Annotated in this window: 48 protein-coding genes and 3 tRNA genes (2 of these 51 cut by a window edge); 32 read left to right on the top strand and 19 right to left on the bottom strand. The window is 57.2% G+C overall.

Annotation, left to right across the window (positions count from 1 at the left end; translation table 11 throughout):
• Nucleotides 1-359 carry the start of a LysR family transcriptional regulator gene (locus M2406_RS23410; protein ID WP_259191580.1) on the bottom strand. It extends 562 nt beyond the left edge of the window, so only the first 359 of its 921 coding nucleotides appear in the window; its start codon is at nt 357-359; the stop codon falls past the left edge of the window.
• Between the two features lie 153 nt (nt 360-512).
• On the opposite strand from M2406_RS23410, the gene M2406_RS23405 reads away from it, so the two are divergent.
• The 3 genes from M2406_RS23405 (at nt 513) to M2406_RS23395 (ending at nt 2,866) form a co-directional block, all read left to right on the top strand.
• Nucleotides 513-2,165, top strand: coding sequence for a multidrug ABC transporter permease/ATP-binding protein (locus M2406_RS23405; protein WP_259191578.1), 1,653 nt, complete (start codon nt 513-515; stop codon nt 2,163-2,165).
• Between the two features lie 402 nt (nt 2,166-2,567).
• Nucleotides 2,568-2,681 carry a YmiA family putative membrane protein gene (locus M2406_RS23400; RefSeq protein WP_017893837.1) on the top strand — a complete coding sequence of 38 codons (114 nt, stop codon included), beginning with the start codon at nt 2,568-2,570 and terminating at the stop codon, nt 2,679-2,681.
• 11 nt (nt 2,682-2,692) lie between these two features.
• Nucleotides 2,693-2,866, top strand: coding sequence for a hypothetical protein (locus M2406_RS23395; RefSeq protein WP_017893836.1), 174 nt, complete (start codon nt 2,693-2,695; stop codon nt 2,864-2,866).
• Here M2406_RS23395 and M2406_RS23390 read toward each other — a convergent pair.
• On the bottom strand, nt 2,856-4,076 hold the full coding sequence (locus tag M2406_RS23390) for an MFS transporter (protein ID WP_012146553.1): 1,221 nt from the start codon (nt 4,074-4,076) through the stop codon (nt 2,856-2,858). The two genes, M2406_RS23395 and M2406_RS23390, sit on opposite strands and share 11 nt — an antisense overlap.
• A 513-nt stretch (nt 4,077-4,589) precedes the next feature.
• Here M2406_RS23390 and agaR point away from each other — a divergent pair.
• Genes agaR through agaF form a run of 6 tightly spaced genes read left to right on the top strand, consistent with a single transcriptional unit; the run spans nt 4,590 to nt 9,270 of the window.
• Nucleotides 4,590-5,363 (top strand): transcriptional repressor AgaR, encoded by a 774-nt coding sequence (agaR, locus tag M2406_RS23385; protein ID WP_259191577.1) that lies wholly within the window; start codon nt 4,590-4,592, stop codon nt 5,361-5,363.
• 23 nt (nt 5,364-5,386) lie between these two features.
• Nucleotides 5,387-6,670, top strand: a complete 1,284-nt coding sequence (locus M2406_RS23380) for a D-tagatose-bisphosphate aldolase, class II, non-catalytic subunit (protein ID WP_135344982.1) — start codon at nt 5,387-5,389, stop codon at nt 6,668-6,670.
• Nucleotide 6,671: 1 nt separating this feature from the next.
• Complete coding sequence (gene agaV, locus M2406_RS23375) at nt 6,672-7,148, top strand: PTS N-acetylgalactosamine transporter subunit IIB (protein WP_012146550.1); 477 nt, start codon at nt 6,672-6,674, stop codon at nt 7,146-7,148.
• Nucleotides 7,149-7,162: 14 nt separating this feature from the next.
• Entirely contained in the window at nt 7,163-7,942 is a 780-nt protein-coding gene (gene agaW, locus M2406_RS23370; protein WP_012146549.1) for a PTS N-acetylgalactosamine transporter subunit IIC, read from the top strand.
• Entirely contained in the window at nt 7,932-8,825 is an 894-nt protein-coding gene (locus M2406_RS23365) for a PTS system mannose/fructose/sorbose family transporter subunit IID (protein ID WP_012146548.1), read from the top strand. Before agaW ends, M2406_RS23365 begins: the two co-directional genes overlap by 11 nt.
• Nucleotides 8,826-8,835: 10 nt before the next feature.
• A complete protein-coding gene (gene agaF, locus M2406_RS23360; RefSeq protein WP_012146547.1) occupies nt 8,836-9,270 on the top strand; it encodes a PTS galactosamine/N-acetylgalactosamine transporter subunit IIA in 435 nt (144 codons plus the stop codon).
• 40 nt (nt 9,271-9,310) lie between these two features.
• Here agaF and M2406_RS23355 read toward each other — a convergent pair whose 3' ends face one another.
• Nucleotides 9,311-11,047, bottom strand: coding sequence for an ABC transporter ATP-binding protein/permease (locus M2406_RS23355; RefSeq protein WP_259191574.1), 1,737 nt, complete (start codon nt 11,045-11,047; stop codon nt 9,311-9,313).
• 191 nt (nt 11,048-11,238) lie between these two features.
• Between M2406_RS23355 and M2406_RS23350 the strand changes: the two genes are divergently transcribed.
• Nucleotides 11,239-11,946, top strand: coding sequence for a tetratricopeptide repeat protein (locus M2406_RS23350; RefSeq protein ID WP_012146545.1), 708 nt, complete (start codon nt 11,239-11,241; stop codon nt 11,944-11,946).
• 49 nt (nt 11,947-11,995) lie between these two features.
• Here the strand turns inward: M2406_RS23350 and M2406_RS23345 are convergent, their stop codons facing one another.
• Together M2406_RS23345 and M2406_RS23340 are read right to left on the bottom strand one after the other, a co-directional pair.
• Nucleotides 11,996-12,646 carry a DsbA family protein gene (locus M2406_RS23345; protein ID WP_218217307.1) on the bottom strand — a complete coding sequence of 217 codons (651 nt, stop codon included), beginning with the start codon at nt 12,644-12,646 and terminating at the stop codon, nt 11,996-11,998.
• A gap of 75 nt (nt 12,647-12,721) precedes the next feature.
• Complete coding sequence (locus tag M2406_RS23340) at nt 12,722-13,606, bottom strand: MBL fold metallo-hydrolase (protein ID WP_259191571.1); 885 nt, start codon at nt 13,604-13,606, stop codon at nt 12,722-12,724.
• 109 nt (nt 13,607-13,715) lie between these two features.
• Between M2406_RS23340 and M2406_RS23335 the strand changes: the two genes are divergently transcribed.
• Nucleotides 13,716-14,624, top strand: coding sequence for a LysR family transcriptional regulator (locus tag M2406_RS23335; protein ID WP_012146542.1), 909 nt, complete (start codon nt 13,716-13,718; stop codon nt 14,622-14,624).
• Nucleotides 14,625-14,939: 315 nt separating this feature from the next.
• The gene (locus tag M2406_RS23330) at nt 14,940-16,094 is read left to right on the top strand and encodes an MFS transporter (protein ID WP_259191569.1); all 1,155 of its coding nucleotides are present in this window, start codon (nt 14,940-14,942) and stop codon (nt 16,092-16,094) included.
• On the opposite strand, the gene M2406_RS23325 is transcribed toward M2406_RS23330, so the two are convergent.
• A complete protein-coding gene (locus tag M2406_RS23325) occupies nt 16,084-17,007 on the bottom strand; it encodes a LysR family transcriptional regulator (RefSeq protein ID WP_259191567.1) in 924 nt (307 codons plus the stop codon). The genes M2406_RS23330 and M2406_RS23325 overlap by 11 nt on opposite strands.
• A gap of 132 nt (nt 17,008-17,139) precedes the next feature.
• On the opposite strand from M2406_RS23325, the gene lysA reads away from it, so the two are divergent.
• The gene (lysA, locus tag M2406_RS23320; RefSeq protein WP_259191565.1) at nt 17,140-18,402 is read left to right on the top strand and encodes a diaminopimelate decarboxylase; all 1,263 of its coding nucleotides are present in this window, start codon (nt 17,140-17,142) and stop codon (nt 18,400-18,402) included.
• Between the two features lie 33 nt (nt 18,403-18,435).
• On the opposite strand, the gene M2406_RS23315 is transcribed toward lysA, so the two are convergent.
• Entirely contained in the window at nt 18,436-18,738 is a 303-nt protein-coding gene (locus M2406_RS23315; RefSeq protein ID WP_012146538.1) for a helix-turn-helix domain-containing protein, read from the bottom strand.
• 190 nt (nt 18,739-18,928) lie between these two features.
• Complete coding sequence (locus M2406_RS23310) at nt 18,929-19,939, bottom strand: LacI family DNA-binding transcriptional regulator (RefSeq protein WP_259191562.1); 1,011 nt, start codon at nt 19,937-19,939, stop codon at nt 18,929-18,931.
• A 154-nt stretch (nt 19,940-20,093) separates the two neighbouring features.
• Between M2406_RS23310 and M2406_RS23305 the strand changes: the two genes are divergently transcribed.
• Nucleotides 20,094-20,549, top strand: a complete 456-nt coding sequence (locus M2406_RS23305; protein ID WP_115183927.1) for a GNAT family N-acetyltransferase — start codon at nt 20,094-20,096, stop codon at nt 20,547-20,549.
• Here the strand turns inward: M2406_RS23305 and galR are convergent.
• Complete coding sequence (gene galR, locus M2406_RS23300) at nt 20,546-21,565, bottom strand: HTH-type transcriptional regulator GalR (RefSeq protein ID WP_012146535.1); 1,020 nt, start codon at nt 21,563-21,565, stop codon at nt 20,546-20,548. The genes M2406_RS23305 and galR overlap by 4 nt on opposite strands.
• Nucleotides 21,566-21,784: 219 nt before the next feature.
• Between galR and M2406_RS23295 the strand changes: the two genes are divergently transcribed.
• The 3 genes from M2406_RS23295 (at nt 21,785) to lplT (ending at nt 28,035) form a co-directional block, all read left to right on the top strand.
• Entirely contained in the window at nt 21,785-24,043 is a 2,259-nt protein-coding gene (locus M2406_RS23295; RefSeq protein ID WP_259191559.1) for a molybdopterin guanine dinucleotide-containing S/N-oxide reductase, read from the top strand.
• Between the two features lie 642 nt (nt 24,044-24,685).
• Entirely contained in the window at nt 24,686-26,839 is a 2,154-nt protein-coding gene (aas, locus tag M2406_RS23290; RefSeq protein ID WP_259191557.1) for a bifunctional acyl-ACP--phospholipid O-acyltransferase/long-chain-fatty-acid--ACP ligase, read from the top strand.
• Entirely contained in the window at nt 26,839-28,035 is a 1,197-nt protein-coding gene (gene lplT / locus M2406_RS23285) for a lysophospholipid transporter LplT (protein ID WP_218217301.1), read from the top strand. Before aas ends, lplT begins: the two co-directional genes overlap by 1 nt.
• 52 nt (nt 28,036-28,087) lie before the next feature.
• Here lplT and M2406_RS23280 read toward each other — a convergent pair whose 3' ends face one another.
• The 4 genes from M2406_RS23280 to mutH all read right to left on the bottom strand — a co-directional run bounded on the left by M2406_RS23280 (nt 28,088) and on the right by mutH (nt 31,210).
• Nucleotides 28,088-29,128, bottom strand: a complete 1,041-nt coding sequence (locus tag M2406_RS23280; protein ID WP_259191556.1) for an NADP(H)-dependent aldo-keto reductase — start codon at nt 29,126-29,128, stop codon at nt 28,088-28,090.
• 197 nt (nt 29,129-29,325) lie between these two features.
• Entirely contained in the window at nt 29,326-29,544 is a 219-nt protein-coding gene (locus M2406_RS23275) for a YgdI/YgdR family lipoprotein (RefSeq protein WP_012146530.1), read from the bottom strand.
• Between the two features lie 167 nt (nt 29,545-29,711).
• Entirely contained in the window at nt 29,712-30,428 is a 717-nt protein-coding gene (locus M2406_RS23270) for a TerC family protein (protein ID WP_012146529.1), read from the bottom strand.
• 95 nt (nt 30,429-30,523) lie between these two features.
• On the bottom strand, nt 30,524-31,210 hold the full coding sequence (gene mutH, locus M2406_RS23265) for a DNA mismatch repair endonuclease MutH (protein ID WP_112363227.1): 687 nt from the start codon (nt 31,208-31,210) through the stop codon (nt 30,524-30,526).
• A 696-nt stretch (nt 31,211-31,906) separates the two neighbouring features.
• Between mutH and rppH the strand changes: the two genes are divergently transcribed.
• The 12 genes from rppH to recD all read left to right on the top strand — a co-directional run bounded on the left by rppH (nt 31,907) and on the right by recD (nt 50,543).
• Nucleotides 31,907-32,434, top strand: a complete 528-nt coding sequence (rppH, locus tag M2406_RS23260) for an RNA pyrophosphohydrolase (RefSeq protein ID WP_012146527.1) — start codon at nt 31,907-31,909, stop codon at nt 32,432-32,434.
• Nucleotides 32,435-32,446: 12 nt separating this feature from the next.
• Entirely contained in the window at nt 32,447-34,693 is a 2,247-nt protein-coding gene (gene ptsP, locus M2406_RS23255) for a phosphoenolpyruvate--protein phosphotransferase (protein WP_259191553.1), read from the top strand.
• Between the two features lie 193 nt (nt 34,694-34,886).
• Nucleotides 34,887-35,759, top strand: a complete 873-nt coding sequence (lgt, locus tag M2406_RS23250) for a prolipoprotein diacylglyceryl transferase (protein WP_012146525.1) — start codon at nt 34,887-34,889, stop codon at nt 35,757-35,759.
• 7 nt (nt 35,760-35,766) lie between these two features.
• The gene (thyA, locus tag M2406_RS23245; RefSeq protein WP_017893814.1) at nt 35,767-36,561 is read left to right on the top strand and encodes a thymidylate synthase; all 795 of its coding nucleotides are present in this window, start codon (nt 35,767-35,769) and stop codon (nt 36,559-36,561) included.
• 198 nt (nt 36,562-36,759) lie between these two features.
• Nucleotides 36,760-37,269: a prepilin peptidase-dependent protein gene (locus M2406_RS23240; protein ID WP_259191551.1), complete on the top strand. Its 510-nt coding sequence runs from the start codon at nt 36,760-36,762 to the stop codon at nt 37,267-37,269.
• Complete coding sequence (locus tag M2406_RS23235) at nt 37,257-37,835, top strand: prepilin peptidase-dependent protein (RefSeq protein WP_259191550.1); 579 nt, start codon at nt 37,257-37,259, stop codon at nt 37,833-37,835. The genes M2406_RS23240 and M2406_RS23235 overlap by 13 nt, the downstream gene beginning before the upstream one ends.
• The gene (locus M2406_RS23230; RefSeq protein WP_012146521.1) at nt 37,832-38,278 is read left to right on the top strand and encodes a YgdB family protein; all 447 of its coding nucleotides are present in this window, start codon (nt 37,832-37,834) and stop codon (nt 38,276-38,278) included. Before M2406_RS23235 ends, M2406_RS23230 begins: the two co-directional genes overlap by 4 nt.
• Nucleotides 38,268-38,609: a prepilin-type N-terminal cleavage/methylation domain-containing protein gene (locus M2406_RS23225; RefSeq protein ID WP_259191549.1), complete on the top strand. Its 342-nt coding sequence runs from the start codon at nt 38,268-38,270 to the stop codon at nt 38,607-38,609. Before M2406_RS23230 ends, M2406_RS23225 begins: the two co-directional genes overlap by 11 nt.
• Nucleotides 38,610-38,643: 34 nt before the next feature.
• Nucleotides 38,644-42,015 carry an exodeoxyribonuclease V subunit gamma gene (gene recC, locus M2406_RS23220; protein ID WP_259191548.1) on the top strand — a complete coding sequence of 1,124 codons (3,372 nt, stop codon included), beginning with the start codon at nt 38,644-38,646 and terminating at the stop codon, nt 42,013-42,015.
• A gap of 229 nt (nt 42,016-42,244) precedes the next feature.
• Entirely contained in the window at nt 42,245-45,133 is a 2,889-nt protein-coding gene (gene ptrA, locus M2406_RS23215; protein ID WP_115183931.1) for a pitrilysin, read from the top strand.
• Entirely contained in the window at nt 45,130-48,681 is a 3,552-nt protein-coding gene (gene recB / locus M2406_RS23210) for an exodeoxyribonuclease V subunit beta (protein ID WP_259191546.1), read from the top strand. Before ptrA ends, recB begins: the two co-directional genes overlap by 4 nt.
• A complete protein-coding gene (gene recD, locus M2406_RS23205; protein WP_259191545.1) occupies nt 48,678-50,543 on the top strand; it encodes an exodeoxyribonuclease V subunit alpha in 1,866 nt (621 codons plus the stop codon). Before recB ends, recD begins: the two co-directional genes overlap by 4 nt.
• Nucleotides 50,544-50,579: 36 nt before the next feature.
• Here the strand turns inward: recD and argA are convergent, their stop codons facing one another.
• A complete protein-coding gene (gene argA, locus M2406_RS23200; RefSeq protein ID WP_012146515.1) occupies nt 50,580-51,905 on the bottom strand; it encodes an amino-acid N-acetyltransferase in 1,326 nt (441 codons plus the stop codon).
• Nucleotides 51,906-52,144: 239 nt separating this feature from the next.
• On the opposite strand from argA, the gene amiC reads away from it, so the two are divergent.
• A complete protein-coding gene (gene amiC / locus M2406_RS23195; RefSeq protein ID WP_012146514.1) occupies nt 52,145-53,398 on the top strand; it encodes an N-acetylmuramoyl-L-alanine amidase AmiC in 1,254 nt (417 codons plus the stop codon).
• Nucleotides 53,399-53,498: 100 nt separating this feature from the next.
• Here the strand turns inward: amiC and M2406_RS23190 are convergent.
• The 3 genes from M2406_RS23190 to M2406_RS23180 all read right to left on the bottom strand — a co-directional run bounded on the left by M2406_RS23190 (nt 53,499) and on the right by M2406_RS23180 (nt 53,860).
• Nucleotides 53,499-53,575, bottom strand: a tRNA-Met gene (locus M2406_RS23190).
• A 64-nt stretch (nt 53,576-53,639) separates the two neighbouring features.
• Nucleotides 53,640-53,716, bottom strand: a tRNA-Met gene (locus tag M2406_RS23185).
• A 67-nt stretch (nt 53,717-53,783) separates the two neighbouring features.
• Nucleotides 53,784-53,860 (bottom strand) — tRNA-Met (locus tag M2406_RS23180).
• A gap of 213 nt (nt 53,861-54,073) precedes the next feature.
• Here M2406_RS23180 and mltA point away from each other — a divergent pair.
• Both mltA and tcdA read left to right on the top strand, forming a co-directional pair.
• The gene (mltA, locus tag M2406_RS23175; protein WP_017893804.1) at nt 54,074-55,216 is read left to right on the top strand and encodes a murein transglycosylase A; all 1,143 of its coding nucleotides are present in this window, start codon (nt 54,074-54,076) and stop codon (nt 55,214-55,216) included.
• Between the two features lie 72 nt (nt 55,217-55,288).
• Complete coding sequence (gene tcdA / locus M2406_RS23170; RefSeq protein ID WP_012146512.1) at nt 55,289-56,095, top strand: tRNA cyclic N6-threonylcarbamoyladenosine(37) synthase TcdA; 807 nt, start codon at nt 55,289-55,291, stop codon at nt 56,093-56,095.
• Here the strand turns inward: tcdA and csdE are convergent.
• Together csdE and csdA are read right to left on the bottom strand one after the other, a co-directional pair.
• Nucleotides 56,086-56,520, bottom strand: a complete 435-nt coding sequence (gene csdE / locus M2406_RS23165) for a cysteine desulfurase sulfur acceptor subunit CsdE (protein ID WP_112363396.1) — start codon at nt 56,518-56,520, stop codon at nt 56,086-56,088. The two genes, tcdA and csdE, sit on opposite strands and share 10 nt — an antisense overlap.
• An 18-nt stretch (nt 56,521-56,538) precedes the next feature.
• Nucleotides 56,539-57,671: the 3' portion of a cysteine desulfurase CsdA gene (gene csdA, locus M2406_RS23160; protein WP_012146510.1), read on the bottom strand. 73 nt of this gene lie beyond the right edge of the window; the window shows 1,133 of its 1,206 coding nt (coding positions 74-1,206); its start codon lies beyond the right edge, outside the window — the gene reads right to left on this strand; it ends in the stop codon at nt 56,539-56,541.

The following is a 57,671-nucleotide window of genomic DNA, read 5'->3' as shown; positions in this document are numbered from 1 at the left end:
GCACAAAATTCCGCCACGCTTTCACTTAACAACAATTCCCCTGAAATGGTTGGCACCGACATGCGGATGATGCCGGTCAGTTCATCGCTGTGTTCACTGATGACGTTCAGGGCTTCCTGAGTTTTTGCGCTGATTTCTTTGGCCTGACGGTACAGGCTTTGGCCGTTTTCGGTTAGCGTCAGGCTGCGGGTGGTGCGGTACAGCAGGCGTGCGCCGAGAGATTTCTCCAGGCGACCAATGCGCTTGCTGACCACCGAGCTGGTGATGCCGGCGGTTTCAGCGGCTTTGCTGAAAGAACCGCAGTCAACAATCAGGGCGAACAGGATCAGGTCGTTGGCGTATTCATGTGTGGGCAGCATCGGTGGGTGTTTTCCTCGTCCCGGAGTAACGGCCAGTGTAAATCCTCAGGTTCAGGAATCAATCGTTGGCGACAATATGAGAATTGTTATTGATATCACTTTTTGGCCGCTTACAATGCCTGCCATCTCAAGATTTCAGGCTAAGGGTTCTTCATGGAGTTGCTACGGGTGGTTTACCGCCAGTATCGCTGGCCGTTTCTGGCGGTAATGGCGTTGACCATGGCCAGTGCGGCGCTGGGTATAGGCATCATCGCCTTTATAAATTTGCGGCTGATGACGGTGGCGGGCAACCCGCTGGCCGTATTGCCTGAGTTCCTCGGGCTGCTGGCGTTGCTGATGGCGGTCACGCTGGGCTCGCAGCTGGCGCTGACCACGCTCGGCCACCATTTTGTGTTCCGACTGCGCGGCCAACTGGTGAAACAGATCCTGGATACCGATATCGAGCGGATAGAGCAACTGGGCAGCGCCTCACTGTTGGCGAGTCTGGCCAGTGATATACGAAATATCACCATTGCCTTTGTTCGCCTGCCGGAACTGGTGCAAGGGGTGATACTGACGCTGGGGTCGGCGGCCTATCTGGGCTGGCTATCTCCGCAGATGCTGGCGGTCACCGCCGTTTGGGTCGCGGTGACGGTATTTGGCAGCGGCTGTCTGGTCTCGCGGGTGTATCGTCATTTGACCAGCGTGCGAGAGGCCGAAGAGCGCCTCTACGAACACTATCAGTCTGCGATTGACGGCCGCAAAGAGCTGGCATTGAACCGCGATCGTGCAAAAGCGCTGTACCAGCAGGCCTACCAGCCGGATGCCGAAGATTATCGACAGCACATTATCCGCGCCGATACCTACCATCTCAGTGCGGTGAACTGGTCGAATATCATGATGTTGGGGGCGATTGGTTTGGTGTTTTACATGGCCAACAGCCTGGGCTGGGCCGATACCACCGTCGCGGCAACCTACTCGCTGACGTTGCTGTTCCTGCGTACCCCGTTGCTGCAGGCGGTGGGGGCATTCCCGACGCTGATCGGTGCCGAAGTTGCCTTCGGCAAGGTCAAAGCGCTGCGACTTGCCGATTATCAACCCGAGTTTCCTGCGGTAGCGGCCAAAGCCTGGCAAACCCTGGAGCTGCGCGATGTGATGTTCCACTATGGCGCGACGGAGCAAAAAACGGGGTTCGCCGTTGGGCCGATCGACCTGAGGTTGCAACGTGGTGAACTGGTCTTCCTGATTGGCGGTAACGGCAGTGGGAAGTCGACGCTGGCGATGTTGCTGACCGGGTTATATCAGCCGGTCAGTGGACAAATCTTGCTGGATGGCGTGCCACAGACTCTGAACGATATGTCTGACTATCGTCGTTTGTTCTCCGCCATTTTCACCGACTTTCATCCGTTCCACCATTTGCAGGGGCCTGAAGGCGAACAGCCGGATGCCGAACTGGTGGAAAGCTGGCTTAACCGTTTGAACATGAAAAGCAAATTGCAATTCGACGGCCTGCGGGTAACTAATCCACAGTTGTCGCAGGGGCAGCGCAAGCGACTGGCGCTGCTGCTGGCAGTGGCGGAGAAGCGGGATATTTTGCTATTGGACGAATGGGCGGCGGATCAGGATCCACAATTTCGCCGAATATTCTATCGTGAACTGCTACCGCAGTTACGCGCTTTGGGTAAAACGGTGTTTGCCATCAGCCATGACGATCATTACTTCGAACATGCCGACCGGCTGCTGCAAATGCGTGACGGGCGCCTCAGCGAGTTGACCGGCAGTGAACGTGAACGTGCCAGCAAGGACTCGGTTTCGCAAATTAACTGATATTAATATCACCCGGCCTGCACTATTGGGCTGGGTTATCCATTCTTCTCGCATGGCGCTATCCGCTAAAATCAGCATATCCCCGCGTTTCAGAGTCACTCTCCGGCCTAAATTGTCGCCAATTTAACTTAAGTTGTGCTGATTAATTGTGTTTTGATTTATTGAATAGTGGTTTAATTTTGATCTACCTGCTTGTGCCACACTGCGGTTTGTCGATTAATTCACCCCAAATCTGGCGCCAATGACCTGACTAATCCTGTTGTCTTTCTGCCGCATACCTGACTTTAGGTACATGAGTAGCAGATATTTTTTAAATTTCTATAGGAACAAACTTCTTTATTGATCGTTTAAATAGATCAATAATTGCATTTTGATTAGTTTAATCTATTAGATGAGGCGGCTGTGATAAGCAAGGATGACGCGGATATCAAACGTAAAGCTTGGCTGTGCGTATTTATCGGCTGCGGGGTGTTTTGGCTGGCCGTTGCCGCCGTGATTTACTGGCTGCTTATTTAGGAAACAAATCGATGGACAAAAAGCGCGTAAAGAAGAAAGGGGGCGCCCGGGATGACAGCCCGGTCAAGATCCCCCCTTTATGGCAGTTGACCCAACAACAACGGGATTTTATCAACGATCTCTGGCAGGACGATGCCACGGAACCCGTACCGAAACCGGCCACCCGGCCCGGCGTTAACGAATAACCCTATTGCGCCCGGCCAATATGCCGAACAGCATCTGCAGCAGCGTCAGGCCCAGCAGAATGCTCAGCGGCAACTGCCAGCCCTGAGTCAGGTCATGTAACAGACCGAACAGCGTCGGCCCCAGCGCGGCCAGTAAATAGCCTACCGATTGCGCCATGCCTGACAGTTGCGTGGCCTGGTGATGATGGCTGCTGCGCAGGCCAAAGAACGACAGCGCCAGTACCAAAGAACTTCCCGCCCCCAGACCGGCAAAAATCAACCAAATCAGAGAATAGGTTGGCAGCAGCAGCAGCCCGGCGACGCCGATAAAAATCAGCAGTGAACTGCACAGCGCAATAGCCCGCTGATCGCGTGCGCGCGGCAGAATAAACACCATCACAAAGTTGGCAGCGATTGCCACCACCTGATAGATAAACAGCTCAAACCCCGCCTGCTGCGGCGAGGTGCCATGGCTGGCGGCGAAGGCGCTAAACCAGCCGATAATGGTATAGAAGGTGATGGACTGCAGGCCCATAAACAGCGCCACCTGCCATCCGAGCGCACTGCCCCAGGGGGAGCGGGGCGGCGCCGGCTGAACCGCCGGGGCATCGGCAGTCACCGAAGTTGCTGGACGGCGCAGCTGCGGCAGCCAGACAATCAACGCCAACAGGGCAGGCAGGCTCCAGCACAGCAGGGAAAAACGCCAACCGAGACCATTCAACCCCGCCAGCGGCACCGCCAGACCCGAAGCGGTTGCGGCCACCAGTGACATCACCGCCGCGTAACCGGCAATCATGGCGGCGGCACGGCCTGGAAAGTCGCGTTTCACCAGCGTCGGCAGGACCACGTTGGCAAATGCGATGGCAGCGCCGATCAGAATAGTGCCCAGCCATAACATGCCGGGTTGCGGCAGGGAACGCAGTGCGATGCCGAAAACCAGCAACAACAGTGCCATACCCAGAGTGCGTTCAATCCCCAGGCGTTTGGCCAGGCCAGGAGTCACTGGTGACAGCACGGCAAACAGGATCAACGGTAACGAATTAAGCAGCCCGGCCGCGGTGGCGGACAGCAACAACTGTTGCTGGATCTGTTCCAGTAACGGTCCGACGCTGGTGAGCGCGGCGCGCAGGTTGGCCGCGACCAGCATAATGCCGGTGACCAGTAATAATGGGTGGCGTAAACGGCTGCGTTTTAGGGGAGCAGACGTTGGGGGTAAGACAGATTGGGGCATCAGTTCCTCGCACCAGGGCAGGCAGTCAATCAATACTGCATGGCATGATGCGTTGATTGACGTTAACGCTTACGCATCGGCAGCGGCCAATGTCTGCGCGCAAGTGTAGGGAAGAACCCCTGACCTGACAAGGGGCTGGTTTTGCGATGTATGCGCCATTCCGGCGTCTGCGACGCAATGCCGGGAGGGGATAATTGCTGTTATGTGATCCCGATCACCTGATGAAATAAAAGTCAGCCAGCCGGGCCGCTGCACCCCCTCTTTCGTTTTCTGCTGCGCCTTCGACTCCTCACCCCGGCAGCCGCGCCCACGCAGAGATTTCACTTTGCCTTTCACTGCCGCTTAATATTTTCACTTCATTTCGATCCGAAAGGTTTTTAGCCTCTTTTTCTGCTAAAACAGCGCTGTAACCCCGATCACAATTTCATTGCTTTCGCTTTGCTGTAATGCCAGCGCAGTAGAGCGAAAGCCATCTTCTCCCCGGCCCGGCCGGAAACTTGAGGACCGCAGCTCATGCCAGTGAATACCGCAAAGCGACGTGAACACATTATCGACTTGTTATGCGAGCACGGCAGCGTGCGCGTGGAGCAGCTCAGCAAACAGTTTGCAGTATCCACGGTGACGATCCGCAACGATCTGCGCTTTCTGGAACGAAAAGGGTGTGCGCTGCGGGCTTATGGCGGCGCGATGCTCAATCAGCAATTCGCCTTCGATCGCCCGTTGCATGACAAGGGGCGGTTAAACCGCGACGTGAAGTCGCAGATCGCAAGCGTAGCGGCCAGCTATGTGCACGATGGTGACGCGCTGATCCTCGATTCCGGTTCCACCACCACCCAGATAGTGCCGTTCCTCAAAGGGCGACGCGATCTGGTGGTGATGACCAATGCGCTGAACATTGCCTATGAGCTTTCAGGTAACGATGGGGTGGAGGTGATGGTGCTGGGCGGCAGCGTGCGCCGTAACTCCTACTCGCTCTACGGTCCGGCTGCCGAGCAGCAATTGCGCCAGTACCGCTTCGACAAACTGTTTTTGGGTGTCGACGGTTTCGATCTGGTTGCCGGCATCACCACGCCTCACCCCGGTGAGGCCCACCTCAATCGCGTGATGTGCGAGGTGGCGCGCGAGATCATCGCCGTGGCGGATGCCAGCAAGTTTGGTCGCAAGAGCTTTTGCATGATTCGCGAAGCCGGACAAATTCATCGGCTGATTACCGACAGCCTTCTTCCGGACGATTACGAGCGGGCGTTAACCGAGTTGGGCGTGGAGGTTGTCATCGCCGATCGGTAGTACGGCGCCTGCGTGGGGGTTTCATGCAGCAGTTGTTACAGCTTGTTGAGCAGCACAAGGCCGGAAAACCGGTTGGGGTATTTTCCGTTTGTTCCGCTCACCCCTGGGTGCTGAAAGCGGCCCTGCGACAGGCCAAAGCGCGTGGCACGCCGGTGCTGGTTGAGGCCACCTCGAATCAGGTCAATCAGTTTGGTGGTTACACCGGCCAGACGGCGCAGCAGTTCCGCGATGCGCTGTGGCAACTGGCGGATGAAGTAGGGCTGTCGCGGGATCGTCTGTGGCTGGGGGGCGATCATCTCGGTCCCAATGCCTGGCAGGACCGGCCGGCGGAAGAGGCGATGCAACTGGCGGAAACGCTGATCGACGATTATGTCCGCGCCGGCTTTCGCAAAATTCACCTCGATTGCTCCATGTCCTGCGTTGGCGATCCTTTCCCGCTCAATGATGAAACCGTGGCCGTTCGTGCCGCCCGGTTATGTAGCGTCGCGGAACGCGCCTGGCAGCAAAGCGGCGGCGAGCCACCGGTGTATGTCATAGGTACCGAAGTGCCGGTGCCAGGCGGCGCGCAGGAGGCGCTGGAAGGCATGCAGGTCACCACGCCACAGGCGGTCCAGCAAACGCTTGAGGTACATCGCCTGGCCTGGCAACGGGCAGAGCTGGTCGATGCCTGGAGGCGAACCATTGCGCTGGTGGTGCAGCCGGGCGTGGAGTTTGATCATCACAGCGTAGAACACTACCAGCCACAGCGGGCTCATGAGCTGAGTCGTTTTATCGAACGGCAGCCTGGCATGGTTTACGAAGCGCACTCAACGGACTACCAACCCCCGCAGGCCTATCGGCAACTGGTGGGCGACCATTTCGCCATCCTGAAAGTCGGCCCGGCGCTGACTTTTGCCCTGCGTGAGGCGCTGTTCGCCCTGGATCATATTGAACGTGAATGGCTGGGCGAGCATCAGTCGGCGCAGCTGTGCGCCACGCTGGAACAGGTGATGCGCGAGCAGCCACAGCAGTGGAGCCGCTATTACCACGGCAACCCGCATCAACAGTATCTGGATCGCCACTACAGCCTGAGCGACCGGGTGCGTTACTACTGGCCACAGCCGCAGGTTCAGCAGGCGGTAGAGGGGCTAATTGACAATCTGCGCCGCAACCCGGTACCGCTGGCGCTGTTAAGCCAATATCTGCCCGAGCAAGCCCGCGCGATGAATGCCGGCGAATTGAGCGAGGATCCGCAGGACTGGGTGATGCACAAGGTGACGCAGGTGCTCGATGATTATCACGCCGCCTGCTACCCGGAGGTGCACTGAAATGCCGAATATCCTGATGACCCGCATTGATAACCGACTGGTACATGGCCAGGTCGGCGTTACCTGGACCAACACCCTGGGGGCCAATCTGGTGGTGGTGGCCAACGATGAAGCGGCGGCCGATCCGGTGCAGCAGAACCTGATGGATATGGTGGTGGCGGAGGGGGTGCAGACGCGCTACTTCACGCTGCAGAAAACCATCGACGTGATCCACAAGGCGGCGGATCGCCAGAAGATCTTTTTAGTGTGCAAAACGCCGCAGGATGTTTTGCGGCTGGTACAGGGCGGAGTACCGATCCGTTTCGTCAACGTCGGCAACATGCATTTCGCCGAGGGCAAGCGGCAGGTACATAAAACGGTCTCGCTGGATGAGGGTGACGTGGCCGCCTTTCGCGAACTGGCGGCGCTGGGCGTCGAGTGTGAGGTGCGTCGGGTGCCGGATGAAGCGGGTGAGCCTGTCGGCAAACTGCTGTTTTGAGTTTGGGGGAAATCATGTTGACTGATGCGTTATTGATAGCACTGCTGGCCGGGCTGGCGGGGGTCGATCTGTTCGACGGCCTGACCCACTTCCACCGTCCTGTGGTTCTGGGGCCGCTGGTCGGCCTGATCCTCGGGGATGTCTACACCGGCCTGCTGGTCGGCGGCACGCTGGAGCTGGTGTGGATGGGCATGGTGCCGCTGGCGGGCGCTCAGCCGCCGAACGTGGTGATCGGCGGGGTGATTGGCACGGCGTTCGCCATTCTTACCAAAGCCGATCCCAAGGTGGCGATTGGCGTTGCGGTGCCGTTTTCGATTGCGGTGCAGGGCTGTATCACGCTGCTGTTCACCCTGTTTTCACCGATGATGCATCGCTGCGATCGCATGGTGAAAGAACTGAACTGGCGCGGTATTGAACGGGTGAACTATCTCGGTATCACCATCCTGTTCGCGTTCTATTTCGTGGTGGCGTTTCTGCCGATTTATTTCGGCGCCGATGCGGCCAGCGCCATGGTGCAAAAGGCCCCGGTCTGGCTGTTGGACGGCCTGGCGGTGGCGGGTGGCATGATGCCGGCGATTGGTTTCTCACTGTTGATGAAAGTGATGATGAAAAAAACCTATGTGGCCTATTTCATCCTCGGTTTTATTTCCGTCACCTTCCTTAAATTGCCGATCCTGGCCGTGGCGCTGGGCGCGCTGGCGATCGCCCTGATCGACTTCTTTAACAGTCAACGGGCCGCTGCCGACCCGCTCAAACAACCTGTACCCCAGGAGGATGCTGAAGATGGCATTTAATGATTCTGACGATCTGCTGGCGCAAAAAGCGGAAAAACGTATGGCGCAGGCGCTGGCCACCAGTCAGGTGGAGCAGGACGACTACGTCGATAGCCAGCCCGCCGAGGCTCTGACCCGCGGCGATATCAACCGGATGGCCTGGCGCTCGTTGCTGTTGCAGGCGTCGTTCAACTATGAGCGTATGCAGGCCGGTGGCTGGCTGTATCAGTTGATCCCGGCATTGCGCAAGATCCACCGTAATCCGCAGGATCTGTCCAACTCGATGAAAATGCACATGGAGTTTATCAATGTGCATCCGTTTGACGTCACCTTCCTTTCCGGGTTGGTGCTGGCGATGGAGCAAAACAAAGAGAAGATCTCCACCATCCGTGCGGTAAAAGTGGCGCTGATGGGGCCGCTGGGCGGTATTGGTGATGCGCTGTTCTGGCTGACGCTGCTGCCGATCTGCGCCGGGATTGGTGCCTCGCTGGCGCTTGAGGGTAGCCTGTTTGGGCCGATCGTCTTCCTGCTGCTGTTTAACGTCTTTCACTTCGGGCTGCGCTTCGGGTTGGCTCACTACGGTTATCAGGCCGGTACCAGCGCGCTGGCGCTGCTGAAAACCCATACCCGGCGAATATCCCACGCCGCCTCGATTGTCGGCATGACGGTGATCGGCGCACTGGTGGCTTCGTATGTTCATCTTTCAACCCCGCTGGTGATGCATGCCGGCAAAGCCAGCGTGGCGCTTCAGACCGATGTGCTGGACAAGCTGATGCCCAACCTGCTGCCGCTGTGCTTTACGCTGCTGATTTTCTTCCTGATGAAGCGCGGCTTCTCACCGGTGAAACTGATCGGTGTGACGGTGGTGATTGGTGTGGTGGGCAAGTTTATCGGTTTATTGTGAGGAGCGGTTTATGCCAGGCATTGTGATTACCGGTCACGGTGGTTTCGCCAGTGGGCTGTTGCAGGCGGTTGAACAGGTGGTGGGGCCGCAGCCGTACTGCGTTGCGGTCAATTTTCCCGAGCAGATGAGTACTGCCGAGTTAAAAGCGGCGTTGAGCTCGGCGTTGGCCGAAGTGGCGCAGCCGGACGGCGTGGTGTTTCTCACCGATATGCTCGGCGGTTCGCCGTTTCGCTGTGCCAGCGAACTGGCGGATACGCACGGGGATTGTGAGGTGCTGACCGGGGTGAATATGCAGTTGGCGGCGGAAATGATGCTGGAAAGGGACGGGCTGAGCCTGGACGAATTCCGCGAAGTGGCACTGGCGTGCGGCAAGCGCGGGTTGACCAGCCTGTGGCACGAAAGACGCCGGGTAAAATGTGAGGACGTACAGACCGACGGCATTTGAGGGAAGCCGGGTACCGCTCCAGTGAGCGGCACCCGGTTGATTAACCGACGGCCGGCAGCGGGCTAAGCGCCATGCGGGCCGGTTGATTCTCCTCCGGGCGGCTAAAGCGCCAGCAGCTCTGGTGGTATTTCGCCACGCTGTTGCGGTGTGCCACGCTGACCAACGTCACCTGCGGCAGTTCATCGACCAACAGGCAGTACATCAACTGCTCGGTTTCATCGTCCAGCGCGCTGGTGGCCTCGTCGAGGAACAGAATATCCGGGCGGGTCAGAATCGCACGGGCGAATGCCATCCGCTGTTGCTCGCCTGGCGACAGGCGGTGGCTCCAGTTGGCGCTGGTGTCCAGCCAGCGTTGCAGATGCTTCAGACGGCAATTTTCCAGCACTCTCAGTAGTTGCTCATCACTGTATTCGGCCGCAAGATGCGGATAACTGAGCGCCTCGCGCAGCGTGCCGATGGGAATATAGCTGCGTTGTGGCAGGAATAAGGCGCTGCTGGCCGCGTCGCGGCCAATGGTGCCGGAACCGTAGGGCCAGATCCCGGCGATAGCACGCAGCAGCGTGGATTTACCGCAGCCCGAAGGGCCGACGACCAGCACTTTTTCACCGCGTTTCAGCGTCATCGACGTTGAGCCCAGCAAACTTTGACCGTCCGGCAGTTGCAGGCTGAGACGATCGAGGATCAGCGGTTGGTCGTTCTCCGCTTGCAGTTGAATGCCGCGTTGCTGATGGTGTACCTGATCCACGGCGGCGTTAAAACCGGCCAGACGGTTAACGCAGGCTTTCCAGGTCGCCAGATCGCTAAAGGCATCGATAAACCATGACAGCGCCCCCTGTACCTGGCCAAAGGCGGAGGCGATCTGCATCATGCCGCCCATCTGGATAGCGCCGGAGAAGTAGCGCGGTGCCGCCACCAACAGCGGGAAAACAATGGCAAACTGGCTGTAAAAATTAGAGGCGATGTTCAGCCGGCGGGTGATGCGCATGATTGACCACCAGTTGGTGCGGATGTTGTCAAAGCGGTCACCCAACTGTTGCGCTTCGCGCGGTTCGCCGTGATAAAGCGCGATGGCATCGTTGTTTTCCCGGATACGGATCAGCCCAAAACGGAAGTTTGCCTCATAGCGCTCCTGATTAAAGCCGAGCTGGACCAGCGGTTTGCCGACCCACCAAATCAACAGCGAACCCAGCACCGCGTACAGCAGGGCGAACCACACCATATAGCCGGGCAGGGTGACGGCATGCTGATGGATAACAAAGGTCATTGGCCCGCTGACGTGCCAGAGAATGGTGATAAAGGAAAACAGCGTCACCAGGCTGGAGAGCAGCCCGAGCGACAGCGACAGCGTGTACTGGGTCAGTACATTGAGATCTTCGGCAATACGCTGGTCCGGGTTATCGACGATCTGTTGCTGTTCGGTATGGTAATAGGCCTGATGCGCCAGCCATTTACCCATAAATTTTTCCGTCATCCAGCGCCGCCAGCGCATCTGCAGGCCCTGCGTCAGGTAAATTTTATATACCGCGAGCACGATAAAGATCAGCGCCAGATAGGTAAAACGCCACAGTTGCGCCTTGAATACCGGATAGTTTTTGTTTTGCAGCGCGTCGTAAAACACCTGGTTCCACTCATTGATCTGTACGCTGATGTACACCAGCCCGAGCGACAAAGCGACAATGGCGATCAGCATCGACCAGGCCCGCAGCTTTTCTTCCGAAACCCAGAAGGGTTTAATTAATTGCCAGACGGCGTGTTTGGGGGGGGGGGTTGCGTTCATGAGGTCTCGTTAATTCTGCATTTTTTTCAGCATGGGCCGCAGGCAAGTAACAAACAAACCGGGACTGTAAGCAGTTTTAACGCGGCTAACCTTTTGAAATATTGTGATTGAATCGTCAGAGGTGAAGCCGGGAGGGATGGCGGTTATACTGGCGCCGAAATTTGGCTTGTTTACTGTGGAAAGGATGAGTGATGAAGGCGTGGGTTCCCCTGCTGTTGGCCTATGGTGCGCTCACCAGCGGCCAGGCGACGGCACAGATTGATGAGCCGGATATTGATGCCGATTGTCACAAGGTGGCGAGCTATGCCGAGCTGGGGAAAAGTGCCTACCAGCGCGGTGATTACCCACGCGCAGCCGACGTTTTCCGCGATCAGGCCGCCTGGAGTGAGTTCTGCGGTCTCGACAATCAGGCGACCGCCACTGCTTACAACAATGTGGCGCTGGCGCTGATGCATGCCGGTGAACTGCTCAAGGCACGCGCCTATCTGGAACTGGCGCCGCAGGACAGTAAATCCCAACATAATTTGAAACTGCTGCAGCAGCGCCTGGCGAAGCAACCGCCGTCGAACGGACCGGGTGGCGTCTACTGGCAGTACGCCGGGCGCGGCGTGTGGAGCGAAGTGGAGGTCAAGCCACAGGACGGCCGCTGGCTGATCAATTATTCCGGCTATTATATGCCGCAAATGGGGTTGTATTACGGCCCGAATATGGGCGAATTCGCCGAGGTGTTGCCGATTGAACAGGGCAAGGCGCTGTACCGTCAGCGGGAGCCGGAGGACGCGATGGCCTGTGATGTGACGATGCAATTCAGCGCGGATGCGCTGGAAATGCACACCAAAGGCGACTGCGGTTTTGGTTTTAACGTGCGGGCGGAAGGGCGCTTCGTGCGGGTCGAATAATCAGCCCCGGACATTCAATATCCTGAATGACCGGGCACTGTAACAGGCATTACGCCCAGGTAGTGGCACCGCTCAACAACTCTTTCCAGGCTTCAACATTCCCCAGATAGTTGCCCGCCGGGATCTGGCGCAGCTGGCCTTCACTGTCTTCAAGCGCAAAGGTCGGGAAGCCTTGTCCCTGAACTTTGGCAAGCATCGCCCGGCTTTGTGCGATGTGTTGCGCGGTCGGGGCACCGGCGTTAAAGCGCATCTCGGCGATGAACGGGGCAGAGGCCAGACCCAGCTCTTTCGCCAGGGCCTCCAGCACCGGCGTATCGGCGATGCGTCGACCTTCCTGATAATGCGCTTCCTGAATGCGATGCAGCATATCCAGCCCACGTCCCGCCAGCGCTTGCGCCGCCAGTATCGCGGTAATCGGCGGCTCTGAGTCCATGATCGCCGTGGTATCACGCAGCAGGCCATTGAAATAGGCATCACCAAAGGTCTGTCCGGTTAACTCCGCAATACGTTTGTCGTGCGGGATAACATAATTACGCCATTCGTCCGTGATTTGGCGGCGGTTGTTGCCGGTCATCATGCCACCGGCATGCAGCGCGATGTTCAGCCCTGGAATGGTTTTGGCCGCCTTCACCAGCGGGGCTGCGCCATAGCACCAGCCACACAGCGGATCGAAAATGTAATGCAGAGTCGTGCCGGTCATATTTATTCCTCGTTATCCCCGCCCTCTTTCAAGGGCGGGTTGCAGTAACGCCGTAGTCTGTGTATTAAGGCGGGCTTATTGCGGCCACTTCATTTCGCCTTTCAGCACCTTGGCGCTCAGTTCCAGGCTCGATTCATCTTTCAGGTTCGGGTAATGCTTTTTCATTGCCGCCACCAGTGCAGCAGAATCTTTGGCTTTCGGCAGTTCAGCTTCCAGTGTGGTCAGGTAGTTCTGGGTAAAGGTCACGGATTTCAGCGTCTGGTCGGCACCCGGCAGGAAATGGCCAGGGACAACGATTTTCGGTTTCAATGCCTTGATGCCTTCCAGCGTTTGCTGCCAGTGCGCGCGGGATTCAACGCTCTGGTTATCGGCGACCCACGGATGGATGTTGTCGCCCGCGACCGGAACACCGCCCACAACCGCTTTCAGCGCCGGTATCCACACGTAGGTGCGCTCCGGCGTTGGGCCGGTCAGGCCTTTCACTTCCACTTTCTGGCCGTCAACGGTGAAGCTGTCACCCTGCAATGCCTGTGGAACCACCACCGCTTTCGGTGCATTGTCTTTCAGGATCGGGCCCCAATAGGCGACTTTACCGTCTTTGGTGGCGTTGATTTCTTCGATGGTGCCTGGGGACGCGATGATTTTCGCCTGTGGGAACGCGGCTTTAATCACGTCCAGACCAAAGTAGAAATCCGGATCTGAATGGCTGATGTAGACGGTGGTCAGCTTTTTGCCGGTGGCCTTGATCTTTTTCACCAGTTCCTCTGCGTCGTTGCGCTGGAACTGGGCGTCAATCAGCGCCACTTCGTGTTTACCGCTGATGATCTCAGAGGACACCGGGAACACGCTTTTCTCACCTGGGTTGTACACTTCCATGGTCAGAGTGTCGGCGGCGGTGGCGTAGGCGCTAAAGGTGGTGATGCCGGCGAAGGCCAGGGTCAGTAATGATTTGTTAAACATGGGCAGAGGTCCTTGGGTAGCGATTAAATGTTGTATAGATGTTAGGTTGCATAAAGCGATAGAAAAACCGGATAATGAGCAATTATTAATTGCGTAAATCGGACGAATCATGGATCGCATCACCGCAGCTGAGGTTTTTATCACCATCGTTGACCGTGGCAGCATGATTGCGGCGGCAGAAACGCTGGAAATGTCGCGAGCCATGGTGACGCGTTATCTGGCCCAGATGGAGCAATGGGCCGGGGCACGTTTGCTGCACCGTACTACCCGTAAGCTTAGTCTGACTGACGCCGGTGAGCGTACATTAGAGCGTTGCCGACAGATGTTGGCGCTGGCGGGGGAAATAGACCTGGTTGAAGGGGAACAGAGTGATGAACTACGCGGCCTGCTGCGGATCACCTGCTCGCAGTCGCTGGGCCAGACGGCGCTGGTGGGCGCGGTAGCGCAATATCTGAAGCGTCATCCGCAGGTGGCTGTGGATCTGCAAATGAATAACCGCGCAGTGAATCTGGTCGAAGAGCGTATCGATTTGGCGCTGCGAATTACCAATGAGCTGGATCCCAATCTGATCGCCCGACCGCTCTCTTCCTGCGCCTCGGTGGTCTGCGCTGCACCGGCCTATCTGGCGGCGCATGGCACGCCGCGCCATCCGCAGGATCTGGCGCTGCACAACTGCCTGACTTACTCCTACTTCGGTAAAAGCCTGTGGCATTTTGACCACCAGGGGGTGAAGTCGGCAGTCGCGGTCAGCGGTAATCTGAGCGCCAATGAATCGGTGGTATTGATGGCGGGAACGGTGCAGGGGGCCGGGGTTTCCATGCAACCTTATTATTCGGCGGCACCGCTGCTGGCCAGCGGCGAACTGATTGAGCTGATGCCGGATTATCGGCCCCAGTCGATGGGCATTTACGGCATTTATACTTCGCGTCGGCAGATGCCGGCGACTCTGAGGACCATGTTGGACTTTTTAGTGGAGTGGTTTGCCACCGATGCCGGCTGGCGAGCGACGTTGCGCTGATATTATTAACTCCGCAGTAACATTTTTACACATTTTTCATCATTAGCGCATTCAAGCGGTTAGCGAGTTTACCGGGGCATTTTGTGCGCTGTCGCGGCTCTGTCACTGGTTAACTGATGGTGCGACGTGTAGTTTTTGTAGCGTGAGAAGAGTGAATAAGACTTAATAATTATAGGGTTAAATAGATATCCCGGCTCTTTGAACATCCTCTCTGACCTTTCCACGGGCAGCCTGCCAGGCTGGCCGATAATTTTGTGTTTTTTTACCAGCCTCGCGCGCCTGACGCCGGGGCTTTGTTGATTGGGAGCGTTACGCATGCCTGTTTCTCTGCTCGCACTGGCATTAAGTGCATTTGCTATCGGCACCACCGAGTTCGTTATTATGGGGTTGTTGCCGGAGGTCGCGAGGGATCTGCAGGTCTCTATTCCTTCCGCCGGCTGGTTGATCAGCGGCTATGCCCTTGGCGTGGCTATCGGCGCACCGATCATGGCGCTGCTAACGGCGAAGCTGCCGCGCAAAAAGACTCTGCTGCTGCTGATGGTGATTTTCATCTTCGGCAATATTATGTGCGCGCTGAGTTACAGCTACGATTTCCTGATGCTGGCGCGCATTATCACCGCCCTGTGCCACGGAGCATTCTTCGGCATTGGCGCTGTAGTGGCGGCGAATCTGGTGGCTCCCAACCGTCGGGCTTCCGCCGTGGCGTTGATGTTCACCGGTCTGACATTGGCCAACGTGCTGGGGGTGCCGATCGGCACTGCACTGGGGCAAGCATTGGGCTGGCGCTCAACCTTCTGGGCGGTGACGGTGATCGGCGTATTATCCCTGTTGGCGCTGTATAGCAAGCTGCCGACGGTCAGGGATGAACAACCGACCGACCTGAAAAAAGAGCTGACGGCACTGCGCGGCGGCGGCATCTGGCTTTCGCTGCTGATGACCGTGGCCTTTGCCGCATCGATGTTCGCACTGTTTACCTATATTGCCCCGCTGCTGACCGAAGTGACCGGGGTTTCGTCACATGGCGTGAGTTGGACGCTGTTGTTGATGGGGGTTGGCCTGACGCTGGGCAATATCCTTGGCGGCCGTCTGGCAGACTGGCGTTTGCCGCTGACCCTGACCTGTACTTTCCTGGTCATCGCCTGTTTCGCGGCGCTGTTCAGTTGGACCAGTCACTCAATGGTGCCGGCGGAAATCACCCTGTTCCTGTGGGCCGCTGCGGCGTTTGCCGCGGTGCCTGCGCTGCAGATCAACGTGGTGACCTACGGTAAAAAAGCCCCCAACCTGGTCTCTACGTTGAATATTGCCGCGTTTAACGTTGGCAACGCCATTGGTGCCTGGGTCGGTGGCGTGGTGATCGCGCAGGGGCTGGGCTTGACCAGCGTACCGCTGGCCGCAGCAGGGATCGCGCTGCTGGGGCTGCTGCTCTGCATAGTGACCTTCAGCCGCGCCAAGCGCCCGGCTAGCGTGTAATTACCGCAGCCAGGCGGGCGGGGAGTGTCTGCGCCTGCTGTTGCAAATGCTGAGTAAAGGCCGTGACCAGCGCCGACGATGGGCGATGCAGCGGCCGGATCAGACTGACGGTAAAGGGGACGTCAACGCTGAATGGCCGCACGTGGACGCCGCTGCCGGCGTAATCGAGCGCCGTCAGCGGGTTAACGATCGACACTCCCACTCCCGCTTTAACCATGGCGCAGACCGATGCGGCGCTATGGGTTTCCATCACCAGACGGCGGTTGACTCCTTCCTCACTGAACAACGAATCCAGTAGCTGGCGATAACTGTCGGTGTTCGACAGGCTGATAAAGTTTTGTCCGGCAAAGTCCTGCGGCGTCAACACCGTTTTCGCCAGCAGGGGATGCCCGGCCGGTAGCACGCACACCTCGTTCAAGGTCATCAGCGTCATGCGCTCGGTCCCCGCCGGGGTCAGGGTATTTTCTGTGAGTCCCAAATCGTGACGCTGCGCCGACAGCCACTCCTCCAGCAGCGGTGATTCCTGCGGTATTACGCTGAAGCTCACTTCCGGATAGCGATCGATAAAAGGTTTGCACACCGCGGGCAGCAGTGATTGCGAGAACACCGGCAGGCAGGCAATCGACAGCTGCGCCTGCCGGAACTGGCGGATACTGGCGGCGGCGGCGGTGATACGATCCAGACCGTAGTAGGAGCGTTGCACCTCTTCCAATAGCCGCAGGCCTTGCACCGTTGGGGATAACCGGCCGCGAACCCGTTCGAACAATTGCAGCTGGATTAGCTTCTCAAAGCGCGCCAGCTCACGGCTGACGGTGGGCTGCGAGGTTTGCAGCAGCGCGGCGGCTTCGGTCAGGTTGCCGGTGGTCATCACCGCATAGAAGATTTCAATCTGGCGTAGCGTTATCGCGTGCATCGGCAGCTCTTTTAATCAGCAAAGCCATATCATAAATGAATAGACTCTGGCTAAATAGATATTTTCCATCCAAGAAAGCGTGCGGCAATATTGGGGTATTAGAGTCACTAAATTTTATTCAGGGATACCACCATGCCACGTGCTTTACACTATACGACGACTGCCCTTAATGCCGCTAACCTGTTGGCCCTGCCTGAGCGCTTTGGTTGCCCGGTATGGGCCTATGACGCCGCTATCATTAGCGAGCGCATCAGCCAGCTGCGTCATTTCGATGTTATTCGTTTTGCCCAAAAAGCCTGCTCGAATATCCATATTCTGCGCCTGATGCGTGAGCAGGGCGTCAAGGTGGACTCGGTGTCGTTGGGAGAGATTGAGCGTGCATTGCAGGCCGGTTTTCAGCCGGGTGGTGAGCCAAGTGAGATTGTGTTTACCGCCGACGTGCTGGATCACGCGACCCTGGCGCGCGTCAGCGAATTGAAAATTCCGGTTAACGTCGGTTCGATCGACATGCTGGAACAACTGGGCCAGGTTTCTACCGGACATCCAGTGTGGCTGCGCATCAACCCAGGCTTTGGGCACGGCCACAGCCAGAAAACCAATACCGGCGGCGAGAACAGCAAGCACGGCATTTGGTATGCCGATTTACCGCAGGCGGTGGAGAAAATTCAGCAGTACGGCCTGAAATTGATCGGTGTGCATATGCATATCGGCTCGGGCGTGGATTACCAGCATCTGGAGCGGGTGTGTGATGCCATGGTGCAGCAGGTGATCGATCTCGGCCAGGATATCAGCGCCATCTCCGCCGGTGGCGGCCTGTCGATCCCTTATCAGTACGGTGAAGAGGCGATTGATACCGAGCACTATTTTGGCCTGTGGAACAGTGCCCGTGAGCGCATTGCCGCGCATCTGGGGCATCCGGTGAGCCTGGAGATTGAACCTGGACGTTTCCTGATGGCGGAAGCCGGGGTGCTGGTGGCCGAGGTGCGTGCGGTGAAAGACATGGGCAGCCGCCACTTTGTGCTGGTGGACGCCGGTTTTAACGATTTGATGCGTCCGGCGATGTACGGCAGTTACCACCATATTTCTCTGCTGCCGGCCGATGGCCGCGATACTGCCAACCAGCCGCTGCGCGATACCGTGATTGCCGGGCCGCTGTGCGAATCCGGTGATGTCTTTACCCAGCAGGCCGGTGGTGGCATTGAAACCCGCGAACTGCCGCCGGTGCAGGTCGGTGATTATTTGGTGTTCCATGACACCGGTGCTTACGGCGCGTCAATGTCATCGAACTACAACAGCCGTCCATTGCTGCCGGAAGTGCTGTTTGAAAACGGCGAAGCGCGATTGATTCGCCGCCGCCAGACCATTGAAGAGCTGATTGCGCTGGAACTGATCTGATGCTTTCGGGCGCAGTTCAGTACTGCGCCCGTCTCACAGAGACATGCGCCGGTGCTGGCCGTTGGGGAGTTGGACTTCCAGCGACAGCGTACCGCCCATGGCTTCAATATAGCGTTTCAACGAAGAGAGTTTGATTTCGCTACCGCGTTTTTCCAAATTGGCCACAGAAGGTTGGCTGATGCCAAGCCGCTTCGCCAGTTCTACCTGGGAAACCGCCAGTTCTTCCCGCAGCATAGCCAGCCGCAGTTCAAAAATTTCTTTGTCCGCTTTTTGCCGAGCCGCGTCAACCACGGCGGGATCGAGCTTATCGATCAGATTTGATAATGGTTTGGCCATTTGCGTTACCTCTGGGTTGCCAAATAAAAATCAGTTGTCGAATCGCTCGACGGCCGCACTCCAATATAGCCTTTGTGCTATATAGTGTAAAGGTTATTGTCATGACAATATGCGGGCTGGTGGCAGGGAAAGGAAATGGCGGTGGAGGAAATGCGGCGCGGCGCGCAATCAGCGGCGGCGCCAGATGGAATCAGTCGGCGTAAGGCCCTGGCACCACGGATTCCCGTAGCCGAAGTTCACCGGTGAAAGGCGTAAGTGGCTGTATGTCCTCCCCCTTAATCAGGCGGAAAGCCTGGCTGATGGCGGCTTCGATCATCACGTCGATCGGCAGATAAACGGTAGACAGCGCCGGTTGCAAATAGGCGGCGCTGGGTTCGTCGTCAAAGCCGAACAGTGAGACATCCTGCGGCAGGCGTTTACCCGCATCGTGCAACGCTTTCATTGCGCCGACCGCCATGTCGTCGTTACAGGCAAACAGGGCGCTAAAGCCGCTACCCCCGGCCAGTAAACTACGCACAGCCTGATGGCCGCTCTGTACGCTGCTGTCACCATAGGCTACGCGGGTGTCATCGAAGGCAATGGTGTGATGCTCAAGCGCCTGCCGATAACCGGCTAACCGAGCCAGGGCGGTAGGCGTGGCAATCGGCCCTGTAATGCAGGCTATCTCGCGATGTCCTTGCCGAATCAAATAATCCACCGCATGGAAGGCGGCTTTCTGCTGTTCGAAGGACACACAGCGTGCGCGGGCCTGTGGCAGATCGCGGTTGATCACCATGATCGGCACCGGCAGGCTGTCCAACAGGTTCATCAGCGTGGGCTCGGACATAAAACGGGTATACAGGATGATGGCGTCGCAGCGGCGATCGGCCAGCAGTTGCACCGCCTGCAGCTCGTCTTCCGGCGTGTCGTGGCCATCGGTGACAATCAGATGCTTGCCGCTGGCCTCGATCAGCTTGGCGGCTTTTCGCAGCAGGCGGCCGAAGTAGGGACCATCGAAGTTGGAAACCACCAGCCCGATACTGTTGGAGCTTTTATTTGCCAGCGATTGGGCCAGGAAATTGGGGCGGTAGCCCAGGTCGTCCATGGCCTTGAACACCGCGTCGCGGGTGCTCTTTTTCACCTGGCCGGTGCCATTCAACACGCGTGAAACCGTGGCTTTAGATACCCCCGCGCGAATGGAAACATCCAACATGGTGATCATCAATGGCTTACCCCTTTCAACATCCGCTGTGGCAAATAATGCTCAGTCTAGCATAGGGTTAGCCCTTGGCTGCGCGGCTTTTTATCGCAGTGATTGCGTTGTGGTGAAACGCTCGTAGACTGTTCTCTGGCAATGAGAATAAGGGGAAGGCTGGATGACTAATATTGTGCTTCTGGCAGATTATCCGCAGCACCGGCAGCAGGTGATCAACTGGCTATGGCAGGCATTCGGCAGTGAAAACAGCAGGGCATTTTTCGCCAGCGTGGTGGACAGTGGTCTGCGTGGGGCAGACTTGCCCATCACTTTTATTGCCTTGCAGGGGGACGAACTGGTCGGCACCGTCGGTCTGTGGCGCTGTGATTTAATCAGCCGCCAGGATCTGACGCCCTGGCTGGCGGCGCTGTATGTCGATGAAAGCCAGCGCGGCAGCGGCCTGGGCTTGCGGCTACAGCAGCATGTACAGGACTACAGCCGCCAGGCCGGCTTTGACGAGCTGTATCTCTACAGTGACTTCAGCGGCTATTACGAACGTCACGGCTGGCACTATATCGGCGACGCGCTGGACTACCCTGACCGCCCGGTGCGACTCTATCACCGCGAGCTGGACTAGTTCTGCTCGTAAACGTTATTGATGCTGGCCACCGAGTGGCGGCGCACCAGCGTCGGGCTGAACATATTGGTGATCTCCGGCAGCGGCTGGTTATTGGCCAGCGCCAGTGCCAGTTCGGCCGCCTGGGTCGCCATGGCCACCACCGGATAGCGGATGGTGGTCAGGCGGGGGCGCAGATAGCGTGAAATCAACACGTCATCAAAGCCAATCAACGACATTTGGCCCGGCACATCCACGCTGTTGTCGCTCAGCACCGAGAGCGCGCCTGCGGCCATCGAATCGTTATAACAGGTCACTGCGGTGAAGTTTTTACCGCGCCCGAGCAACTCGGTCATCGCTTGTTCACCGCCGATTTCGTCCGGCTCTCCGTAGGCAATCAGCCTTTCATCTACCGCAATGCCATGCTCCTGCAATGCATCGAGATAACCCTGCAGGCGGTCTGCGGCGTCGGAAATTTGGTGGGTGGAGCAGACGATGGCAATACGCTGATGCCCCTGTTGAATCAGATGGCGAGTCGCCAGCCAGGCACCATAGCGGTCGTCCAGCGCCACACAGCGCGATTCAAAGCCCGGCAGCGTGCGGTTAATCAGCACCATCCCCGGGATCTGCTGCATCCAGCCGCTTAACTCAGGATCGGTCAGCTTTTTGGCATGTACCACCAGTGCTGCACAGCGGTGACGCACCAGTTGTTCAATCGCCTGACGCTCTTTTTCCGCCTCATGGTAACCGTTGCCAATCAGCAAGAAGTTGTGGGTAGCGTAGGCCACCTGTTCGACCGCTTTGACCATAGCGCCAAAAAAGGGATCGGACACGTCGGAGACGATCAGCCCCAGCGTTTCGGTCGATTGCTGCGCCAGCGCGCGGGCGTTGGCGTTTGGGTGGTACTGCAGTTGTTCCATCGCAGCCAGCACGGCGGTGCGTGAGCTTTCGCTGGCCTTCGGGGAATGGTTTATTACGCGGGATACCGTGGCCACGGAAACACCCGCCAGCCTGGCAACATCCTTTATGGTAGCCATATCTGTCATACATCCTGGGTAATCGCTTACATTCCTCAGTCTTGCGGAAAAAACCCGGGGCTGCAAGCGCTGGCGATCGCAACTTGTGGCGGCTGTTGCAGATATGGGCGATTTATTCTGTGCTTAGACCTGCGCAGCTCAGTAATAGAGCCATTTGTGCTTTGGCGGCGCACGGCAGCTAATGTTACTTTTGTGTATCCCATTTTGTTTGAGAACCGCATGTCGATTAAACGTTACCCGCAACTCGCTCACTGGGGGGCGTATACCGCCGTGGTTGAAGACGGCAGGCTTATCCGCTGTGAGCCGTTTGCAGGCGATCCGGATCCTTCCCCGATGCTCGACTCCATCGCGCCGATGGCCTATTCCGACAAACGGATCCGCAAGCCGGCGGTGCGCCGTTCCTGGCTGCAAAAGCGTGAAGGCAGTGACCGCACGCTGCGTGGCCGTGAGGATTTTGTCGAAGTGGACTGGGATCTGGCGCTCGATCTGGTGGCGGAAGAAAACCGCCGCGTGCGCGATCGCTATGGCCCCTCGGGCCTGTTTACCGGCTCCTATGGTTGGTCATCCGCCGGGCGTTTGCATCATGCGCGTTCGCTGGTGCGGCGCTTTTATTTCGGCGGTGGCGGCGGTGTTGATCAGTTAGGCAACTACAGTTGGGGCGCTGCGCAGTTTTTCCTGCCCTATGTGATTGGTACCTTCACCCCATTGACCGGGCGCGTCACCAGTTGGCCGAGCGTGGTTGAGCACTGTGAACTGTTTGTGGCTTTCGGTGGGTTGGCACTGAAAAATGCCCAGGTATCGTCCGGTGGCGCGGCGGAACACTCGCTCAAACCATGGTTGCAAAAACTGGTGCAGAAAGGCACCCCGGTTATCAACATCAGCCCGATGCGTGATGACTGCCCGGCATTTGTGAATGCCGAATGGATCCCAATCCGCCCGAATACCGATGTGGCGTTAATGCTGGCACTGGCGTATGAAATTCAGCGTCGGGGCGCGCAGGACGAAGCATTTCTCTATAGCCACTGTGCCGGTTATGACCAACTGGCGAGTTATCTGCGCGGCACCGATGACGGCGTGGCGAAAACCCCAGAATGGGCCAGTGCGATCACCGGTATTCCGGCGGCGCGCATTGGCTTGCTCGCACAGCAACTGATTGGCGTGCGAAGCTTTCTTACCTGCTCCTATTCCGTTCAGCGCGCTCATCGTGGCGAACAGCCCTATTGGATGATGATTGCCCTGTCGGCGATGCTCGGCCAGGTTGGGCTACCGGGCGGCGGCTTCTCGTTTGGCCACGGTTCAATGAACGGCGTTGGCAACCCGCGCGTGGATACGCCGGGGCCAATGATGCCGGTGGGGCCTAACCCTTGCGGGTTGGCGATCCCGGTGGCACGCATTTGCGACATGTTGCTGCAACCGGGCGAACCCTACCAGTTCCGTGGCGAGACGCTGCATTATCCGGATATCCATCTGGTGCACTGGGCCGGGGGTAACCCGTTCCATCATCACCAACAGTTAAACCGGCTGGTGGAAGGCTGGCAGAAGCCGGATACGGTGATTGTGCAGGATATCTGGTGGACTCCGGCCGCCAAAATGGCGGATATCGTGCTGCCGGTAACCACCTCGCTGGAACGTAACGATATCGGCGGTTCATCGCGCGATCGCTACGTGTTGGCGATGCATCAGGCCATTGCGCCGCAGCATCAGGCGCGTAACGACTTTGATATTTTTGCCGATCTGGCGGAGCGACTGGGTTACCGCGAACAATTCACCGAAAATCGCGATGAACGAGCCTGGATCGAATCTATCTATCAGCAGTGCGGACAGGCGCAGGCCGGTACCGGTGTGGAATGGCCCGAGTTCGAGGGTTTTTGGCGTAAAGGCTATGTCGAGCTGCCGGCACCGGCGAAAGAATTTGTGTTCTTTGACGACTTCCGCGCCGACCCACAGGCCAACCCGCTGCAAACCCCGAGCGGCAAGATTGAGTTGTTCAGCGAGAAAATTGCCGGCTACGGTTATGCTGATTTTGCACCGCATCCGCAGTGGCAGCCGCCGGTCGAATGGCTGGGGGCGCCACAGGCCAAAGAGTGGCCGCTGCACCTGATTTCCATCCAGCCGAGCGATCGTTTACACAGCCAGATGGACCCGGCACCCCTGGCGCAGGGCAATAAAACCGCCGGGCGCGAAACGCTGTATATGCACCCGCAGGATGCGATAAAACGCGGTATTGTCGATGGCGTTGAGGTGTTGGTCAGCAATGCGCGCGGCAGTTGTCTGGCGGGCGTCGCTATTACCGACGGCGTTACACCGGGCGTGGTGCTGATGGCCACCGGTGCCTGGTTTGATCCGGGCTTCGGCAGCCAGCGGCTGCAGGTGGAACAGTCCGGCAATCCGAACGTATTAACGCTGGATATCGGCACCTCGCCGTTAACCCAGGGGCCGAACGCCATGAGCTGCCTGGTCGAGGTGAGCGTTCGATAGGTAATATACCCTATGAATTTCAAGTTGCAGCTAGGCGACCAACTCGCTCATCCCCAGGCGCTTACTTGAGTAAGTAACTGGGGTGAGCGAGTGCAGATAACAACGCTGCGGCTTGAAAGGCGACGGGTATAAACAGCTGGTTACACTTTGCGCCCCAATGTTGCGATTGCCTGCTGGCTGGTTTTTGCCGGCACAGGGTAAATTGAACGTCCCAGAGGTATTGATTGGTGAATCTCAGCAACTTGTTGTTGAACCCATATTAATTTGCACCAACCTACGCAGATGCGTAGGTTTTTTTTTGTCTGATGCCTTGCCATCCCGCCTGCACAAAATTCGATTTTGTTTTTTTCTGTTCCAGGACTGTTTAAGTTTCATTGAGTTATTTCCGTAAATTGCGGGAAATTTACAGCTGGTTGCATTTAGAGCAAAACTCTTGCGATTGGTCGGTAGTTTCTTGATCGCTACCTCTCTAGAGTAGGTGATCCCAGAGGTATTGATTGGTGAGAAATCAGCATACTCTGTATGTTGAAGCCATTTTCAATTGCACCAACCTACGCGGATGCGTAGGTTTTTTTTTGCCTGCCATATAGTATTCTTTTCCCTACAACCATTTACGCTCATCTTGGCCAAGGGGAGAAGGGCATGATCTTTTCTATACTGCGGGTGCTGTTCCGCCTGCTGTACCGGGTACGTGTCGAGGGCGACGTCCGGCATTTCGACCAGCAAAAACTGCTAATTACGCCCAATCATGTCTCCTTCCTTGACGGTATTTTGCTGGCGTTGTTTTTGCCGATCAAACCGGTGTTTGCCGTCTATGCCAGTATTGGCGATCGCTGGTTTATGCGCTGGCTGCGGCCCTATATCGACTTTGTCTCACTCGACCCTACCAAACCCATGGCCATCAAACAGCTGGTGCGCACGGTGGAACAGGGCAGGCCGGTAGTGGTGTTTCCCGAAGGACGTATAACCGTTACCGGTTCGCTGATGAAGGTTTATGACGGTGCCGCGTTTATCGCCGCCAAATCGGGGGCGACCCTGGTGCCGATACGGCTCGATGGCGCCGAGTTCAGCCCCTTTGGCCGCATGGCCGGAGTGTTCAAGATCCGCTGGTTCCCGCAGATCAGCATCCGTATTTTACCGCCGACCTCGCTGCCGATGCCGGTAGCGCCGCGCGCCCGCGATCGCCGAGCATTGGCCGGGGATCGGCTGCACCAGATCATGATGCAGGCGCGAATGGATACCCGTGAGCCGCAGACTCTGTTTCAGGCTCTGCTGGCGGCGCAGCACCGTTATGGCCGCAGCAAGCCGTGTATCGAGGATATTAACTTCAAGGAGGACAGTTACCGCACGCTGACCAAGAAAGCGCTGGGCGTCAGCCGTATCCTGCAACGTTTTACCGCCGAGGGCGAACATGTCGGTATGTTATTGCCGAACGCGACCATCACCGTAGCGGCGATTTTTGGCGCTTCACTGCGCAACCGCATTCCGGCGATGCTCAACTACACCGCCGGTTCCAAGGGCCTGAAAAGCGCCATGACCGCCGCCAGCCTCAAAACTATCGTCACGTCACGCCAGTTTCTCGAAAAGGGCAAGCTGACCCATTTGCCGCAGCAGGTGCCGGAGGCCAACTGGGTGTACCTGGAAGACCTGAAAGATACGGTGACCCTGGCGGACAAGCTGTGGATCCTGCGCCATCTGTTGCAACCGGCGCGGGCCATGCTGCCGCAGCAACCTGACGATGCGGCGCTGATCCTGTTCACCTCGGGTTCGGAGGGCAATCCGAAGGGCGTGGTGCATTCCCATGCCAGCCTGTTGGCCAACGTTGAACAGATCCGTACCATCTCCGATTTCACCCCGCGTGACCGCTTTATGTCATCGCTGCCGTTGTTCCACTCGTTCGGCCTGACGGTCGGGCTGCTGACGCCGCTGATGACCGGCAGCCGCATCTTCCTTTACCCCAGCCCGCTGCATTACCGTGTGGTTCCGGAACTGGTGTACGACCGTAACTGCACCGTGTTGTTCGGCACAGCGACCTTCCTTAATAACTATGCGCGTTTTGCTCACCCGTATGATTTTGCCCGTTTGCGCTATGTGGTTGCCGGGGCGGAAAAGCTGGCGGACAGCACCAAACAGATTTATCAGGACAAATACGGCATCCGTATTCTGGAAGGCTATGGCGTGACTGAATGCGCACCGGTGGTGTCGATCAACGTGCCGCTGGCGGCCAAGGTCGGTACCGTCGGCCGTATTATGCCGAACATGGAAGCGCGGCTGATGAAGGTGCCGGGCATCGATAACGGTGGGCGCCTACAGTTGAAGGGGCCTAATATCATGAAAGGTTACCTGCGGGTCGAGCGTCCGGGCGAACTGGAACCCCCGGCGGCCGAGGATGAGCATGGCAACCTGCAGCCGGGTTGGTACGACACCGGCGATATTGTCACATTGGACGAGCAGGGTTACTGCGTGATCCGCGGCCGGGTGAAGCGCTTTGCCAAACTGGCGGGGGAAATGGTCTCGCTGGAAAGCGTTGAACTGCTGGCACAGCGCGTCGCGCCGGAAGCCCAGCATGCCGCCACGGTTAAAAGCGACAGCAGCAAGGGCGAGGCGCTGGTGCTGTTTACCACCGACGCCGGCATCACCCGTGAGGCCTTGTTGAAGGTGGCGCGTGAGTTGGGCAGCCCTGAGCTGACGGTGCCGCGTGATATCCGTATTTTGAAAACCTTACCGGTGCTTGGCAGCGGTAAACCGGACTTTGTGACCCTGCGTAACATGGCTGAACAGCCGGAGATTGCCTGATGAACCCGACGTTACCTACTGATTCACCTTTGCTTTCTCGCAGTATGATCGCCGTAATTTGCGCCCAGTTTCTGTCCGCATTCGGTGACAATGCATTGCTGTTCGCTACCCTGGCATTGATCAAGCAACAGCTCTACCCCGACTGGAGCCAACCGATTTTGCAGATGGCGTTTGTCGCCACCTATATCATCCTCGCGCCCTTTGTCGGGCAGGTCGCCGACAGCTTCGCCAAGGGGCGGGTGATGATGGTGGCCAACGGCCTGAAACTGGCCGGCGCGTTGGTGATCTGTTTCGGGTTTAATCCGTTCCTCGGCTATACCCTGGTCGGCGTAGGGGCAGCCGCCTATTCACCCGCCAAATACGGCATTCTGGGTGAGATCACCAGCGGCGAAAAGCTGGTCAAAGCCAACGGCCTGATGGAGGCTTCTACCATCGCCGCGATCCTGATAGGTTCGGTGGCCGGTGGCATATTGGCCGACTGGCACATTGTGGCGGCGCTGGCGGTGTGTGCGGTGGTCTACGCGGCGGCGGTGATCGCCAATCTGTACATTCCACGTTTGCCGGCGGCACATCCTGCCGTTTCCTGGACGCCGCGTGCCATGACGCAGGCTTTCTTCAACGCCTGTGTGGTGCTGTGGCGCGACGGTCAGACGCGTTTCTCTTTGATCGGTACCAGTCTGTTTTGGGGGGCCGGGGTCACGCTGCGCTTCCTGTTGGTGCTTTGGGTGCCGGTGGCACTCGGTATCGCCGACAACGCTACGCCGACGTTGCTCAATGCGATGGTGGCGGTCGGGATAGTGATAGGCGCCGGGGCAGCCGCGCGTTTCGTCACGCTGGAGACGGTGAAGCGCTGTATGCCAGCCGGGATCCTGATCGGCGTGGCGGTGGCAATATTTGCCCTGCAAACCACCCTGTTTAATGCTTATGCACTGCTGTTGATTATCGGCGTATTGGGCGGTTTTTTTGTGGTGCCGTTGAATGCGCTGTTGCAGGAACGGGGCAAAAATTCGGTGGGGGCAGGCAATGCGATCGCGGTACAGAACCTGGGGGAGAACACCGCCATGCTGCTGATGCTGGGGTTGTATTCGCTGGCCGTTAAAGTCAGCGTGCCGGTGGTCGGCGTGGGAATTGGCTTTGGCGTGGTGTTTGCGCTGGCAATTAGCGCGCTGTGGCTGTCGCAGCGGCGGGCAAAATAGCAGAAGGGGCGCGGATTAGGCGCCCCATCTTATTGATGGCGCAGGACGTGTTTTATGGTGCCGGAATAGTAAAGCGGGTGTGGATCTCTTCCAGCCCCTGCAGTACGTCTTCATTCAATACCACGTCGAAACTGTCGATGTTGGTTTTCAGCTGTTCCAGCGTGGTTGCACCCAGCAGGGTGCTGGCAACGAACGGCTGCTGGCGCACAAACGCCAGTGCCATCTGCGACGGATCCAACCCGTGCTTTTTGGCTAACGCGACATACTCGGCAATCGCCAACTGCGTTTGTGGCGCAGAGTAGCGGTTAAAGCGAGTGAATAGCGTGTTGCGTGCCCCGGCAGGCTTGGCACCGTTGAGATACTTGCCGCTCAGGGTGCCGAACGCCAGGCTGGAATAGGCCAACAGTTCGACCCCTTCGTGCTGGCTGATCTCCGCCAGGGCAATCTCAAAACTGCGGTTCAGCAGGCTATAGGGGTTTTGAATCGAAACGATGCGCGGCAACTCATGTTTTTCAGCCAGTTGCAGGTAACGCATTACGCCCCATGGCGTTTCGTTAGACACCCCGATATAGCGGATTTTACCGGCACGCACCTGTTCGGCCAGCGCTTCCAGCGTTTCCAGCAGGGTGACGGTGGCCTTATCGTCGGTGTATTGATAATTGAGCTTGCCGAAGTAGTTGGTCGGGCGCTGCGGCCAGTGCAATTGGTAGAGATCGAGATAATCGGTGTTGAGTCGTTTCAGGCTGGCGTCCAGCGCGACACGAATATTTTTGCGATCCAGCGCCTGCTGCGGGCGGATGCTGCTGTCGGTACCGCGCACCGGCCCGGCAATCTTGCTGGCCAGCACTATCTTTTCACGGTTGCCGCGTGCCTTGATCCAACTGCCGATGTATTGCTCGGTCAGCCCCTGGGTTTCAGGGCGGGGCGGTACCGGGTACATCTCTGCGGTGTCAATCAGGTTGACGCCAGCGGCTAATGCATAGTCGAGTTGCGCGTGGGCATCGGCTTCACTGTTCTGTTCGCCAAAGGTCATGGTGCCCAGTCCCAGCACGCTCACTTCTAAAGAACTGTGGGGAATACGGTGGTATTGCATTAACGGCCTTCCTTTCATGTTAGCGCTTACGGGCTAAACCGCCCGGTGAAACAGGAGCCAAAGGGCAGGCTGTGGCAAACAACCTGCAAGGCGGTGTACTGCCTTTGCCGACTATAACCAAGCCGAGAAGATGGGGGAAGCGGATTCAGTGCGGGGAGGGCTATCGCGCACTACGAGAGCGATAGCCGACGGGGAATTTAACGTTCGATAACCTGTGAAACCTGATCGCCGTTGATTTGGCGGCTGTTACCTTTTTCATCTTTATAGCTGATCAGGCCGGTATCTTGGTCAATCTCCGGTTTGCCCTCGGTCAGGATCATATTGCCGTCTTTGGTCGCCATCACGTAATCGCTGGAACATCCCGCCAACCCGGCGGCGATCACCAACGCAGACACTGCCATTACCCACTTTTTCATCCTGCGGATCCTCAGTTATATATGCAAAAAAGAAGCTTCTTTTAAGATTAGCAAAATCTGGATGCGCCGTGTTTCGGATAAGTCTTTATCTTGATAGGGAAAGTGACGCTGAAACAGGGCAGCAGAAAATAATAACGGGAGTGGCTGACGCGCACTCCCGTGGAGAATTACTCAGAGACGGTTTTTTTCTTGCTGCGCATCAGGTTGAGCGCTTCGACCGACATTGAGAAGAACATCGCAAAGTAGATGTAGCCTTTCGGCACATGTACCTGGAAGCTTTCCAGCATCAGGGTGAAGCCCACCAGGATCAGGAACGCCAACGCCAGCATCTTCACCGAAGGGTGGCGGTTAACGAACTCGCCAATAGGCCGGGCGGCAAACATCATGACGCCAACGGCAATCACCACTGCGGCCATCATAATAAACAGATGGTCGGACAGGCCTACCGCGGTAATCACCGAGTCCAGGCTGAAAATGATGTCCAGCAGCATAATTTGCACGATAGCGCCGAAGAAACCGTGCACCTTGGTGTGGTGCTCTTCATCAGAGCCTTCGATGGTCTCATGGATCTCTTTACTGGCTTTCCAAATCAGGAACAGCCCACCCAGCAGCAGGATCAGATCGCGTGCCGAGATGCTGTGGTCCATGACGCTAAACAGCGGATGGGTCAGACGGATCACCCAGGCGATGGAGGCCAACAGCCCCAGACGCATTAACATTGCGCCGGCCAGCCCGATGCGGCGAGCCTTGTTCTGCTGCGCTTTCGGCAGCTTGGACACCACCAGCGAAAGGAAAATAATGTTATCAATACCCAGAATGATCTCAAGAATGGTCAGCGTACCTAACGCTAACCAGGCATTGGGATCCATAATCCACTCAAACATTGTCGAGCCACACCTTAATAAAAAACAAAGGCTGAATTATACGCGTTTATTGATACAACGACACTGTTAGCTAAACGCGACCTAAACAAAAGGGATCAGACAAAGAAATGTCTTGCCAATAATGCGCCGGTGAAGCTTTTTTTCAGGTAAAAACCGCGTGGCAATGTGAGGATCGGCTGCCCCTGTTCGCCGATAGCTTCGGTCAGGGCCTTACTGTTGGCCGCCTTGGGACGCAGTTGCAGCACCTCACCGTGGCGGGCGGTGATCCGCTCTACGTGGCCGAGCACGATCAAATCCATCAGTTCCTCCCAGTCGCGGCGCAGCATCTCTTCTTCTTCGGCGTTTGGGCTCCACAACAGCGGTGAACCGATACGTCGCTGCGCCAGCGGGATTTGTCGCTCACCTTCTACCGGGATCCACAGCACCCGCGCCAGCTTATGACGTACATGGCTGCTGGCCCAGGTGACACCGCTGTTGCCGGTTAAGGGGGCTACGCAGACGAAGGTGGTTTCCAGCGGTTTGCCGGCGGCGTCTATCGGGATGGTTTTCAGCTCGATGCCCAGTTCGGGGAAATCCTGCTCCGGCTTGCTGCCCGCCATGGCGCCAAGATATTGCTCCAGCAGCATGCCAACCCAGCCTTTATCACGCTTAAGATCCCTGGGGATAGCCAACCGCGCACCTTCGGCCAGTTCGCCCAGGGAACAGCCGGCAAGCCGCTGCGCCCTTTCAAACAGCTGTTGTTCGTTTTCAGGAGGAGGGGGCAAAGGAGATAAAAACGCCATAATACAAGCCTGTTAGATTTGGTTGAAAAACGTACTGTATTTGTCCACAGAGAACTTTGACCGGAAAGGACTGGGGAAAAGAATAATAGTAGCATGATTTTCCATGACTTTTTCTCTCTCACCCGACAGAGGAAAAATTCCGGCTGACGCTTGTGCACCTGTAGCCACCGACAATAAACAGGATCTTACACCTATTTATCCACAGATTTATGGGATAACCCAAATTTTTACCGATCACTGGTTCGATTTACAGCCTTGACTCAGGCACTTTTTTGCGAAATTGTCCGATTTGTGCGTAACTCATACGGATAATCTGTGGATAAAAACGACGTTGGTGGATCTTTCGCCAGGGTAAGATCCTAAACGGACATAGATCACATTTTTGCTCTGTATAGGGCTGTTGATAATTACATATTAATATGTTTTTAAAGGGTTAATGTGATTTTTGTATTTCCGGGGTTTTTAGGCTCACCAGAGTTTTACCGGCTTATCCCTTGAGTTCTTCACATACCTATCCACAGAAAAAGTGAATAAAACCCGGTGTAAATCGTTCCGCATGTTTATAACTTTGCCATTATCTGTGAGTTATCCCAATGTTATCCGGTTTGCAGCGCCGCAAAGCAGTGGTTTACCGCCTGTAGCTTGTGTGAAACAATCAGGGTATCTATGCGAATTTAAGCTTATCGAGGTAGTCCGGTGATCGATGATGATGGCTACCGCCCGAATGTTGGTATCGTAATCTGTAATCGTCAGGGGCAAGTCCTGTGGGCTCGCCGTTACGGTCAACACTCCTGGCAGTTTCCCCAAGGTGGGATTAACCCTGGTGAAACCGCAGAACAGGCCATGTACCGTGAGCTGTTCGAAGAAGTGGGGCTGAGTAAAAAGGATGTCCGTATCCTGGCCTCAACCCGCAACTGGTTGCGCTATAAATTGCCAAAACGTTTGGTGCGTTGGGACACAAAGCCGGTTTGTATCGGCCAAAAGCAGAAATGGTTTCTGTTGCAGTTAATGTGCAATGACGCTGATATCAATATGCAACGCAGCAGCACGCCGGAGTTTGACGGTTGGCGCTGGGTAAGTTTTTGGTATCCGGTGCGCCAGGTGGTGTCGTTCAAACGCGACGTTTACCGCCGGGTGATGAAAGAATTCGCCGTCACCGTGATGCCGATGCAGGAGCAGGCAGCACAGCGGCAGACCCCCGCTTATCGCCGGAAGAGAGGTTAAGTTAAGCCGACTATGCTCACGCGCTTGCGAGAAATTGTTGAGAAGGTGGCCGCGGCGGCCAGTCTGACAGATGCGCTGGATCTTTTGGTCAATGAAACCTGTCTGGCAATGGATACAGAAGTCTGTTCCATCTACCTGGCGGACAACGACCGCCGCTGCTATTACCTGATGGCGACACGCGGGTTAAAAAAACCGCGTGGGCGCGCTATCGCACTGGCATTTGATGAAGGTATTGTCGGGTTGGTCGGACGCCGTGCGGAGCCGATTAACCTGGCAGACGCGCAGAGCCACCCCAGCTTCAAATACATTCCCCAGGTGAAAGAGGATCGTTTCCGATCCTTCCTCGGCGTGCCGATCATTCATCGCCGTCAGTTGCTGGGGGTATTGGTGGTGCAGCAGCGTGAACTGCGCCAGTTTGACGAAAGCGAAGAATCCTTCATGGTGACCTTGGCCACGCAAATGGCCGGGATCCTCTCGCAGTCACAGCTTAACGCCATTTTTGGTCAATATCGTCAGACGCGTATTCGTGCACTGGCGGCATCGCCGGGCGTCGCGGTAGCTGAAGGCTGGCAGGACAGCAGCCAGCCGTCTCTCGACCAGGTTTACAAAGCCTCGACGCTCGATACCGCCAGCGAACGTGAACGCCTGACTCAGGCACTCGAAGAGGCCGGCGCGGAATTCCGCCGTTTCAGCAAGCGCTTTGCCGCCAGCTCGCAAAAAGAGAGCGCGGCGATCTTCGATCTTTACTCTCACCTGCTCAACGACGCTCGCCTCAAGCGCGAACTCTTTGCCGAGATTGATGCCGGTTCCGTGGCGGAATGGGCGGTTAAACAGGTGATCGAAGTCTTTGCCGCCCAGTTTGCCAGCCTGCAAGACACCTATATGCGTGAGCGTGCCAGCGATCTGCGCGCGCTCGGCCAGCGTCTGCTATTCCATCTCGATGACACCACCCAGGGTGCTACCCAGTGGCCGGCGCGCTTTGTGCTGGTAGCCGATGAGCTGACCGCGACTCTGCTGGCTGAAATGCCGCAGGACAGGCTGGTCGGCGTGGTGGTGCGCGACGGTGCCGCCAACTCCCATGCAGCCATATTGGTGCGGGCGATGGGCGTACCGACGGTGATGGGCGCGGATATTCAGCCTGCGCTGCTCAGCCAGCGACTGCTGATTGTTGACGGTTATCGCGGCGAACTTTTGGTCGACCCCGAACCGGTGCTGGTGCAGGAATACCAACGGCTGATCAGCGAAGAGTTGGAATTAAGCCGATTGGCGGAAGATGACGTTGAGCAACCGGCCCAGCTTAAAAGCGGCGAGCGGGTTCAGGTGATGCTTAATGCCGGCCTCAGCCCGGAACATGAAAAGCTGCTGGGCGGGCGGGTTGACGGTGTGGGTCTGTACCGTACCGAAATTCCCTTTATGCTACAGAGCGGCTTCCCTTCCGAAGAGGAGCAGGTCGCCCAGTATCAGGGCATGTTGCAGATGTACCCGAATAAGCCAGTGACGCTACGTACGCTGGATATCGGTGCCGATAAACAACTGCCTTATATGCCGATCAGCGAAGAAAACCCGTGCCTGGGCTGGCGTGGTATCCGAATTACCCTGGATCAACCGGAGATCTTCCTGATCCAGGTGCGAGCCATGCTGCGCGCCAATGCCGGTACCGGCAATCTGGGCATACTGCTGCCGATGATCACCAGCCTGGAAGAGATCGACGAGGCTCGCAGGTTGATCGACCGGGCAGGGCGGGAAGTGGAAGAGGTGCTGGGGTATGAAATCCCAAAACCCAAATTGGGCATCATGCTGGAAGTCCCTTCGATGATCTTCATGATCCCGCATCTGGCCGGGCGCATTGAGTTTATTTCGGTGGGGACCAACGACCTGACCCAATACCTGCTGGCGGTGGATCGCAACAATACCCGGGTGGCCTCACTGTACGACAGCCTGCATCCTTCCATGTTGCAGGTGCTGAAGCTGATAGCCGTTCAGGCCAGGGCCGTCGGGCTGCAGGTCAGCCTGTGTGGAGAACTGGCCGGCGACCCTATGGGGGCGCTGCTGCTGGTGGGGATGGGCTACCGCAACCTGAGCATGAACGGCCGCAGCGTGGCGCGGATAAAATATCTGCTGCGACACATTGAGTTATCCGACGCCGAAGTGCTGGCCCAGCGGGTGCTTAACGCCCAAATGACCACCGAAGTGCGCCATCAGGTGGCCGCATTTATAGAACGTCGTGGTATGGGCGGTTTGATCCGCGGCGGCAAGTAAGGCCACGGGCTGACTGATTTTTTTACAGAACTTTTCCCGGCGGGCCAGTCCGGTGGTGGTTAAGCTTATGCTATTATCCGCTTCCTCAACTGCGTTGAAAGCCACGGAAAAATAGTGTTCCCGCTGTGTTTCACCGCGTTTGGCACCTGCCGCCCCCGGATGGGGAAGAATAATAGACATGTTGTGGTGATAGATGACCAATAGCTATCTGGCGTTTCCTAAATTTGATCCGGTGATTTTCTCGATCGGCCCGGTTTCTCTGCATTGGTACGGTCTGATGTACCTGGTTGGCTTTGTTTTTGCCATGTGGCTGGCGGTACGCCGGGCTAACAAACCAGGCAGCGGCTGGACCAAGGATGAAGTAGAGAACCTGCTGTACGCCGGTTTCCTCGGTGTGTTCGTCGGTGGCCGCGTGGGTTATGTGCTGTTCTACAACCTGCCGCTGTTCATGGAAAACCCGCTCTATCTGTTTAAAGTCTGGGATGGCGGCATGTCGTTCCACGGCGGTTTGATGGGGGTGATCCTGGTGATGTTCTGGTTCGCTCGCCGCACCAAACGCACCTTCTTCCAGGTTTCTGATTTTATTGCCCCGTTGATCCCCTTCGGCCTGGGCGCCGGCCGTTTGGGCAACTTTATTAACGGCGAACTCTGGGGCCGCGTGACTACCGATACCCCATGGGCGATGCTGTTCCCAAGCTCGCGTGCAGAAGACGTGGCGCTTGCCGCCGCCGATCCGAAACTGTTGCCTATCCTGAACCAATACGGCGTGTTGCCGCGTCACCCGTCCCAGCTGTATGAACTGCTGTTGGAAGGCGTGGTGCTGTTTATCATTCTCAACCTGTTTATCCGCAAGCCGCGGCCGATGGGCGCCGTCTCCGGCCTGTTCCTGATTGGCTATGGTGCATTCCGTATTATTGTCGAAGCTTTCCGCCAGCCGGATGCCCAGCTCGGCCTGTTCGACGGCGTAATCAGCATGGGGCAGATCCTGTCCGTCCCTATGGTGGTGGCCGGTATTATTATGATGATTTGGGCGTATCGTCGCCGCCCGCAGCAACAACTGTCGTGAGGAACAAATGAAACAGTATCTGGATTTGATGAACAAAGTGCTCGCCGAGGGCACCCCTAAAGCCGACCGTACCGGCACTGGCACCTTGTCGATATTCGGCCACCAGATGCGTTTCAATTTGCAGGAAGGGTTTCCGCTGGTCACTACCAAAAAGTGTCACCTGCGTTCAATCATCCATGAGCTGTTGTGGTTCCTGAACGGTGACACCAACGTGGCTTACCTTAAGGAAAACAAAGTCAGCATCTGGGACGAGTGGGCCGACGAAAACGGTAGCCTTGGCCCGGTGTACGGCAAGCAGTGGCGTGCCTGGGGGACGGCGGACGGTCGTCAGATCGATCAATTGACCACCGTGCTGAACCAGTTGAAACAGGACCCGGATTCACGCCGTATCATTGTTTCAGCCTGGAACGTGGGGGAGTTGGATCAGATGGCGTTGGCACCGTGCCACGCGTTCTTCCAGTTCTACGTGGCGGATGGCAAATTGTCTTGTCAACTGTACCAGCGTTCCTGCGATGTGTTCCTCGGCCTGCCGTTCAACATTGCCAGCTACGCGCTATTGGTACATATGATGGCGCAGCAATGTGACCTGGAAGTGGGTGATTTCGTCTGGACCGGCGGCGACACTCATTTGTACAGCAACCATATGGAACAAACCCAGCTGCAGTTGACGCGTGAGCCGCGTGCATTGCCGAAGCTAGTGATTAAGCGCAAGCCGGCATCGCTGTTTGATTACCGTTTCGAAGACTTTGAAATCGAAGGTTACGATCCGCACCCAGCCATTAAGGCACCGGTTGCCATCTGATTTTTACCCGATGATTGATCCCCAGGGGCGCACAGGTTGCGCCCTTTTTTATTTCTGCCGATCCGCCGTGGTTGTTTCTGCGTTCCTCATCGCATTTTGTTGGTTTCTCCCGTCAGTTTCATAGAAAGGTTGCGCAGCGCGCTTCAGGCCGGATAACGCCGTCTTTATCCGGCGGCGGCTCTGGTTACACTGGCCGCCATGAACGACAAGATGATTTTCAATAATATTGATGGCCAGCGCGGGATGACGCTGATTGAGCTGCTGGTGGTGATAACCCTGGCAAGCCTGCTGACCGGTTGGGGGGTTAGCCATTGGCGTCATTATCAACAGGCTCTGCGGCTGGAACATACCGCGCAGCAACTGCTGGCATTTCTCACCCGGTTACAGGCAGACGCCAACTGGCGCAACCGCACGGCACTGCTGGGGTTTAAAACCGGCGATCCCTGGTGCATCGGCAGCGGCCAATCGCCAATGGATTGCGCAGCGCTCGGCGATGATGTGTTCAGCCCCGGCTATCGGGACGTGCAACTGGCGGGTTTTACTCAAAAGGATATGGGGTTCTATGGCCTGCGTAACAATGCACAGGCCGGGCATATCTTGCTCAGCAATGGCGCTGGCCGCCTGCGATTGGTGCTGTCTGCCAAGGGGCGGCTACGGCTATGCAGTGAAGGCGTGAGCATAAGAGGGATTGCGACATGCCAGCCCTAGCGCGCGGTTTTACCTTGCCGGAGGTGATGCTGGCGCTGACGTTTGGCAGCCTGATTGCGTTGGCGGCGGCTAAAACTTATCCGGTCTTGCGTCAGCACAGTGTCGATGTTGGTCGGCATTATCGGCTGGAATCGGTGTTGCGGCAGTTAGCCTTTGGCATTGAGAAGGATCTGCGCCGCGCCGGCTTCTGTGCCGGCCAGTGCCAGGGGCAACCGCTGTTGATTAGCCGGGCGGGCGGAGAGGCCGTGGGCAGTTGCGTGATAGTCGCCTATGACATCACCCGCAGTGGGCGCTGGGAAACTCTTGGCGCCGACGCCGGATACTTCGGTTACCGCTTACGGCAAGGCATGCTGGAGGGGCAACGTGGGGTGAGACACTGCCATGGCGCTGGCTGGGAGCGTCTGCTCGATAACGACGAAGTGCGCATTGAAGCCTTCGGCATCAAGGTGAATGCGGGCGAAGGCGGTAAACGCTGGGTAACGCTGACCTTGAGTGGCCGTTCAAAAGCGGATGGCGGCATACGGCGCAGTCTGCAGTGGGCGGTTAATATGGCCTCGCTGCCATGAGCGCTGCCGGGCAACGGGGAGGCAGCACTCTGGCGGCGGTGATGATGCTGTTGGTGATGGGGCTGATGCTGTTGAATGCCCAGCATCGCCAACTCGACAGTGCTTTGCTGCTGGCTGCCGACGAGAAGCAATATTTACAGGCTTACAATCAGGCCGCTTCGGCGCTCAGTTGGGGTGTTGCGCAGTCCTGGCCACGCGGCAGGCTCGCCGCCAACGGCTGGTGGTGCCAGCAAACCGACCAACTGCGGGCCTGTGCAAAACTGTCCTCTCAGGCAGGTATTGTGCTGGTACGTGGTGATGCGCAGGTGAGCCGTGGGGAACCGCTGCGGTTATATCAACGAACCAGGCCTGATGGCTCAGGGGGCGACATCGGGCTAAGAGCGGAAACCGGCGGCTGGCTGGATTTTTGCCCCGAGAAAAAGCAGGCTGACTGTGCGGAGTAGCCAACGGGGCTTCAGCCTGCCGGAGGTGCTGATTGCCGCATTGCTGTTCGCGGTGTCACTGCTGGGATTGTTACAGTATCATCAGGTGCTGTTGCAGTCGTTCCAGCGCCAATGGCAGTATCGACAGGCCTGGTCGTTGGCGCATCAGCAATTGGAAGTTTTCGCCGCTACCGGGCGGGTAGACGTTGGACTACCGCTACCGACATCCGGATGGCAGCGTCAGATCGGGTTAAGCACCCCGCAAGCCGCCTGCCAGCGGCTGACGGTAAGAATACAAACGCCCCAACGGCAGTGGGCGGAACTCAGTCGTTGGTACTGCATGCGTCAGTGAACCGGCAGACTATTTTGTTTTAAGGGAGCTCCCAATGTTTAGGGTTTATCATTCCAATCAGTTGGATTTGCTGAAAACGTTAACCAGCGCGTTGATAGCCAGAGAGCCATTGGCCGATCCTTTTCAACAGGAAGTGGTGCTGGTGCAGAGCCCGGGTATGGCACAGTGGCTGCAGATGCAACTGGCTGAACAGTTTGGCATTGCTGCCAACATCGCTTTCCCACTGCCGGCGACCTTCATCTGGGACATGTTTACCCGGGTGTTACCGGGCATCCCGAAAGAGAGCGCCTTCAGCAAAGACGCCATGACCTGGAAGCTGATGTGGCTGCTGCCCGATCTGCTCACTCAGCCTGAATTTGCCCCGCTGCAGCATTACCTCACCGACGACGGCGACAAGCGGAAGATTCACCAGCTTGCCGGCCGGGTCGCCGACCTGTTTGACCAATATCTGGTGTATCGCCCGCAATGGCTGGAAAGCTGGCAGAAAGGCGAACGCATTGACGGACTGGCGGAAGCACAGCAGTGGCAGGCACCACTGTGGGCGCGACTGGTCGAATACACCCAGGAACTGGGGCAGCCGGAATGGCATCGTGCCAACCTGTATCGCCGTTTTATCAGCGCGTTAGATAAAGCTGAAACCCCACCTGCGGGGTTGCCGCCTCGGGTATTTATCTGCGGCATCTCGGCCTTGCCGCCGGTCTATCTGGAAGCGCTGCAGGCGCTGGGCAAGCATATCGATATTCATCTGATGTTCACCAACCCCTGCCGCTACTATTGGGGGGACATTCAGAGCCAGTCCTTCCTGGCGAAATTACAGAGCCGCAAAAGACAGCATTATCGCGATAAAACGGAATATTCGTTATTCAGGGATCCAGATAACGCCTCTGCATTGTTTAATGACGCCGGCGAGCAAGACTTGCCGAACCCGCTGTTGGCCTCATGGGGCAAGTTGGGGCGCGACCACCATTTTTTACTTTCGCAGATCGAGTCCTCAGAAGAGGTTTTTGCCTTTGTGGATATCCCTGCGGACAATCTGTTGCATGGCATTCAGCACGATATGTTGGAGCTGAAGAACAGTGCGGTGATCGGCACCACCCCGGAAACGCTGGAGAGCAGCGACACCAAACGTCGACTGGATCCGGCCGACAGGTCTATCAGCCTGCACGCCTGCCATAGTCCGCAGCGTGAGGTAGAGGTGCTGCATGACCAACTGTTGAGCATGCTGGCGGACGATCCTGAGCTGACGCCGCGTGACATCATCGTGATGGTGGCGGATATCGACAGTTACACCCCTTATATTCAGGCGGTATTCGGTAACGCCTCGCCCGAACGCTATCTGCCGTTTGCCATTTCTGACCGAAAAGCCAGCCAGGCGCACCCGGCGCTACAGGCGTTTATCTCGCTGTTGGATCTGCCGCAGAGCCGCTTTACCTCAGAACAGGTACTGGCTTTGCTGGAAGTTCCGGCACTGGCGGCACGTTTCTCCATTCGGGAGGAAGGATTGCGCCTGTTGCGCCATTGGGTTGGTGAGTCTGGCGTGCGCTGGGGGCTGGATGACGACAACGTGCGTGAATTGGATCTGCCCGCTACCGGCCAGCATACCTGGCAATTTGGCATTACACGCATGCTGCTGGGTTACGCGATGGACAGCAATGCCGGTGATTGGCAGGGCGTTTTGCCTTATGACGAGTCGAGCGGGCTGGTGGCAGAACTGGCCGGGCAACTGGCGGAACTGCTGGCAGCGCTGAGTCGTTGGCGGCAACGTCTGGGGCAGGCGCGCTCTTTGCCAGAGTGGCAGCCACTGTGTCGTCAACTGCTTGAGACTTTCTTTGAGCAGGACGGCGAAACGGAAGTGGTGTTGGCACTGATAGAGCGGGAGTGGAACAGGCTGTTCGAGTTCGGGTTGGCGGCGCGCTATCCCGATGAGGTCCCGCTGTCTATCCTGCGGGACGAGTTGGCAGCGCGCCTCGATCAGGAACGCATCAGCCAGCGTTTCCTGGCCGGGCAAATCAACTTCTGTACGCTGATGCCCATGCGTTCTATCCCATTCAAAGTGGTTTGCCTGCTGGGCATGAACGACGGGGTTTATCCGCGCACTCTGCCGCCGTTAGGTTTTGATCTGATGGCGCAACAGGTCAAACGCGGTGACCGCAGCCGCCGTGATGATGACCGTTACCTGTTCCTGGAAGCGATTTTGTCGGCTCAGCAACGGCTGTACATCAGCTTTATTGGCCGCTCCATTCAGGATAACAGCGAGCGTTTTCCTTCGGTGCTGGTGACCGAACTGCTGGAGTATCTGGAGCAAAGTTATTGTCTGCCGGGCGATGAACATCTGGACGCCGATGGCAGCGCACGGCGTGTGGGTAAACACTTGCTTAACTGGCATTCACGCATGCCGTTTGCCGCCGAGAACTTCCTGCCCGATACCGAAGCGCAGAGCTATGCGGCAGAATGGCTGCCTGCCGCCGATCGGCGCGGTGCGGCACATCCGCCGTTTAATCAGCCCTTGCTGCCGGATGAGAAAACTCAGGTCTCGCTGGACGATTTATTACGCTTCTACCGCCACCCGATCCGCGCCTTCTTCCAACTGCGGCTGGGGGTCAGTTTCATCCTGGAAGAAACCGAACTGCCGGATGAAGAACCCTTCACCCTGGATAACCTCAGCCGCTATCAGTTCAACAGCCAACTGCTGAACACCCTGATTGACGGTGAGGATGCCAGCCGCCTGTTTCAGCGGGTGCGTGCCGCCGGTGGGTTGCCTTTTGGCCCCTTCGGCGAAATTTACTGGCAAAAACAACAAGAAGAGATGAGCGAACTGGCCGAACAGGTACGCGCCGAAAGAAGTGAAGGGCACAGCCTGGAACTGGATATCGACATTGCCGGTGTGCGCATCAGCGGCTGGTTACATCAGGTACAAGGCGATGGGCTGCTGCGCTGGCGGCCATCAACCCTATCGGCAGTCGATGGCATATTGCTGTGGCTGGAGCATCTGGTGTATTGCTGCGTCGGGGGGAGCGGCGAAAGTCGCATTTACGGGCGCAAAGGGGCTGTCTGGCGCTTTGCTGCATTAAGCGCGCAAGAGGCCCACGAACAATTGGCCGAACTGGTGGCGGGTTATCAGCGCGGCCTGTGTCAGCCGTTGCTGCTGCTGAACAAAAGCGGCTGGGCGTGGCTGAGCCAGTGCTATCAGCCACAAACGCAGCAGATTGACTGGGATGAAGAGGTGCAAATCAAGGCCCGGGGCAAGCTGCTGCAAACCTGGCAGGGCGACCAGCGTATTCCGGGCGAAGGTGAAGACCCTTATGTGCAGCGGGTCTTCCGCCAGTTGGACAATATTTATTTAGCGCAAATTCTGGACGAAACAGAACGTTATCTGTTGCCGGTGGCACGGCATAACCTTGGGTAACAATCCCCCGGTGGTACTGATTGCCCTGAGGTGGTAAAAATAATCAGGGTTATATTCAACTATCGGGGTTAGTCCCGGTCTTACATAACGTACAAGCATATAGACCCGTCGCCTTTCAAGCTACAGCTTGAAATTCATAGGGTATAGATTTTGAGTGTGTTGTTTTGATGTACGCCGTCAACGTCAGGGATGTGGCGCGACGGCGTCTGAATAGGGGTTCATTTTGGATATGCGCAGACAGTTGGCCCGCATCACCGGGTTGGTATTAGTGGTTATGTTTTGGACGCCGTTGAGCTGGGCCGCACAGGGATGGCAACCGCTGGCGGAGAAGATCAATAAAAGCGATCACGATCCGCGCCAGTATCAGGCGATCAAACTGACGAACGGCATGACCGTGCTGTTGGTTTCCGATGCTCAGGCACCGAAATCACTGGCGGCGCTGGCACTGCCGGTAGGCTCGCTGGAAGATCCGAACAGTCAGCTGGGGTTAGCGCACTACCTGGAGCACATGGTGCTGATGGGTTCCAAGCGCTATCCGCAACCCGAAAACCTGTCGGAGTTCCTGAAGAAGCACGGTGGCAGCCATAACGCCAGCACCGCGTCTTACCGCACCGCGTTCTATCTGGAAGTGGAAAACGACGCGCTGGCCCCGGCGGTAGACCGCATGGCGGACGCCATCGCCGAGCCACTGCTGGATCCGGGCAATGCCGATCGTGAACGTAATGCGGTCAACGCCGAACTGACGATGGCACGCTCACGCGACGGTATGCGCATGGCGCAGGTTGGGGCAGAAACGCTGAACCCGGCTCACCCGAGCGCGCGTTTCTCTGGCGGTAACCTCGATACCTTAAAGGACAAGCCGGGCAGCAAGCTGCACGATGAGCTGACGGCATTCTACCAACGTTATTATTCTGCCAATCTGATGATGGGGGTGCTGTACAGCAACCAGCCATTGCCGGAACTGGCTGAACTGGCGGCCAAAACCTTTGGCAAGGTCCCTAACCGAGACGCCAGCGTACCGCCGATCACAGTCCCGGCGGTCACCCCTGAACAGCAGGGCATCATTATTCATTATGTACCGGCCCAGCCGCGTAAACAGTTGAAAGTAGAATTCCGCATCGACAACAACAGTGCCGAGTTCCGCAGCAAGACCGATACCTACATCAGTTACCTGATTGGCAACCGCAGCCAAAATACCCTGTCTGACTGGCTGCAAAAGCAGGGGTTGGCGGATGCCATCAATGCCGGGGCCGATCCTATGGTAGATCGTAACGGCGGCGTATTCTCGATCAGCGTCTCGCTGACCGATAAAGGCCTGGCCAAGCGTGACGAAGTGGTGGCGGCCATCTTCAACTACCTGAAAATGTTGCGTAGCGAAGGCATCAAGCAAAGCTATTTTGATGAGATTTCCCACGTACTGAATCTGGATTTCCGCTATCCGTCGATCACCCGTGATATGGACTACATCGAATGGCTGGTGGATACCATGCTGCGCGTGCCGGTCGAGCATACGCTGGATGCGCCTTATCTGGCCGACCGCTATGACGCCAAAGCGATTGCCGAGCGTCTGGACGCCATGACGCCGCAAAATGCGCGTATCTGGTTCGTCAGCCCAAATGAGCCGCATAACAAGATGGCCTACTTCGTCAATGCGCCGTATCAGGTCGATAAAATCACTCCGCAGCGCTTTGAGCAGTGGCAGCAACTGGGGAAAGGCATCAGCCTGTCGTTACCCACGCTGAATCCGTATATTCCTGATGATTTCAGCCTGACCAAACCTTCGCACGAGTTTAAAAAACCGGAGGTGGTGGTCGACCAACCGGGCCTGCGCGTGTTGTATATGCCGAGCCGTTACTTTGCCGACGAGCCGAAGGCTGACGTCACAGTAGCGTTCCGCAATGCAAAAACCATGGATTCTGCACGTAACCAGGTGTTGTTCTCTTTGACTGACTATCTGGCCGGGATTTCACTGGATCAACTGAGCTATCAGGCTTCGGTTGGCGGGCTGAGTTTCTCAACCTCGCCGAACAACGGTCTGGAGTTCAACGCCAACGGCTTTACCCAGCGTCTGCCGCAATTGCTGACCTCGCTGATCGAAGGCTACTCAAGCTTTACGCCGACGGAAGATCAACTTGCGCAGGCCAAATCCTGGTATCTGGAACAGCTGGATTCTGCCGAGAAAGGCAAAGCCTTTGAACTGGCTATCCAGCCGGTGCAGATGGTTTCCCGCGTGCCTTACTCAGAACGTAGTGAGCGCCGTGAGGTGCTGAAAACCCTGACGCTGAAAGATGTGCTGGCCTACCGTGACAGCCTGCTGGCTGAGGCGACGCCGGAGTTGTTGGTGGTGGGCAATATGAGCAAGCAGCAGGTGGATACCCTGGCCTCCACGCTGAAACACCGTCTGGGTTGTACCGGTGTTGCATGGTGGCATGGCGAAGACGTTGAAGTGACTAAAAGCCAGTTGGCCAATCTGCAGCGGGCAGGCAGCAGCACCGACTCGGCGCTGGCGGCAGTGTATGTGCCGACCGGCTACGACGAAGTGACCGGCATGGCTTACAGCTCGCTGCTTGGCCAAATTATCCAGCCATGGTTCTACAGCCAACTGCGTACTCAGGAACAGCTGGGCTACGCGGTGTTTGCTTTCCCGATGTCCGTCGGCCGTCAGTGGGGTATTGGTTTCCTGCTGCAAAGTAACAGCAAGCAACCGGCGTACCTGTATCAGCGCTATCAGGATTTCTACCCGAAAACCGAGAAACGCCTGCGAGAGATGAAAGAAGCAGACTTCGAGCAGTATAAGCAGGCGATGATCAACGAATTGAAGCAGCGTCCACAAACCCTGAGCGAAGAAGCCGGCCGTTTCTCCAATGACTTCGACCGTGGCAACTTCGCATTTGATACCCGTCATAAACTGATTGAGCAAATCAAGCAGTTGACGCCGACCAAACTGGCGGATTATTTCCACCAGGCGGTGATTAAGCCGCAGGGGCTGGCGGTGCTGTCGCAGGTGAGTGGTAGTGGGCAAGAGAAGGCGGATTATGCGGTGCAGCCGAACTGGGTGACTTATCCAAACGCCTCTGCGCTGCAGAAAACTCTGCCGCGTAAGGTGGCGACACCATGACAGAGACCACCCCGCAGCGACTTGATCCGCTAACGTTGCCGCTATTTGGCGAGCGGTTGATAGAAGCGTCGGCGGGGACCGGTAAAACCTTTACCATCGGTGCGCTGTATCTGCGCCTGCTGCTTGGCCTGGGCCAGGCAGCGGCCTTTCCCCGGCCGCTGACGGTAGAGGAGATCCTGGTGGTGACCTTTACCGAGGCCGCCACCGAGGAGCTGCGTGGACGCATCCGCAGCAATATCCATGGCTTACGCATTGCCTGCGTACGTGGCAGCAGTAAAGACCCGTTATTTAATGCGTTAATGGCGGAAATTGACGATCTGCCCGATGCTGCCGCGCAACTGCTGGCTGCCGAGCGGCAGATGGACGAAGCGGCAATCTACACCATCCACGGTTTTTGCCAGCGTATGCTGACCCACAACGCCTTCGAGTCCGGCATTCTGTTTGAGCAAACGCTGGTGCAGGATGAACTGCCGCTGCGCCGCCAGGCCTGTGCGGACTTTTGGCGTCGCCATTGTTATCCGTTGCCGATTGGCGTTGCCCGGGCGGTGAGTCAGGAATGGAGCGGCCCGGAAGCGCTGCTGGCCGATCTTTCCGGCTATCTGCATGGCGAAGCGCCCATGCTGCGTCGGCCGCCGAAGGATGAAGAAACGGTGCTGATGCGCCATGAGCAGATCGTGGCGCGTATTGACGCCCTCAAAGCGCAGTGGCTGGCAGCGGCGGGCGATTTGGAGGCGTTAATCAGCCAGTCCGGCGTTGATAAGCGCAGTTACAGCAGCAAACACCTGCCTAACTGGCTGCAGAAGGTGGGTGAATGGGTGGTGCTGGAAACTCAGGACTACCAACTGCCGAAAGAGCTGGATAAATTTCGCCAGTCGGTACTGTTGGAGAAAACCAAAAAAGGCGAACCGCCGCACCATGCATTGTTCGTGGCGATCGACGAACTGTTCGATGAACCGCTGACACTGCGTGATTTGATCATGGCGCGGGCGCTGAGCGAGATACGTTTGTCCATTCAGCAGGAGAAACGCCAGCGGGCCGAGCTGGGTTTTGACGACCTGTTAAGTCGGCTGGACAGTGCATTGCAGAGCGAAGGTGGTGAACGTTTGGCACAGGCGATTCGCCAGCGTTACCCGGTGGCGATGATCGATGAGTTCCAGGATACCGATCCACAGCAATACCGCATCTTCCAAAAACTCTATGTCAGCAGGCCGGAATGCGGCCTGCTGCTGATCGGCGATCCCAAACAGGCAATTTACGCTTTCCGCGGTGCCGATATCTTTACCTATATGCGCGCTCGTTCAGAGGTAAGCGCCCACTACACGCTCGAAACCAACTGGCGCTCCTCACCGGCGATGGTGAACAGCGTTAACCATCTGTTTGCGCAGGTGGAAAAACCTTTCCTGTTCGGCCAGATTCCCTTTATTGAGGTTGCCGCCGCCGAGAAAAATCGGGGGCTGGCGTTTGAGCTGCAAAATCAGCCGCAGCCGGCGATGCAGTTCTGGCTGCAGCAGGGGGAAGGTGTTGGCGTTAGTGAGTACCAACAATTGATGGCGCGCCTGTGCGCCACGCAAATTCGCGACTGGCTCAGCGCCGGACAAAACCAACAGGCCTGGCTGGTCGACGGCGAGAAACGGCGGGCGGTAGAGGCGTCAGACATTACCGTGCTGGTGCGCAGCCGCAATGAGGCGGCGTTAGTACGTGATGCCCTGAGTGCGCTGGCGATACCTTCGGTTTATTTGTCCAACCGCGACAGCGTGTTCGATACGCCAGAAGCCAAGGATTTGCTGTGGCTGCTGCAGGCCGTGCTGGCACCGGAGCAGGAACGTACGCTGCGCAGTGCCATGGCTACCGGGCTGATGGGGCTGGATGCGCAGGCGCTGGACGGATTGAATCGGGATGAGCGCGCCTGGGATGCGCTGGTCAACGAGTTCGATAAATATCGTACGCTGTGGCTGCGCCGCGGCGTGTTGCCGATGCTGCGTGAGGTGATGAATCAGCGCCATCTGGCAGAAAACCTGTTGGCCAGCCTCGGCGGTGAGCGCCGGTTGACCGACGTGATGCATCTGGGCGAGCTTTTGCAGGAAGCTTCTGCGCAGCTCGACAGCGAGCATGCGCTGGTGCGTTGGCTGGCGCAGCAGATTGCTCAGCCCAATCGGCAGTCAGACAACCAGCAGCTACGGCTGGAAAGCGACCGCCATTTGGTACAGGTGATCACCATCCATAAATCCAAAGGGTTGGAGTTCGATCTGGTATGGCTGCCGTTCGTCGGCAATTTCCGCCAGCAACAGCAGGTGTTGTACCACGATCGTCACAGCTTCCAGGCTCTGCTTGACCTCAACGCCGATGAGCAAAGTATTGAGTGGGCAGAGGAGGAGCGGCTGGCGGAAGATTTACGCCTGTTGTATGTCGCGCTGACCCGTTCGGTATACCACTGCAGTATCGGCATTGCGCCGTTGATTCAGGGCACCCGCAAAAAACAGGGCGATAGCGATTTACACCGCAGCGCGCTGGGCTATCTGGTGCAGGCCGGCCAGGCCGGCGATGCGGCTTATCTGCAGCAATGTCTGCAACAGTTGGCTGTAGATGGCGTTGCACTGTCGCTGGTCGAAAGCCTGGACGAGCAACCCTGGCAGCCGCAAACGCCAGACTTGACCGAACTGTCGGCGAAACACTTCACGCGCCAGGTGCAGGATTTCTGGCGGGTGACCAGCTATACCGGTCTGCAACAGCACGGCACGAGCCTGATGCAGGATTTGTTGCCGCGGTTGGATGTTGATGCCGCCGGCGAGCAAGCGCAGGACAGTGAGCCAGCGCTCACACCGCATACCTTTCCTCGTGGCGCCGGTCCGGGGACTTTCCTGCACAGTCTGTTTGAAACGATCGACTTTACCCAACCCCTCGATGAGGCGTGGTTGCTGGAGCAGTTGCAACAACAAGGATTTGGCGAACACTGGCAACCGATACTGTTGGCGTGGATGCAGGTGCTGTTAAACACCCCACTTAATGATACCGGCGTCGCTTTGTCGGCGCTGGCTCCGCAGCATAAGCAGGCTGAGTTGCAGTTTTATCTGCCTATCGAGCAGCTGTTGCAGGCGCGTGAGCTGGATAAGCTGGTGAAAAGTTACGATCCGCTTTCTGCCCGATGCCCTGAGTTGGATTTTCAGCAGGTGCAGGGGATGCTGAAAGGATTTATCGACCTGGTGTTCTGCTGGCAGGGGAAATATTACCTGCTGGACTACAAATCCAACTGGTTGGGTGAAGACAGCAGTGCCTATACCCAACCGGCGATGGAGCAGGCGATGGCGGAGCACCGTTACGATTTGCAGTACCAGCTATACACGCTGGCATTGCACCGCTATCTGCGCCATAGGTTGCCGGATTATGATTATCAGCGGCACTTCGGCGGGGTGATTTATCTGTTCCTGCGCGGTGTGGATGCACAGCATCCGGGCAACGGCATTTTTGCCTGCCGTCCGCAGGAGCAATTGGTGGAAGGCATGGATTTGTTATTCAGTGGTAAAACCGCTGCGGTGGAGGATGCATCATGATCGCTCTACTGGAACAGGCGCAAGCGCTTGGCGTGTTACGTCCACTAGATTTGCAGTTCGCCCGCGTAGTCGCTGGAGCGGATGAGCCTGAGATACTGTTGGCTGCCGCCTGCCTCAGCGCGGAGGCTGGCGCGGGTCACGTTTGCCTGATGCTGGAGCAACTGCTGCCGGAAAACCTATTTGACGGACGTCAGCCGGAGCTGGCGCAGGCCGTGTGGTTGGCGGCAGGGCAGTTGGATGTGGCCGGTTGGCAACGGCGGCTGTCGGCCAGTGCGGCGGTGAGCGACGGCAGCACTGCGACGCCGATGGTGTTACAACCACAGCGCTTGTATCTGCAGCGCATGTGGCAGAACGAGGGGGAGGTTGCCGCCTTTATCCGTGGTGACAGTATCAGCAGCGACAGTCTGCCTCAGGCGGTTGAAGAGGCCGACCTGCGCACCATTCTCGACCAATTATTTGGTGAGGCGACCGATGAACCCGACTGGCAGAAAATTGCTGCCGCGGTGGCCGCTACGCGACGTATTGCGGTGATTTCGGGCGGACCGGGCACCGGTAAGACCACCACGGTCGCCAAATTGTTGGCGGCGCTGGTGCAGCTCGATGAAGGGCGACGTTTACGCATCCAACTGGCGGCGCCTACCGGTAAAGCGGCGGCGCGTTTAACCGAATCGTTAGGCAGCGCCGGCAAACAATTGGCGCTAACCCCGGAGCAGCGTGCGTTGTTCCCTACCGAGGCCTCCACGTTGCATCGCCTGCTGGGCGCTCAGCCCAACAGTCAGCGTATGCGTTATCACAGTGGCAACCGGCTGCATCTGGACGTGCTGGTAGTTGATGAGGCCTCTATGGTCGACCTGCCTATGATGGCGCGTTTGATTGCCGCCTTGCCCACTCAGGCACGGGTGATCTTCCTGGGCGACCGCGATCAACTGGCTTCGGTGGAGGCCGGGGCGGTACTGGGAGATATTTGCCGCTTTGCCGAACAAGGTTACAGCGTGGCGCGGGCGGAGCAACTTTCGCGGCTGACCGGCTGCCAACTGCTGGGGCAAACTGCCCAGGCGGAAGCTGCGGTGCGCGACAGTCTGTGCTTGCTGCGTAAAAGCTACCGTTTTGATGCCAATTCAGGTATTGGTCAATTGGCCTTTGCCGTGAACGCCGGCGATGGCAAGCGGGCAATGGCGGCGCTCAGCGGCAGTTTCGCTGACGTTAGCGGTTATCCACTGGCGGAAACGCAGGACTATCAGGCGCTGTTGGATGCCTGCGTGGCGGGTTACCGTGATTATCTGCGGCTGGTGGGTGAAGGGGCGGATGCAGTGGCGGTGTTGGCGGCGTTTGGTCATTTCCAGGTGCTGTGCGCGCTGCGCGAGGGGCCTTTCGGCATCGCCGGGTTAAATGAACGCATTGAGACGGGGCTGCAACGTGCCGGTCTAATCCAGCGTAAGCCGGGAGCCGCTGGGCGTTGGTATTCTGGCCGTCCGGTGATGATTGGTCGCAATGACAGCGCTCTGGGGCTGTTTAACGGCGATATTGGCATTGCCTTGCGGGACGAGAGCGGCGAACTACGTGTTCATTTTCAACTGCCGGACGGCAGCATCAAGTCGGTGCAGCCGAGCCGTTTACCGGCGCATGAAACCGCTTATGCGATGACGGTGCATAAATCACAAGGCTCGGAGTTTGACCATACGGTACTGGTGCTGCCCAATCATTTCCTGCCGGTGTTGACTCGTGAACTGGTGTACACCGCGATCACCCGCGCTCGCAGGCAGCTTTCACTGTACGCCATCGATGCGGTTTTGATGCGGGCGATCCGCACTCCGACCCAGCGCCGTAGCGGGTTGGCGGAGCGGTTGCAGCTCAAGGCTTAAGTGCCCATGGGCGCAGCACGCTGCGCCCGCCAGCAATTACAGATCCGCCAGCAAAATCTTGGAACGGCGTTGGTAGTTGTACAGCGCCTGTTTCTCAACCGGCAGCACGTCGACTTCCGCCGGCGTGAAACCACGTTCCTGGAACCAGTGGATGCTGCGCGTAGTCAGCACAAACAGCTTACGCAGGCCCATCTGGCGTGCCTGACTCTCCACCCGTTGCAGCAGCATTTCACCCCGTGACGAGCTGCGGTAATCAGGATGAACCGCAACGCAGGCCATCTCGCCAATCTTCTCTTCCGGGAACGGATACAACGCCGCGCAAGCGATGGTCAGGTTATCGCGCTCAATAATGGTGAATTTGTCGATCTCCATCTCCAGTTGCTCACGTGAGCGGCGCACCAAGATGCCCTGCTGCTCAAGCGGACGGATCAGCTCGAGGATGCCGCCGATATCGTTAATCGTCGCCCGGCGCACCTGTTCAGCGCTCTCCATCACTATCTGAGTGCCTATACCATCGCGTGAAAACAGTTCCTGCACCAGCGCACCGTCTTCCTGATAGCTGATCAGGTGGCTGCGGCGTACGCCGCTACGGCAGGCCTTCACCGCGCCACGCAGGAAACGCACGGTGCCGGAATGATAGTCGCCATGCTCTTCCAGCTCCTCAATGCGTTTTTGCGCGTCGTTGGGGAACAGTTCGGAAATGATGGTACCTTCCTGATTGGTGACCCCCTGTGACGAACAGAAGCCGATCATTTTCTCGGCTTTCAGCTTGACGGCCAACTGGGTTGCCACTTCTTCCGAGGTCAGGTTAAAGCTTTCGCCGGTGACGGAAACGGCCACCGGTCCAATCAGCACGATGGCGTTGCTATCGAGCTGACGGTGAATGGCTTCTTCATCAATACGGCGGATACGGCCGCTGTGGCAGTAGTCCACACCGTCATCAATCCCCAGTGGCTGGGCGATAATAAAATTACCGCTGACCACGTTGATATGCGCGCCCTGCAATGGCGTGTTGTTGAGGCTCATTGACAGCCGGGCGGTGATATCCAGTTGCAGCAGACCCGCCGCCTGTTTAACCAGCTCCAGCGTATGGGCGTCGGTGACGCGGGTGTGCTTGTGATAAATCGGTTCGAGATTATGCTGCGCCAGATTGACGTCAATCTGCGGCCGGGCACCATAGACCACGACTAAACGAATACCCAGACTATGCAGCAGCCCGATGTCGTTAACGATGTTGGCAAAGTTCTCATGTTCTATGGCTTCGCCACCCAGCATAACGACAAACGTCTTGCCACGGTGGGCGTTGATATAGGGAACTGAGTGACGGAATCCTTGGACCAGCTCTGTACTACGTTCCTTCACGGCCAAACCTCATTTGCATATTTATACGATATTTTTGTATTTTTATTCTTTTCTTGCCCTGATGGCAAGTGAGAATTTATCTCTATTTCTTTGCCGGGGGCGCTGAGTCGTTAATAAATTGAAAAACCATAAAAAGATTTTCTGATGACAGCGCCGGAATGATTGGTTAAAGTTTTCGGCATTCCTGTTAACTGGTGTTTTTTTCATCTGTTTTAATCTGTTACCACTGCTGGAGCCGCATGCCAAACTCAAATCACAATCTGGGCCGCCGTCGTTTATTACAGGGGGTTGCCGCAAGCTGGTTGCTGAGTGTGAGTCGCACAGGTTTCGCTGCTTCATCGCACGTCATTGCCGTACGCGTCTGGCCATCCTCCACCTATACCCGGGTGACGCTCGAATCCAATGTTGAACTGAAATATAAGCAGTTTGCGCTGACCAATCCCGATCGCGTGGTGGTGGATATTGAAGGCGTGCAGCTCAACAGCGTGCTGAAGGGGATTGTTGGCCAGGTTCGTGCCGACGATCCCTACCTGAAACAGGCGCGCGTTGGTCAGTTTGATCAAAACACCGTCCGGTTGGTGCTGGAGCTTAAGCGCAGCGTCAGCCCGCACATGTTTACTCTGGCGCCGGTGCCGGAATACCGCAATCGTCTGGTGATGGATCTGTACCCGAGCAAGGGCGGCAGCGGTGAAGACTATGATCCGCTGTTGGCGTTACTGGAAGATTACAACAAGGGCGATCTTGAGCGCACATTGCCGGCGGAAGCGCCACAGGCCGGTAAGGCGGGGCGTGACCGACCGATTGTCATCATGCTGGATCCCGGTCACGGCGGCGAAGATCCCGGAGCGATTGGTAAATTCAAAACGCGTGAAAAAGATATCGTATTGCAGATTGCGCGCCGGCTAAGCACGCTAATCAAGCGCGAGCCGAATATGAAGGTGTTTATGACGCGTAATGAAGACGTCTTCATTCCGTTGAAGGTGAGGGTGGCGAAGGCGCGTAAGCAGCGTGCCGACCTGTTTGTGTCCATCCACGCCGATGCCTTTACCAGCCGGGCCGCACGTGGGTCATCGGTGTTTGCGCTATCGACCAAAGGTGCCACCAGTTCGGCGGCGAAGTTCCTGGCGCAGACCCAAAATGAATCGGACCAAATCGGCGGCGTAAGCAAAAGCGGTGACCGCTATCTTGATCACACCATGTTTGATCTGATTCAAACCGCGACCATCAATGACAGCCTGAAATTCGGTAAGGAAGTGCTGAACCGGATGGGCAAAATAAACCGTTTGCATAAGAATCGTGTCGATCAGGCCGGTTTTGCGGTATTGAAAGCGCCGGACATCCCTTCGATTCTGGTTGAGACGGCGTTTATCAGCAACATCGAAGAAGAACGCAAGCTGCGTACCACGCATTTCCAGCAGCAGGTGGCGGAATCTATTCTGGCGGGTATCAAGGCGTACTTTGCCAACGGTGGTGCGGTAGCGCGCAGAGGGTAAGGCTAATGCGGAAACGACTGGGCGGCTGCCCGGTCGATTTTTGGCGGATTTCAGATACAAAAAAACACCCGTTAAGGTGCTTATTTGTAGTCATTAAGATTGGTTGCGGAGGCCGGATTTGAACCGACGACCTTCGGGTTATGAGCCCGACGAGCTACCAGGCTGCTCCACCCCGCGTCCGTCTTAATGCTTGTATTATCGAAACCAACATTTCATGTGATACCGCTGGTACAGTATCGGTTGGTTGCGGGGGCCGGATTTGAACCGACGACCTTCGGGTTATGAGCCCGACGAGCTACCAGGCTGCTCCACCCCGCGTCCGTATAATACTTTCTTTTTCATCGAATCCAACACTTTACTTGATACTGCCTCTGGCAATATCGGTTGGTTGCGGAGGCCGGATTTGAACCGACGACCTTCGGGTTATGAGCCCGACGAGCTACCAGGCTGCTCCACCCCGCGTCCGATGGAAGCGCACTATACTCTCCGTGCATTTTGTTGCAACCCTTTTTGCACTTAATTGAACTAAAACAGTCTTTCTGCTGGATTAGTCCGCAATCTGCGTTCTTTTTCAGCGTTATTGCCCCTGGGGCTTTTTTTATTGGCGGCGATTCCTTTATCTATGGGCGTTTGTTATCGTTCGCCGGGAGATCATATATGTAGAGAGTGTGCGTGATGAAAGGACGTTGGGGCAAATACCTGCTGGGCGGGTTAATGGTAGCGGTACTGGCGGGCTGTTCTTCCAAGCCGACCGACCGGGGACAACAATATAAGGATGGTCACCTGGATCAGTCGCTGGAGTTGGTGAATCAACCCAACGCCAGGGGCGTACCGGTTAATGCCAAGGATTACTCGGATCAGCTGATGGAGATTAAATACGCCTCTCCTTCACTTTTTAATCGCAACAACACTACCTTCCAGGCGGTACAAAGCTGGATGGCGTCCGGTGCCGACACTCGTACTCTGAACCAATATGGCCTCAGTGCTTATCAAATGGAAGGCGTGGACAGCTATGGCAACGTGCAGTTCACCGGTTACTACACACCGGTGCTGCAGGCGCGTTATACCCAGCAGGGGGAGTTCCGTTACCCGCTGTACCGCATGCCACCAAAAGGTAAAGGCCGTCTGCCCGATCGCGCGGGCATTTATTCGGGTGCACTGGATGACCGATATATCGTGGCGTATACCAACTCGCTGATGGACAACTTTATGATGGAAGTCCAGGGCAGTGGCTATGTGGATTATGGCAACGGCCAGCCGTTGGTGTTCTTCGGTTACGGCGGCAAGAACGGCCATGCGTATCGCAGCATTGGTAAAGTGCTGATCGATCGCGGTGAAGTGGCCAAGGCGGATATGTCGATGCAGGCGATCCGCCAGTGGGCGGACACTCACAGCGCCGCCGAAGTGCGCGAATTGCTGGAGCAAAACCCTTCCTTTGTCTTCTTCCGTCCTGAAGCCTTTGCGCCGGTACGCGGTGCCAGCGCCGTGCCGCTGGTGGCCAAGGCGTCGGTGGCTTCCGACCGTTCACTGATCCCGGCGGGTACCACGCTGCTGGCAGAGGTGCCGCTACTGGACAACAAGGGTAAATTCACGGGAAAATATGAGATGCGCTTGATGGTGGCTCTGGACGTGGGTGGGGCAATCAAAGGCCAGCACTTCGATATGTATCAGGGCATCGGGCCGGATGCCGGTCACTCGGCCGGTTTTTATAACCACTACGGCCGCGTTTGGGTGCTGAAAGGCGCCAACGTTAATGCGCCGTTGTTCACCAGCCAGACCCGTTCCGCCTCTGGCGGCTCGCTGTTAGTCACCCGCTAACGGCAACAATTGACCACAAGGGCCGGACATTCCGGCCCTTATTATTTGCAATGTTAAGGTAATTAAAGCGTTATGAGCACAGCCTATTCTGAAGCCTACCTGCAGCGTTTTGGCGGCACGGCACGTTTATACGGTCAGCAGGCCCTGGCGCTGTTTGCCCAGGCGCACATTTGCGTGATTGGCATCGGCGGCGTGGGCTCCTGGGCGGCAGAGGCGTTGGCGCGCACCGGTATCGGTGCCATTACGCTGATTGATATGGATGATGTCTGCGTCACTAACACCAACCGCCAAATCCACGCGCTGCGTCAGCATGTGGGCCAGTCAAAAACGGAAGTGATGGCGGAGCGCATTCTGGCGATCAACCCGGAGTGCCGGGTGACCTGCATTGACGACTTTATTACTGCGGACAACGTTGCAGAGCTGCTGAATAACAATTTTAGCTATGTCATCGATGCGATTGACAGCGTGCGACCGAAGGCCGCGCTGTTGGCCTATTGTCGTCGTTACAAGATCCCGGTGGTCACTACCGGCGGAGCAGGTGGTCAGATAGATCCGACCCAGATTGCAGTGGTCGATCTGGCCAAAACCATTCAGGATCCGCTGGCGGCCAAGCTGCGTGAGCGGTTGAAAAATGATTTCAACGTGGTGAAGAACAGCAAGGGCAAATTGGGCATCGACTGCGTATTTTCCAGCGAGCCGCTGGTTTACCCCCAGCCGGATGGCAGCGTTTGCGCATCACGCAGTACCGCGGAAGGGCCAAAACGAATGGATTGCAGTGCGGGATTTGGCGCGGCAACCATGGTTACCGCTACCTTTGGTTTTGTCGCCGTTTCCCATGCGCTGAAGAAGATGGTGGCGAAAGCCGCGCGTCAGGCGTAGCGAGCGGCCATTTCTTTCACGGCAGCAGCCAGTGCTGCCAGCCCGCTGGCGCGGGTGGCACTGAGTTGAGCACGTAACGCCAGTTGATCAAACAGCGCCAGGGGATCCATCGCCGCTATCTGCTGCGGCGTTTTTCCTTCTACCGCCGTTAGCAGTACCGCCAACAGGCCGCGCACGATACGGCCTTCGCTGTCGCCATAAAAGTGCAGCGTGCCGTCCGCCAGTAACTGATGCCCCAGCCAGACCCGATTCTCACAGCCACTCAACTCCATTTCTGCTGCGCGTAATGCCTCTGGCAATGGCGGCAATTGTTTCGCCAGCATGATCAGTTGGCGATAACGATCTTCCCATTGTTTCAGCGCGGTAAATTTCTCGATCAGCGCTTCGGCGGTGATTTCATGGCCAAAGGGATGGGGGGCAAGCATAGCGTCTCCGGGGTTCATTTAATCGGCCAACAGGTCGATGGCGTTGTGCAGGGCGGTTACCAGGGTATCGACGTCTTCCCGCGTGTTGTATGGCGCAAAGGAGGCGCGTAGTGTCCCACTGACACCCAGCGCCGCCATCAGCGGTTGAGCGCAGTGCTGACCGGCTCGCAGTGCGATGCCTTGTTCTGCCAGCAGGGTGACGATATCGCTGTGATGGATACCGGCAATATCAAACGCCAGTAAGCTGGAGCCCGAACAACGGAAGCTGCGGAACCCCGGCAGTTGCGCCAATTGTTTCTCGGCGAGATCGGCCAGTTCGCGGCTGTATTGCTCGGCTGCCGCCAGATCCTGGGTGCCAAGCCATTCCAATGCGGCGGCCAACCCCAGCACACCGGCGATATTCGGCGTACCGGCTTCAAAACAGTGCGGTGGTTTTTGCGGCGTGAAGCCGTCGAAGGAGGCCTGAGTCAGCATCTTGCCGCCGCCTTGCCAGGGGGCCATCTGCGCCAGCAATTCGCTTTTACCGTATAGCGCACCGATGCCGGTCGGGCCATATAATTTGTGGCCGGAGAAAGCGTAGAAATCAATGTCTAGTCGCTGAACGTCAGCCGGACAGTGAACGATGCCCTGCGCGCCGTCGATCATCACCAGAGCGCCGGCACTATGGGCAAGCCGGATGGCCAGATCCAGATCCGGACAGCCGCCGGTGACGTTGGACATTTGGCCCAGTGCCAGCAGGCGGGTTTTATCACTCAGCAGGCTGGGTAACTGGGCCAGATCCGGCAGGCGGTCTGCACCCAGTGGCAGTTTCACCACCCGAGCGCCGGTTTGTTCCGCCACCATCAGCCAGGGGATCAGGTTGGCGTGGTGTTCGGCCTCGCTCACCAGGATTTCGTCACCGGGCTGCAACCGGGGGCGGGCATAGCTCTGCGCTACCAAATTGATCGCTTCGGTGGTGCCGCGGGTCCAGATAATGTCGTCGGCTGAAGGAGCATTGACCAGCGTCGCGACCTGTTGGCGAGCCTGCTCGAAGCGTGCAGTCAGATCCTGCGCCGCCCGGTGCTGGCTGCGGTGCACGGTAGCGGCATCGTCGCGGTAAAACTGCTGCGTGGCATTGATGACCGCCAGCGGCTTCAACGCGGTGGCGGCGC

The organism is Serratia sp. BIGb0163 (assembly GCF_024809935.1).
Classification (GTDB): Bacteria; Pseudomonadota; Gammaproteobacteria; order Enterobacterales; family Enterobacteriaceae; genus Serratia; species Serratia quinivorans.
Note: the sequence above shows the minus strand (reverse complement) of the source record. Positions and strands in the feature narration are given on the sequence as shown.

Excerpts from the sequence above, each read along its gene's own strand:
- M2406_RS23365 (WP_012146548.1), top strand. The coding sequence starts at position 7,932 with ATGGCATTTAATGATTCTGACGATCTGCTGGCGCAAAAAGCGGAAAAA.
- M2406_RS23325 (WP_259191567.1), bottom strand. The coding sequence starts at position 17,007 with ATGCACGCGATAACGCTACGCCAGATTGAAATCTTCTATGCGGTGATG.
- thyA (WP_017893814.1), top strand. The coding sequence starts at position 35,767 with ATGAAACAGTATCTGGATTTGATGAACAAAGTGCTCGCCGAGGGCACC.
- recD (WP_259191545.1), top strand. The coding sequence starts at position 48,678 with ATGATCGCTCTACTGGAACAGGCGCAAGCGCTTGGCGTGTTACGTCCA.
- M2406_RS23395 (WP_017893836.1), top strand. The coding sequence starts at position 2,693 with ATGGACAAAAAGCGCGTAAAGAAGAAAGGGGGCGCCCGGGATGACAGC.
- M2406_RS23345 (WP_218217307.1), bottom strand. The coding sequence starts at position 12,646 with ATGACCGGCACGACTCTGCATTACATTTTCGATCCGCTGTGTGGCTGG.
- M2406_RS23310 (WP_259191562.1), bottom strand. The coding sequence starts at position 19,939 with ATGATCACCATGTTGGATGTTTCCATTCGCGCGGGGGTATCTAAAGCC.
- M2406_RS23390 (WP_012146553.1), bottom strand. The coding sequence starts at position 4,076 with ATGCCCCAATCTGTCTTACCCCCAACGTCTGCTCCCCTAAAACGCAGC.
- lplT (WP_218217301.1), top strand. The coding sequence starts at position 26,839 with ATGAACCCGACGTTACCTACTGATTCACCTTTGCTTTCTCGCAGTATG.
- galR (WP_012146535.1), bottom strand. The coding sequence starts at position 21,565 with ATGGCTACCATAAAGGATGTTGCCAGGCTGGCGGGTGTTTCCGTGGCC.
- M2406_RS23235 (WP_259191550.1), top strand. The coding sequence starts at position 37,257 with ATGCCAGCCCTAGCGCGCGGTTTTACCTTGCCGGAGGTGATGCTGGCG.
- M2406_RS23405 (WP_259191578.1), top strand. The coding sequence starts at position 513 with ATGGAGTTGCTACGGGTGGTTTACCGCCAGTATCGCTGGCCGTTTCTG.
- agaV (WP_012146550.1), top strand. The coding sequence starts at position 6,672 with ATGCCGAATATCCTGATGACCCGCATTGATAACCGACTGGTACATGGC.
- mltA (WP_017893804.1), top strand. The coding sequence starts at position 54,074 with ATGAAAGGACGTTGGGGCAAATACCTGCTGGGCGGGTTAATGGTAGCG.
- M2406_RS23230 (WP_012146521.1), top strand. The coding sequence starts at position 37,832 with ATGAGCGCTGCCGGGCAACGGGGAGGCAGCACTCTGGCGGCGGTGATG.
- M2406_RS23295 (WP_259191559.1), top strand. The coding sequence starts at position 21,785 with ATGTCGATTAAACGTTACCCGCAACTCGCTCACTGGGGGGCGTATACC.
- M2406_RS23355 (WP_259191574.1), bottom strand. The coding sequence starts at position 11,047 with ATGAACGCAACCCCCCCCCCCAAACACGCCGTCTGGCAATTAATTAAA.
- ptsP (WP_259191553.1), top strand. The coding sequence starts at position 32,447 with ATGCTCACGCGCTTGCGAGAAATTGTTGAGAAGGTGGCCGCGGCGGCC.
- M2406_RS23350 (WP_012146545.1), top strand. The coding sequence starts at position 11,239 with ATGAAGGCGTGGGTTCCCCTGCTGTTGGCCTATGGTGCGCTCACCAGC.
- M2406_RS23275 (WP_012146530.1), bottom strand. The coding sequence starts at position 29,544 with ATGAAAAAGTGGGTAATGGCAGTGTCTGCGTTGGTGATCGCCGCCGGG.
- aas (WP_259191557.1), top strand. The coding sequence starts at position 24,686 with ATGATCTTTTCTATACTGCGGGTGCTGTTCCGCCTGCTGTACCGGGTA.
- agaR (WP_259191577.1), top strand. The coding sequence starts at position 4,590 with ATGCCAGTGAATACCGCAAAGCGACGTGAACACATTATCGACTTGTTA.
- mutH (WP_112363227.1), bottom strand. The coding sequence starts at position 31,210 with ATGGCGTTTTTATCTCCTTTGCCCCCTCCTCCTGAAAACGAACAACAG.
- agaW (WP_012146549.1), top strand. The coding sequence starts at position 7,163 with ATGTTGACTGATGCGTTATTGATAGCACTGCTGGCCGGGCTGGCGGGG.
- M2406_RS23305 (WP_115183927.1), top strand. The coding sequence starts at position 20,094 with ATGACTAATATTGTGCTTCTGGCAGATTATCCGCAGCACCGGCAGCAG.
- recC (WP_259191548.1), top strand. The coding sequence starts at position 38,644 with ATGTTTAGGGTTTATCATTCCAATCAGTTGGATTTGCTGAAAACGTTA.
- M2406_RS23240 (WP_259191551.1), top strand. The coding sequence starts at position 36,760 with ATGAACGACAAGATGATTTTCAATAATATTGATGGCCAGCGCGGGATG.
- ptrA (WP_115183931.1), top strand. The coding sequence starts at position 42,245 with ATGCGCAGACAGTTGGCCCGCATCACCGGGTTGGTATTAGTGGTTATG.
- M2406_RS23330 (WP_259191569.1), top strand. The coding sequence starts at position 14,940 with ATGCCTGTTTCTCTGCTCGCACTGGCATTAAGTGCATTTGCTATCGGC.
- recB (WP_259191546.1), top strand. The coding sequence starts at position 45,130 with ATGACAGAGACCACCCCGCAGCGACTTGATCCGCTAACGTTGCCGCTA.
- tcdA (WP_012146512.1), top strand. The coding sequence starts at position 55,289 with ATGAGCACAGCCTATTCTGAAGCCTACCTGCAGCGTTTTGGCGGCACG.
- lgt (WP_012146525.1), top strand. The coding sequence starts at position 34,887 with ATGACCAATAGCTATCTGGCGTTTCCTAAATTTGATCCGGTGATTTTC.
- amiC (WP_012146514.1), top strand. The coding sequence starts at position 52,145 with ATGCCAAACTCAAATCACAATCTGGGCCGCCGTCGTTTATTACAGGGG.
- M2406_RS23380 (WP_135344982.1), top strand. The coding sequence starts at position 5,387 with ATGCAGCAGTTGTTACAGCTTGTTGAGCAGCACAAGGCCGGAAAACCG.
- csdE (WP_112363396.1), bottom strand. The coding sequence starts at position 56,520 with ATGCTTGCCCCCCATCCCTTTGGCCATGAAATCACCGCCGAAGCGCTG.
- lysA (WP_259191565.1), top strand. The coding sequence starts at position 17,140 with ATGCCACGTGCTTTACACTATACGACGACTGCCCTTAATGCCGCTAAC.
- M2406_RS23280 (WP_259191556.1), bottom strand. The coding sequence starts at position 29,128 with ATGCAATACCACCGTATTCCCCACAGTTCTTTAGAAGTGAGCGTGCTG.
- M2406_RS23335 (WP_012146542.1), top strand. The coding sequence starts at position 13,716 with ATGGATCGCATCACCGCAGCTGAGGTTTTTATCACCATCGTTGACCGT.
- M2406_RS23340 (WP_259191571.1), bottom strand. The coding sequence starts at position 13,606 with ATGTTTAACAAATCATTACTGACCCTGGCCTTCGCCGGCATCACCACC.
- M2406_RS23270 (WP_012146529.1), bottom strand. The coding sequence starts at position 30,428 with ATGTTTGAGTGGATTATGGATCCCAATGCCTGGTTAGCGTTAGGTACG.
- M2406_RS23315 (WP_012146538.1), bottom strand. The coding sequence starts at position 18,738 with ATGGCCAAACCATTATCAAATCTGATCGATAAGCTCGATCCCGCCGTG.
- agaF (WP_012146547.1), top strand. The coding sequence starts at position 8,836 with ATGCCAGGCATTGTGATTACCGGTCACGGTGGTTTCGCCAGTGGGCTG.